The 55,752-nt window shown below is 74.2% G+C and carries 56 protein-coding genes (1 of these 56 only partly in view); 23 read left to right on the forward strand and 33 right to left on the reverse strand.

Annotated elements, in window-relative coordinates:
- Positions 1-127 precede the first annotated feature (127 nt).
- Positions 128-583: a peptide-methionine (R)-S-oxide reductase MsrB gene (gene msrB / locus ACLFMI_RS24765; RefSeq protein WP_410950359.1), complete on the forward strand. Its 456-nt coding sequence runs from the start codon at positions 128-130 to the stop codon at positions 581-583.
- A 72-nt stretch (positions 584-655) separates the two neighbouring features.
- On the opposite strand, the gene hemQ is transcribed toward msrB, so the two are convergent.
- The 3 genes from hemQ to hemE are packed head-to-tail and all read right to left on the reverse strand — an operon-like array spanning position 656 to position 3,977.
- Positions 656-1,351 (reverse strand): hydrogen peroxide-dependent heme synthase, encoded by a 696-nt coding sequence (gene hemQ, locus ACLFMI_RS24770; protein ID WP_410950360.1) that lies wholly within the window; start codon positions 1,349-1,351, stop codon positions 656-658.
- Between the two features lie 47 nt (positions 1,352-1,398).
- Complete coding sequence (locus ACLFMI_RS24775; RefSeq protein ID WP_410950361.1) at positions 1,399-2,901, reverse strand: FAD-dependent oxidoreductase; 1,503 nt, start codon at positions 2,899-2,901, stop codon at positions 1,399-1,401.
- Entirely contained in the window at positions 2,898-3,977 is a 1,080-nt protein-coding gene (gene hemE, locus ACLFMI_RS24780; RefSeq protein ID WP_410950362.1) for a uroporphyrinogen decarboxylase, read from the reverse strand. The genes ACLFMI_RS24775 and hemE overlap by 4 nt, the downstream gene beginning before the upstream one ends.
- A 95-nt stretch (positions 3,978-4,072) precedes the next feature.
- On the opposite strand from hemE, the gene ACLFMI_RS24785 reads away from it, so the two are divergent.
- The 3 genes from ACLFMI_RS24785 to ACLFMI_RS24795 all read left to right on the forward strand — a co-directional run bounded on the left by ACLFMI_RS24785 (position 4,073) and on the right by ACLFMI_RS24795 (position 6,940).
- Positions 4,073-4,681 carry a DUF3000 domain-containing protein gene (locus ACLFMI_RS24785; RefSeq protein WP_410950363.1) on the forward strand — a complete coding sequence of 203 codons (609 nt, stop codon included), beginning with the start codon at positions 4,073-4,075 and terminating at the stop codon, positions 4,679-4,681.
- 310 nt (positions 4,682-4,991) lie between these two features.
- On the forward strand, positions 4,992-5,660 hold the full coding sequence (locus ACLFMI_RS24790) for a LuxR C-terminal-related transcriptional regulator (protein WP_410950364.1): 669 nt from the start codon (positions 4,992-4,994) through the stop codon (positions 5,658-5,660).
- A 128-nt stretch (positions 5,661-5,788) separates the two neighbouring features.
- Complete coding sequence (locus ACLFMI_RS24795; protein ID WP_410950365.1) at positions 5,789-6,940, forward strand: HRDC domain-containing protein; 1,152 nt, start codon at positions 5,789-5,791, stop codon at positions 6,938-6,940.
- Positions 6,941-7,000: 60 nt separating this feature from the next.
- On the opposite strand, the gene ACLFMI_RS24800 is transcribed toward ACLFMI_RS24795, so the two are convergent.
- From ACLFMI_RS24800 to dxs, 3 genes are read right to left on the reverse strand one after another with little or no spacing between them, the layout of a single operon-like run.
- A complete protein-coding gene (locus ACLFMI_RS24800; protein WP_410950366.1) occupies positions 7,001-8,197 on the reverse strand; it encodes a sensor histidine kinase in 1,197 nt (398 codons plus the stop codon).
- Between the two features lie 4 nt (positions 8,198-8,201).
- On the reverse strand, positions 8,202-8,891 hold the full coding sequence (locus tag ACLFMI_RS24805) for a response regulator transcription factor (RefSeq protein ID WP_410950367.1): 690 nt from the start codon (positions 8,889-8,891) through the stop codon (positions 8,202-8,204).
- On the reverse strand, positions 8,891-10,846 hold the full coding sequence (gene dxs / locus ACLFMI_RS24810; RefSeq protein WP_410950368.1) for a 1-deoxy-D-xylulose-5-phosphate synthase: 1,956 nt from the start codon (positions 10,844-10,846) through the stop codon (positions 8,891-8,893). The genes ACLFMI_RS24805 and dxs overlap by 1 nt, the downstream gene beginning before the upstream one ends.
- Before the next feature lie 639 nt (positions 10,847-11,485).
- Between dxs and ACLFMI_RS24815 the strand changes: the two genes are divergently transcribed.
- Positions 11,486-12,841, forward strand: a complete 1,356-nt coding sequence (locus ACLFMI_RS24815; protein ID WP_410950369.1) for a GGDEF domain-containing protein — start codon at positions 11,486-11,488, stop codon at positions 12,839-12,841.
- Between the two features lie 21 nt (positions 12,842-12,862).
- Here the strand turns inward: ACLFMI_RS24815 and ACLFMI_RS24820 are convergent, their stop codons facing one another.
- From ACLFMI_RS24820 to ACLFMI_RS24835, 4 genes are all read right to left on the reverse strand, one after another.
- Positions 12,863-14,206 (reverse strand): GGDEF domain-containing protein, encoded by a 1,344-nt coding sequence (locus tag ACLFMI_RS24820; protein WP_410950370.1) that lies wholly within the window; start codon positions 14,204-14,206, stop codon positions 12,863-12,865.
- Between the two features lie 286 nt (positions 14,207-14,492).
- A complete protein-coding gene (locus tag ACLFMI_RS24825; protein ID WP_410950371.1) occupies positions 14,493-15,785 on the reverse strand; it encodes an MFS transporter in 1,293 nt (430 codons plus the stop codon).
- 168 nt (positions 15,786-15,953) lie between these two features.
- Positions 15,954-16,559, reverse strand: a complete 606-nt coding sequence (locus ACLFMI_RS24830) for a histidine phosphatase family protein (RefSeq protein WP_410950372.1) — start codon at positions 16,557-16,559, stop codon at positions 15,954-15,956.
- Between the two features lie 13 nt (positions 16,560-16,572).
- A complete protein-coding gene (locus ACLFMI_RS24835) occupies positions 16,573-16,998 on the reverse strand; it encodes an HIT family protein (protein ID WP_410950373.1) in 426 nt (141 codons plus the stop codon).
- A 57-nt stretch (positions 16,999-17,055) separates the two neighbouring features.
- On the opposite strand from ACLFMI_RS24835, the gene ACLFMI_RS24840 reads away from it, so the two are divergent.
- The 3 genes from ACLFMI_RS24840 to treY all read left to right on the forward strand — a co-directional run bounded on the left by ACLFMI_RS24840 (position 17,056) and on the right by treY (position 22,301).
- Positions 17,056-17,523, forward strand: a complete 468-nt coding sequence (locus ACLFMI_RS24840; protein WP_410950374.1) for a PPOX class F420-dependent oxidoreductase — start codon at positions 17,056-17,058, stop codon at positions 17,521-17,523.
- Between the two features lie 171 nt (positions 17,524-17,694).
- Positions 17,695-19,860 carry a glycogen debranching protein GlgX gene (gene glgX, locus ACLFMI_RS24845; protein WP_410950418.1) on the forward strand — a complete coding sequence of 722 codons (2,166 nt, stop codon included), beginning with the start codon at positions 17,695-17,697 and terminating at the stop codon, positions 19,858-19,860.
- Positions 19,861-19,871: 11 nt separating this feature from the next.
- Complete coding sequence (gene treY / locus ACLFMI_RS24850) at positions 19,872-22,301, forward strand: malto-oligosyltrehalose synthase (protein ID WP_410950375.1); 2,430 nt, start codon at positions 19,872-19,874, stop codon at positions 22,299-22,301.
- A 20-nt stretch (positions 22,302-22,321) separates the two neighbouring features.
- On the opposite strand, the gene ACLFMI_RS24855 is transcribed toward treY, so the two are convergent.
- Positions 22,322-22,732 carry a DUF5709 domain-containing protein gene (locus ACLFMI_RS24855; RefSeq protein ID WP_410950376.1) on the reverse strand — a complete coding sequence of 137 codons (411 nt, stop codon included), beginning with the start codon at positions 22,730-22,732 and terminating at the stop codon, positions 22,322-22,324.
- Positions 22,733-22,828: 96 nt separating this feature from the next.
- Between ACLFMI_RS24855 and treZ the strand changes: the two genes are divergently transcribed.
- Positions 22,829-24,586 carry a malto-oligosyltrehalose trehalohydrolase gene (gene treZ / locus ACLFMI_RS24860; RefSeq protein ID WP_410950377.1) on the forward strand — a complete coding sequence of 586 codons (1,758 nt, stop codon included), beginning with the start codon at positions 22,829-22,831 and terminating at the stop codon, positions 24,584-24,586.
- Between the two features lie 13 nt (positions 24,587-24,599).
- Here the strand turns inward: treZ and ACLFMI_RS24865 are convergent, their stop codons facing one another.
- A complete protein-coding gene (locus ACLFMI_RS24865) occupies positions 24,600-25,160 on the reverse strand; it encodes a Uma2 family endonuclease (protein WP_410950378.1) in 561 nt (186 codons plus the stop codon).
- 91 nt (positions 25,161-25,251) lie between these two features.
- The gene (locus ACLFMI_RS24870) at positions 25,252-26,238 is read right to left on the reverse strand and encodes a malate dehydrogenase (RefSeq protein WP_410950379.1); all 987 of its coding nucleotides are present in this window, start codon (positions 26,236-26,238) and stop codon (positions 25,252-25,254) included.
- Positions 26,239-26,359: 121 nt separating this feature from the next.
- On the opposite strand from ACLFMI_RS24870, the gene ACLFMI_RS24875 reads away from it, so the two are divergent.
- The 4 genes from ACLFMI_RS24875 (at position 26,360) to ACLFMI_RS24890 (ending at position 28,048) form a co-directional block, all read left to right on the forward strand.
- Positions 26,360-26,569: a type II toxin-antitoxin system VapB family antitoxin gene (locus ACLFMI_RS24875; protein ID WP_410950380.1), complete on the forward strand. Its 210-nt coding sequence runs from the start codon at positions 26,360-26,362 to the stop codon at positions 26,567-26,569.
- The gene (gene vapC / locus ACLFMI_RS24880) at positions 26,570-26,998 is read left to right on the forward strand and encodes a type II toxin-antitoxin system VapC family toxin (protein ID WP_410950381.1); all 429 of its coding nucleotides are present in this window, start codon (positions 26,570-26,572) and stop codon (positions 26,996-26,998) included.
- 60 nt (positions 26,999-27,058) lie between these two features.
- Positions 27,059-27,481: an MmcQ/YjbR family DNA-binding protein gene (locus ACLFMI_RS24885; RefSeq protein ID WP_410950382.1), complete on the forward strand. Its 423-nt coding sequence runs from the start codon at positions 27,059-27,061 to the stop codon at positions 27,479-27,481.
- Positions 27,482-27,583: 102 nt separating this feature from the next.
- On the forward strand, positions 27,584-28,048 hold the full coding sequence (locus ACLFMI_RS24890; protein ID WP_410950383.1) for a hypothetical protein: 465 nt from the start codon (positions 27,584-27,586) through the stop codon (positions 28,046-28,048).
- A gap of 125 nt (positions 28,049-28,173) precedes the next feature.
- Here ACLFMI_RS24890 and ACLFMI_RS24895 read toward each other — a convergent pair whose 3' ends face one another.
- From ACLFMI_RS24895 to ACLFMI_RS24910, 4 genes are all read right to left on the reverse strand, one after another.
- Positions 28,174-28,308, reverse strand: coding sequence for a BBE domain-containing protein (locus ACLFMI_RS24895; protein ID WP_410950419.1), 135 nt, complete (start codon positions 28,306-28,308; stop codon positions 28,174-28,176).
- Between the two features lie 5 nt (positions 28,309-28,313).
- A complete protein-coding gene (locus ACLFMI_RS24900; RefSeq protein WP_410950384.1) occupies positions 28,314-29,579 on the reverse strand; it encodes an FAD-binding oxidoreductase in 1,266 nt (421 codons plus the stop codon).
- A gap of 176 nt (positions 29,580-29,755) precedes the next feature.
- Entirely contained in the window at positions 29,756-30,253 is a 498-nt protein-coding gene (locus ACLFMI_RS24905) for a CoA-binding protein (RefSeq protein WP_410950385.1), read from the reverse strand.
- Entirely contained in the window at positions 30,253-31,569 is a 1,317-nt protein-coding gene (locus tag ACLFMI_RS24910) for an O-acetylhomoserine aminocarboxypropyltransferase/cysteine synthase family protein (RefSeq protein ID WP_410950386.1), read from the reverse strand. Before ACLFMI_RS24910 ends, ACLFMI_RS24905 begins: the two co-directional genes overlap by 1 nt.
- A 75-nt stretch (positions 31,570-31,644) precedes the next feature.
- On the opposite strand from ACLFMI_RS24910, the gene ACLFMI_RS24915 reads away from it, so the two are divergent.
- Together ACLFMI_RS24915 and ACLFMI_RS24920 are read left to right on the forward strand one after the other, a co-directional pair.
- Complete coding sequence (locus ACLFMI_RS24915) at positions 31,645-33,630, forward strand: oxidoreductase (protein ID WP_410950387.1); 1,986 nt, start codon at positions 31,645-31,647, stop codon at positions 33,628-33,630.
- A gap of 40 nt (positions 33,631-33,670) precedes the next feature.
- Positions 33,671-34,684, forward strand: coding sequence for a TIGR03617 family F420-dependent LLM class oxidoreductase (locus ACLFMI_RS24920; RefSeq protein WP_410950388.1), 1,014 nt, complete (start codon positions 33,671-33,673; stop codon positions 34,682-34,684).
- An 18-nt stretch (positions 34,685-34,702) separates the two neighbouring features.
- On the opposite strand, the gene ACLFMI_RS24925 is transcribed toward ACLFMI_RS24920, so the two are convergent.
- The 3 genes from ACLFMI_RS24925 to pyk are packed head-to-tail and all read right to left on the reverse strand — an operon-like array spanning position 34,703 to position 37,804.
- Complete coding sequence (locus ACLFMI_RS24925; RefSeq protein WP_410950389.1) at positions 34,703-35,413, reverse strand: dienelactone hydrolase family protein; 711 nt, start codon at positions 35,411-35,413, stop codon at positions 34,703-34,705.
- Entirely contained in the window at positions 35,410-36,324 is a 915-nt protein-coding gene (locus ACLFMI_RS24930) for an acyl-CoA thioesterase (RefSeq protein ID WP_410950390.1), read from the reverse strand. The genes ACLFMI_RS24925 and ACLFMI_RS24930 overlap by 4 nt, the downstream gene beginning before the upstream one ends.
- A gap of 55 nt (positions 36,325-36,379) precedes the next feature.
- Positions 36,380-37,804 carry a pyruvate kinase gene (gene pyk, locus ACLFMI_RS24935; protein ID WP_410950391.1) on the reverse strand — a complete coding sequence of 475 codons (1,425 nt, stop codon included), beginning with the start codon at positions 37,802-37,804 and terminating at the stop codon, positions 36,380-36,382.
- Between the two features lie 97 nt (positions 37,805-37,901).
- Here pyk and ACLFMI_RS24940 point away from each other — a divergent pair, with 97 nt between their 5' ends.
- Complete coding sequence (locus ACLFMI_RS24940; protein WP_410950392.1) at positions 37,902-38,258, forward strand: VanZ family protein; 357 nt, start codon at positions 37,902-37,904, stop codon at positions 38,256-38,258.
- Between the two features lie 46 nt (positions 38,259-38,304).
- On the opposite strand, the gene ACLFMI_RS24945 is transcribed toward ACLFMI_RS24940, so the two are convergent.
- The 6 genes from ACLFMI_RS24945 to ACLFMI_RS24970 form a co-directional block, all read right to left on the reverse strand.
- Positions 38,305-39,348: a M20/M25/M40 family metallo-hydrolase gene (locus ACLFMI_RS24945; RefSeq protein WP_410950393.1), complete on the reverse strand. Its 1,044-nt coding sequence runs from the start codon at positions 39,346-39,348 to the stop codon at positions 38,305-38,307.
- Between the two features lie 72 nt (positions 39,349-39,420).
- Positions 39,421-40,059, reverse strand: a complete 639-nt coding sequence (locus ACLFMI_RS24950) for a DUF2461 domain-containing protein (RefSeq protein ID WP_410950394.1) — start codon at positions 40,057-40,059, stop codon at positions 39,421-39,423.
- Complete coding sequence (gene lgt / locus ACLFMI_RS24955) at positions 40,056-40,988, reverse strand: prolipoprotein diacylglyceryl transferase (RefSeq protein ID WP_410950395.1); 933 nt, start codon at positions 40,986-40,988, stop codon at positions 40,056-40,058. The genes ACLFMI_RS24950 and lgt overlap by 4 nt, the downstream gene beginning before the upstream one ends.
- A 19-nt stretch (positions 40,989-41,007) precedes the next feature.
- On the reverse strand, positions 41,008-41,820 hold the full coding sequence (gene trpC / locus ACLFMI_RS24960) for an indole-3-glycerol phosphate synthase TrpC (protein WP_410950420.1): 813 nt from the start codon (positions 41,818-41,820) through the stop codon (positions 41,008-41,010).
- Positions 41,821-41,911: 91 nt separating this feature from the next.
- The gene (locus tag ACLFMI_RS24965; RefSeq protein ID WP_410950396.1) at positions 41,912-42,544 is read right to left on the reverse strand and encodes a Trp biosynthesis-associated membrane protein; all 633 of its coding nucleotides are present in this window, start codon (positions 42,542-42,544) and stop codon (positions 41,912-41,914) included.
- Positions 42,541-44,139, reverse strand: coding sequence for an anthranilate synthase component I (locus ACLFMI_RS24970; RefSeq protein ID WP_410950397.1), 1,599 nt, complete (start codon positions 44,137-44,139; stop codon positions 42,541-42,543). Before ACLFMI_RS24970 ends, ACLFMI_RS24965 begins: the two co-directional genes overlap by 4 nt.
- Positions 44,140-44,195: 56 nt before the next feature.
- Between ACLFMI_RS24970 and ACLFMI_RS24975 the strand changes: the two genes are divergently transcribed.
- Positions 44,196-44,834 carry a TetR/AcrR family transcriptional regulator gene (locus ACLFMI_RS24975; RefSeq protein ID WP_410950398.1) on the forward strand — a complete coding sequence of 213 codons (639 nt, stop codon included), beginning with the start codon at positions 44,196-44,198 and terminating at the stop codon, positions 44,832-44,834.
- Here ACLFMI_RS24975 and ACLFMI_RS24980 read toward each other — a convergent pair.
- Entirely contained in the window at positions 44,792-45,448 is a 657-nt protein-coding gene (locus tag ACLFMI_RS24980) for a response regulator (protein ID WP_410950399.1), read from the reverse strand. The two genes, ACLFMI_RS24975 and ACLFMI_RS24980, sit on opposite strands and share 43 nt — an antisense overlap.
- A 33-nt stretch (positions 45,449-45,481) precedes the next feature.
- Positions 45,482-46,786, reverse strand: coding sequence for a sensor histidine kinase (locus ACLFMI_RS24985; protein ID WP_410950400.1), 1,305 nt, complete (start codon positions 46,784-46,786; stop codon positions 45,482-45,484).
- Positions 46,787-46,957: 171 nt separating this feature from the next.
- On the opposite strand from ACLFMI_RS24985, the gene ACLFMI_RS24990 reads away from it, so the two are divergent.
- From ACLFMI_RS24990 to ctaD, 6 genes are all read left to right on the forward strand, one after another.
- Entirely contained in the window at positions 46,958-47,923 is a 966-nt protein-coding gene (locus ACLFMI_RS24990) for a hypothetical protein (RefSeq protein ID WP_410950401.1), read from the forward strand.
- A gap of 51 nt (positions 47,924-47,974) precedes the next feature.
- On the forward strand, positions 47,975-48,724 hold the full coding sequence (locus tag ACLFMI_RS24995) for a GntR family transcriptional regulator (RefSeq protein ID WP_410950402.1): 750 nt from the start codon (positions 47,975-47,977) through the stop codon (positions 48,722-48,724).
- A 23-nt stretch (positions 48,725-48,747) separates the two neighbouring features.
- A complete protein-coding gene (locus ACLFMI_RS25000) occupies positions 48,748-49,032 on the forward strand; it encodes a hypothetical protein (RefSeq protein ID WP_410950403.1) in 285 nt (94 codons plus the stop codon).
- Positions 49,029-50,510, forward strand: a complete 1,482-nt coding sequence (locus ACLFMI_RS25005; protein WP_410950404.1) for a sodium:solute symporter family protein — start codon at positions 49,029-49,031, stop codon at positions 50,508-50,510. The genes ACLFMI_RS25000 and ACLFMI_RS25005 overlap by 4 nt, the downstream gene beginning before the upstream one ends.
- A gap of 40 nt (positions 50,511-50,550) precedes the next feature.
- The gene (locus ACLFMI_RS25010) at positions 50,551-51,468 is read left to right on the forward strand and encodes an oxygenase MpaB family protein (protein WP_410950405.1); all 918 of its coding nucleotides are present in this window, start codon (positions 50,551-50,553) and stop codon (positions 51,466-51,468) included.
- Between the two features lie 117 nt (positions 51,469-51,585).
- Positions 51,586-53,328: an aa3-type cytochrome oxidase subunit I gene (gene ctaD, locus ACLFMI_RS25015; RefSeq protein WP_410950406.1), complete on the forward strand. Its 1,743-nt coding sequence runs from the start codon at positions 51,586-51,588 to the stop codon at positions 53,326-53,328.
- Positions 53,329-53,366: 38 nt separating this feature from the next.
- On the opposite strand, the gene ACLFMI_RS25020 is transcribed toward ctaD, so the two are convergent.
- The 5 genes from ACLFMI_RS25020 to ACLFMI_RS25040 form a co-directional block, all read right to left on the reverse strand.
- Positions 53,367-53,585 carry a hypothetical protein gene (locus ACLFMI_RS25020; protein WP_410950407.1) on the reverse strand — a complete coding sequence of 73 codons (219 nt, stop codon included), beginning with the start codon at positions 53,583-53,585 and terminating at the stop codon, positions 53,367-53,369.
- Between the two features lie 42 nt (positions 53,586-53,627).
- Entirely contained in the window at positions 53,628-54,011 is a 384-nt protein-coding gene (gene hisI / locus ACLFMI_RS25025) for a phosphoribosyl-AMP cyclohydrolase (RefSeq protein ID WP_410950421.1), read from the reverse strand.
- A 2-nt stretch (positions 54,012-54,013) separates the two neighbouring features.
- The gene (gene hisF / locus ACLFMI_RS25030; protein WP_410950408.1) at positions 54,014-54,787 is read right to left on the reverse strand and encodes an imidazole glycerol phosphate synthase subunit HisF; all 774 of its coding nucleotides are present in this window, start codon (positions 54,785-54,787) and stop codon (positions 54,014-54,016) included.
- A gap of 3 nt (positions 54,788-54,790) precedes the next feature.
- Positions 54,791-55,537, reverse strand: a complete 747-nt coding sequence (priA, locus tag ACLFMI_RS25035; protein ID WP_410950409.1) for a bifunctional 1-(5-phosphoribosyl)-5-((5-phosphoribosylamino)methylideneamino)imidazole-4-carboxamide isomerase/phosphoribosylanthranilate isomerase PriA — start codon at positions 55,535-55,537, stop codon at positions 54,791-54,793.
- 207 nt (positions 55,538-55,744) lie between these two features.
- A protein-coding gene (locus ACLFMI_RS25040; RefSeq protein WP_410950410.1) for a hypothetical protein crosses the window boundary here: on the reverse strand, positions 55,745-55,752 show its end. 337 nt of this gene lie beyond the right edge of the window; 8 of the gene's 345 nt are visible here — the last part of the coding sequence; the start codon falls outside the window, past its right edge — the gene reads right to left on this strand; it ends in the stop codon at positions 55,745-55,747.

Genomic DNA, 55,752 nt, shown 5'->3' on the forward strand with positions numbered 1-55,752 from the left:
ACGAAGATGGAAGCCCTCCGGGCCATGAAACGACGCCTGGCGCGCGTCGTGTTCAACCACCTGCACACCAACACGATCACCGCGTCCGGCGCTGCTTCGCCGGTCGCGGCTTGACATAGGAGCAACCATGGGTCTGTTCAACCACAACACCGGTGACGCCGGTTCCCGCACCGAGCCCGCACCGACGGTCGTCAGGACCGAGGACGAGTGGCGGGCCCAGCTGAGCCCGGCCGAGTACCAGGTGCTCCGCGAGGCGGGCACCGAGCGACCGTTCACCGGCGAGTACACCGACACGAAGACGACCGGCGTCTACCGCTGCCGGGCGTGCGGGGCGGAGCTGTTCCGCAGCGACTCGAAGTTCGAGTCGCACTGCGGGTGGCCGTCGTTCTTCACGCCGCTGGCGGGCGAGGCGGTGATCGAGCGCACCGACTCCAGCATGGGCATGACGCGCACCGAGGTGCTGTGCGCGTCATGCCACGGCCACCTCGGGCACGTGTTCGCCGGGGAGGGCTACGGCACCCCGACGGACCTGCGCTACTGCATCAACTCGGTCTCGCTCACCCTCGAGCCGGCTACCGAGTGAGGCTCGCCGAGCGAGAATCCGACACCGGGTGAGTGAGCGGCCGGGCCCGCGGGCCCGGCCGCTCACCGCTGCTCAGGGAAGCGAGGCGACCAGGTCGCCGACCTCGACCCGCGGGCCGGTGTAGAACGGGACCTCCACCCGCACGTGCCGGCGGGCCTCGGTGCCGCGCAGGTGCCGCATGAGATCGACGATCCGGTGCAGCTCGTCGGCCTCGAAGGCGAGGATCCACTCGTAGTCGCCCAGCGCGAAGGCGGGCACGGTGTTCGCCCGGACGTCCGGATAGTCCCGGGCCTCCTTGCCGTGGTCGGCCAGCATCGTGCGGCGCTCGGCGTCGGGCAGCAGGTACCACTCGTAGGACCGGACGAACGGGTACACGCACACGTAGCGCTTCGGCTCCTCACCGGCCATGAACGCCGGCACGTGGCTCTTGTTGAACTCGGCCGGCCGGTGCAGCGCGGTCTGGCTCCAGACCGGCACCGACGACCGCCCGAGCGCGGTGCTGCGGCGCAGGTCGGAGTACGCGGCCTGCAGCGACTCGATCTCCGAGGCGTGCCACCAGATCATGTAGTCGGCGTCGTGCCGGACGCCGGTGAGGTCGTAGACGCCGCGCACCACGACGTCCTTGTTCGCCAGCGAGTCCAGGTACTCGGTGGCCTCCCGCGCGGCCTCGGCGCGGTCCGTGCCGAGCCGCCCCGGCTCGACCCGGAACACCGACCACATGGTGTAACGGATGGTGTCGTTGATGGCGTGGACGTCGACGCGGGCCATGCCCCGGATCCTACGCCGCGGATGAGGTCACCCTCACCGAGCGGTGCTCACCCGCGGGCGGGCAGCGCCACGCCGGCCGCCAGCCGGTCCGCGGCCGCCCGCGCGGTGCCCACGCAGGCCGGCACCCCGACCCCGTGCAGCATCGCCCCGGCGATCGCCAGCCCCGGGACTCCGGCGACGGCGTCCTCCAGCGTGGCCACGGTCGCGTCGTGCCCGACGCCGTACTGCGGCAGCCCACCGCCCCAGCGCTGCACGACCGACGCCACCGGCTCGGCGGCGATCCCGTCCAGCTCGCGCAGGTCGGCGCGCACCCGGGCGACGAGCTCGGCGTCGTCGACCTGCAGGCTCGCCTCCTCGCCGAACCGGCCGACCGACGCGCGGATCCGCACCAGGCCGTCCGCGCCGAGGTGTGCCCACTTGGTCGACGCGTGCGTCACGCCTTTGGCCGAGAGCGGCTCGTCGGCGGCGATCAGGCATCCGCTGGTTCCCGGCATGTCCGCGACGTCGGCCGCCCGGTACGCCAGCCCGACGACCGCCGAGGACGCCAGGTCGATCCGGCCCGCGGCCGCCGACGCCGCCGGGACGACCGGCTCCAGCAACCGCCGGGCCGCCGGCGCGGGGACGGCGAGCACGACGGCGTCCACGTCGAGCGCCTCGGGCCGTGAGGCCGGTCCGAGCTCCAGGCGCCAGCCCCCGGTGTCCCGAGGGGCACCCTCGTCTCCGCGGGGGCCCCGAAGGTGCCCCTCGGAGCCGTTCCCGGCGGCGGGGCCGCGGGCGGCGGAGCGGCGGTGCAGGGACCGGACGGTGACGCCGGTGCGCACCGTCGCCCCGCCGGCGGCCGCCAGCGCCGCGATCAGCTCCCGGTACCCGCCGCGGACGGCGCCGAACACCGGCCCGGCCAGCGTTCCGGCCCGCTGCCCGCTCTCGGCCATCCCGGCGCCCGCGGCCTCGGTCAGCGACCCGGCGCCGGCATCCAGCGCGGCGGCCAGCGCGGGCGCTGTGGCGCGCAGCCCGAGCGCGTCGACCCGGCCGGCGTACACCCCACCGAGCAACGGGTCGGCGACCCGGTCGACGATCTCCGGTCCGAACCGCTCGCGCAGCAACGCGCCGAGCGCGACGTCGGAGCCCGGTTCCCAGGTCAGCGGCCGGGACGGCTCGGCGGCCACCCGGGCGAGGTCGCCCGGGGAGAGCACCCCGTCCAGCGCGGCGTCGGGACCGGGGACGCCCATGAGCGTCCCGCGGGGCAGCCCGACCGTGCGCCCACCGGCCCGGATCGTCGCGGTGGCCGCGGTGGGGTGGGTCAGGGCGTCCGACCGGCCGAGCTCGCTGAGCAGGTCGGTGAACTCGGGGCGGCGGACCAGGAACGCCTCGGCGCCGACGTCGAACGGCGTCCCGGCCAGGTCGACCGTGTGCAGCACGCCGCCGAGCCGGTCCCGCTGCTCGAGCACCACGATCTCCGCGGACGGGCCGAGCCGCGTCCGCAGCCGGTGCGTCGCGGCCAGCCCGGAGATCCCGCCGCCGACGACGGCGACCCTGGGCACCGGCGTCATCCGAGCGGCTGGCGGTGGACCGTCTCGACGGTCCGGGTGATCACATCCGGGTCGGTCTCCGGGAGCACGCCGTGCCCGAGGTTGAACACGTGCCCCGGGCAGCGGGTGCCCTCGGCGGCGATCCGGGTCACCTCGGCGTCGACCGCGTCCTGGCCGGCGAACAGCACGGCCGGATCCAGGTTGCCCTGCACCGGCACCGCGCCGCCGGACCGCCGCGCCGCGACGTCCAGCGGGGTCCGCCAGTCGACGCCGATCACGTCCGCGCCGGCCTCGGTCATCGCGCCGTACAGCTCGGCGGTGCCGACCCCGAAGTGGATCCGCGGGATCCCGGCGTCCGCCAGCGATCCCAGCACGGTGGCCGAGTGCGGCAGCACGAACTCGCGGTAGTCCCGCTCGGACAGCGCGCCCGCCCACGAGTCGAACAGCTGGACGGCGTCCGCCCCGGCCTCGACCTGGCGGCGCAGGAAGGTGCCGGTCAGCTCGGCCAGGTGGGCCATGAGCGTGTGCCAGACCGCCGGCTCGGAGCGCATCAGCGCCTTGGTCTTCTCGTGGTTGCGGCTCGGGCCGCCCTCGATCAGGTAGGACGCGAGCGTGAACGGCGCCCCGGCGAAACCGATCAGCGGGGTCTCCCCCAGCTCGGGCAGCAGCAGGCCGATCGCCTGCGCCACCCGGTCGGCCTGCTCGGGGGCCAGTTCGGGCAGCGCCTCGACATCGGCCGCGGTGCGGACCGGCTGGTCCAGCACCGGGCCGGTCCCCGGGACGATGTCGACCCCGACCCCGGCCAGGTACAGCGGCACCACGATGTCGGAGAACAGGATCGCCGCGTCCACCCCGTGCCTGCGCACCGGCTGCAGGGTGATCTCGCAGGTCAGGTCCGGGGTCAGGCAGGCCTCGAGCATCGCGTTGCCCTCCCGCAGCGCGCGGTACTCGGGCAGCGAGCGCCCGGCCTGGCGCATGAACCACACCGGCAGCCGGGACGGACGGCGGCCGTGCACGGCGTCCAGGAACGGGGAGCCGGTGAGGTCACGGCGCGCCGGCGGGGCGGCGGAACGACCGGAGAGGGTGCCTGCTGTCATGACCGCGCCATCCTCCCACGAGCGCCGGGCACCGCGCGCGGGCGCCCGGCGCGCCTGACCGGCCGGGCCCGGGCGGCCGCCTAGAGTTCCCCGCCGTGCCGGACCCGATCCCCCCACCACCGCTGTTCCGCCGGGCAGTGGACTCGCTCTCCGCCCCGGCGCCGCGACCGGAGCTCGTGGTGCGCCCGCTGGAGGCGCCGCCGCGGCTGGCCCCGTTCAGCTGGGCGACCAGCGTGGAGGCCGACATCGTGCACCGCGGCGACGGCACCGACGACCTGGACGAGCCGGACACCTCCGGTCGGCTGATCCTGCTGCACGACCCGGAGGGCCAGGACCGGTGGCAGGGCACCTTCCGGCTGGTGTGCTTCGTGCAGGCCCGCCTGGAGCCCGAGCAGCTCGGCGACGACATGCTCCCCCGGATCGGGTGGTCCTGGCTGACCGACGCGCTCGAGCAGGCCGGCGCCGGGTTCACCGCGCTGGGCGGCACCGTCACCCAGACGTCGTCGGTGCGGTTCGGCGGGCTGCAGGAGGGGGCCGGATCGGAGGACCCCCGGGAGGACGACGTCGAGCTGCGGGCCTCCTGGACGCCTACGGAGAGCGACGCCGACCTGTCCCGACACGCCGTGGCGTTCGGCTCCCTGGTCGCGACCGCAGCGGGACTGCCGCCCATCGGCGCAGTACCCTTGAGTCGGTCGCCGAGCTGATTACCGCAGGTCAGCAGCACGCACCTGAGAACGATCACCCATCTGAGTGGGACCGCACCCACACACGTGTAACTTCTGCGGTCAGAAGTTCGAATGCACACGCGACGTTAGGCCGCATGGAGGGATACCATCTCCCTCATGGCACCCACCCGGGCGGCCGAGCGCCACTCTCCGTCCCTCGGGTTCCGGTGTTGGTCGGGGGCTGACGACCGACTCCAGGAAGGTTGACGACGTGGCTGTACTTGGCCAGCAAGCGCCCGCGCAGGGCCCCGGCGGTAATGCCGCCGGTAGCGCTCCGATCGGCGGGGCGGTGCTCTCTCCGGGAGTCGTTCCGCACCCCCGGGAAGAGCTGTTCACGGTGCTCGTCGTGGACGACCACCCGCTGCTGCGTGAAGCGATCGCCGGACGGCTCCGTTCGATGGGCGCCGGCACCGTGCACGAGGCCGCCTCGGTCACCGAGGCCCGGGCGCGTGCGCACCAGGCCGGTCCCTGCGACCTGGCCATCCTCGATCTGACCCTGCCGGACGGCAGCGGCCTGGACCTGGTCAGCGAGCTCCGCTCGCTGGGCTGGAACCGGCTGGTGGTGCTGGCGTCCTCGGACGACCCGTATGCCGTCCGGTCCGCCTTCCAGGCGGGCGCGCAGGCGTACCTGCTGAAGTCCGCCTCGCCGTCGGTCGTGACCGACGGGGTCAAGCGGGTGCTGGACGGCGGCGTCTACGCCGACCCGACGGTCGCCCCGCTGCTGGCCACAGGTTCTCGCGTGCCCGGTACCGACAACACCCCGCGCGAGCTGTCGGCACGCGAGGTCGAGGTGCTGCAGCTGGTCGCCGACGGCCAGTCGAACAAGGAGATCGGTGAGGCGCTGAACCTCTCGGCGCTGACCGTGAAGAGCCACCTCTCCCGGATCGGGCGCAAGCTCGGGACGGGGGACCGCGCCCAGATGGTGGCGCTGGCGATGCGCGCGGGAGTCATTCGCTGAATCAGGGAGCGGGAGTGACCGGCGGTACGGAGACCCGGCCGTCCGGTTCCGCATCCCCGGACACGGGTTCGACGGGCGCAGTACCCGATCCGGTGGCGCTGCTCCGGCCGGCCGACGGTCTCCCCCCGGTGACCGCCTCCGCGGAGGCGCTCGCCGGGGTCGCCGCGGCGATGGCCGCGGGCACCGGCCCGGTCGCGGTGGACGCCGAGCGCGCCTCCGGGTTCCGCTACTCGCAGCGCGCCTACCTGGTGCAGCTGCGACGCGCGGGAGCGGGCTCCGCGCTCGTCGACCCGATCCCGCTGGCCGGTGCCCTGGAACCGCTGGCCACCGCGCTGGGCGAGCCGGAGTGGGTGCTGCACGCCGCCTCCCAGGATCTGCCCTGCCTGGACGAGCTGGGCCTGCGCCCGGCGTCGCTGTTCGACACCGAGCTCGCCGGCCGGCTGGCCGGGCTCCCCCGGGTGGGCCTGGGACCGATGGTGGAGAACCTGCTCGGGCTGTCCCTGGAGAAGGGGCACGGCGCGGCCGACTGGTCCCGCCGGCCGCTGCCCGAGGACTGGCTGGTCTACGCCGCACTGGACGTCGAGGTGCTGATCGAGCTGCGGGACGTGCTGTCCGGGATGCTCGACGAGCAGGGCAAGCTCGAGTGGGCCCGCCAGGAGTTCGAGGCCGTCCGCACCGCCGGGCCGCCCGCACAGCGGGCCGAGCCGTGGCGGCGTACCTCCGGCATCCACAAGGTGCGCAAGCCCCGCCCGCTGGCCGCGGTCCGCGAGCTGTGGCAGGCCCGCGACTCGCTCGCCGCGGAACGCGACGTCGCGCCCGGCCGGGTGCTGCCGGACGCCGCGATCGTGGACGCCGCGGTCCGCAACCCCGACTCCGCACAGGCGCTCGCCGGGCTAGCGGTGTTCCGCGGCCGCTCGCAACGACGGCTGGCCCGCTACTGGTTCGACGCCCTGCGCCGGGCCGCCGCGCTGGCCGACGACGAGCTGCCGCACAGCTCCGCCGCGACCGACGGGCCGCCGCCGGTGTCCCGCTGGGCCGACCGGCAGCCGGACGCCGCCGCCCGGCTCACCGCGGCCCGCGCGGCGCTGGCCGCGGTCTCCGAGTCGCACGACGTCCCGGTGGAGAACCTGCTGCAGCCCGACCTGCTGCGCCGGCTCTGCTGGACCCCGCCCGCCGACGGCGACACGGCCGGGGCGCTGGCCGCCGGCGGGGCCCGGCCGTGGCAGGTGGAGCTGCTGGGCCCGCTGCTGGACGAGGCGCTGCACCCGCGCGAGACCTGATCCCGGCCCCCGCACCCGCCCGGGACCGGCCGGCCGCGGCCCGCCCTGCCGAAGTGCAACTCAGCGCGGGTCGATCGTCGCCGAACGCTGCGCCGCGTCCCGTCGGGGATCCGGCTCGTCGGTCCGTGCGAGCGCCGGGAGCAGGACCCGCACCTCGAGCCCGCCGCCCGGGACCGCTGCCCCCTCGACCCGCCCGCCGTGCGCTGTGGCGACGGCGCGCACGATCGACAACCCCAGGCCCGACCCGCGAGTGTGCGCGGTCCGCGCCACCGGGCCCCGCCGGAACGGCTCGAACAGCTCGGCCACCTGCTCGTCCGCCAGCTCTGGTCCGGACGAGGCCACCCGCAGCGTCACCCCGCCGGCGTCCGGCCCGGACCCGCACGCGGCGCAGCCGGTCTCGATCCAGCCGCCGTCCCGGTTGTGGCGCACGGCGTTCTCCAGCAGGTTCGCCACCAGCCGGCGCAGCAGGACCTCGTCACCCCGGGTCGGGGCGGGCCGGGGGTCGGTCCGGACGGTGAGCAGTCGGGCGGTGGCGTCGCCTGCGACCTCCTCGAGCTCGGCTGCGAGCACCGCGGCGAGATCCACCGGTGCCCGGTCGGCCTCGGGCAGCGGGCCGGTGGCCTCGGTCCGGGCCAGCAGCAGCAGGCCGGTCACCAGCTCGTCGCAGCGGCGCCCGGCGTCCCGCACGACCTCGGCCATCCGGCGCAGCTCGTCGGCGTCGGCGTCCGGGTCCTGCAGGGTCACGTCGATCTCGGTCCGCAGTACCGCCAGCGGCGTCCGCAGCTCGTGCCCGGCGTTGGCGACGAACCGGCGCTGGGCGTCGAACGCGGCCTGCAGCCGGTCGAGCATCGCGTCGAACGCCGCGGCCAGCTCGGCCACCTCGCCGCGGGCCGCGGCCAGCTCGAGCCGGGAGTCCAGCGAGCGGGCGGACAGCCGGGACGCGGTGTCCACCACCCGGGACAGCGGCTCGAGCACCCGCCCGACCAGCACCCACGCGGTCACCGCCCCGGCCACGACGACCAGTGGGAACGCGATCAGCCCGGCGCGCAGCACGTCGTCGCGGGCGGAGGCCGCGATCGCGTCCCGGGCGGTCTCGGCCTGCACCGCGACCCCGTTCACCTCGACGGTGCCCGGCAGCGCCGGCGTCCCGGCGACGGCCGCACCGACCAGCACCCAGCCCAGCCACAGCAGCAGCGCCGAGACCACCGCCACCAGCGCGGTGGCCAGCAGCGTCAGGCGCGGCCGGAGGCCGGACACGGGCTCACCCCGCGACGGCGCCGGACGCCGCACCGGCCGCGGGCACCCGGTACCCGGCCCCGACCACGGTGTCGATCATCCCGGGCTCGCCGAGCTTCTTGCGCAGGGTCATCACGGTGACCCGGACGGTCGTGGTGAAGGGGTCGGCGTTCTCGTCCCACACCCGCTCCAGGAGCTCCTCGGACGACACCACGGCACCGCCCGCGGCGAGCAGCACCTCCAGTACCCCGAACTCCTTGCGGGTCAGCTCCACCGGGGCCCCGGAGCGGCGCACCGTGCGCCGGGCCGGGTCCAGCACGAGGTCCCCGGCGGCGAGCGTCGGCGGGACGGCGGGGGTGGCCCGGCGGCCCAGCGCGCGGACCCGGGCGACCAGCTCGGGGAAGTCGAACGGCTTGGCCAGGTAGTCGTCGGCGCCCCGGGACAGGCCCTCGACCTTGTCGGCGAGCGTGTCACTGGCGGTGAGCATCAGCACCCGGGTGGTGCCGCCCGCGGCGACCAGCTCGTCGCACAGCTCGTCACCGCTGCGGCCGGGCAGGTCCCGGTCCAGCACCGCCACGTCGTAGCGGGTCACCGAGAGCTTCTCCGAACCGTCGTCGCCGTCGTAGGCGATGTCGACGGCCATCCCGTCCCGGCGCAGCCCGCGCGCGACGGCGTCGGCCATCGCCGGCTCGTCCTCGACCACGATCACCCGCATCAGGACTCCCGGAGCGCCTCGCCGGCCCGGTCGAACGACGGGACGGTGCTGATCATCCGCCCGCCCTCACCCGCGGCCGCCCACTCGGTGACCCGCCGGGCCACGTCCTGCTCGGTGAGGCCGGTGGCGGCCAGCACGTCGTCCCGGCTGCCGTGCTCCAGGTACTCCTGCGGCAGCGCGAGGTCGCGCTGGCGGACGTCCAGGTCGGCGTCCCGCAGCGCGTCGGACAGCGCCGAGCCGAACCCGCCGTGGGTGCCGCAGTCGGACACGGTGACCACGAGCTGGTGGTCCGCGGCCAGGGTGAGCAGCTCGCGGGGCACCGGCAGCACCCAGCGCGGGTCCACCACCGTGACGTCGACGCCCTGGTCGGCGAGCCGCCGGGCGACCGCCACCCCGAGCTGCCCGAACACGCCCACGCAGACCAGCAGCACCTGGGCCCGGCCGTCGGCCGGCTCGTGCAGCACGTCCACCCCCGCCGGGCCGTCCAGCCGGCGGGCCGCGGGCACGGACCCGACCACGGCGCCCTTCGGGTAGCGCAGCGCCGTCGGACCGTCGGTGACCGCCACGGCCTCCCGGAACTCCTCGCGCAGGGTGCCCTCGTCCCGCGGGGCGGCGACCTGCATGCCGGGCACGATCCCGAGCAGCGACAGGTCCCACATGCCGTTGTGCGAGGGGCCGTCGCTGCCGGTGACACCGGACCGGTCGAGCATCAGGGTGACCCGCTCGCGGTGCAGCCCCACGTCCATCAACAGCTGGTCGAAGCCGCGGTTGAGGAACGTCGAGTACAGCGCCACGACCGGGTGCCGCCCGGCCCGGGACAGCCCGGCCGCGGTGGCCAGGGCGTGCTGCTCGGCGATCCCGACGTCGATGATCCGGTCCGGGTGCGCGGCGGCGAACGGGGCGAGCCCGGTCGGGCCGAGCATCGCCGCGGTGATCGCGACGACGTCGCCGCGCCGGGAGCCCAGCTCGACGATCTCGGACGAGAACACGTCGGTCCAGCCGGTCTTCGGCGTCCCGGTCGGCTCGCCGGTGTCCGGGTCGAACGGCCCCGGACCGTGCATCTGCTCGGCCTCGTCGTTCTCGGCCGGCGGGTAGCCGTGGCCCTTGTGCGTCACCGCGTGCACGATCACCGGCCCGCCGAACCGCTTCGCCCGCCGCAGCGCCGACTCGACCTGGGCGATGTCGTGCCCGTCCACCGGTCCGAAGTACTTCAGGCCCAGGTCGGAGAACAGCTCCTGCGGGCTGACCGCGTCCTTGACGCCCGCCTTGATCGCGTGCAGGCCCGCGTACAGCGCGGGCCCGACGACGGGCGTGCCGCGCACGGTCTTCTTGCCGGCCTCCAGCACCCGCTCGTAGCCGGGTTGCAGCCGCAGCGACGCCAGCCGGTCGGCCAGCCCACCGATCGTCGGCGAGTAGGACCGGCCGTTGTCGTTGACGACGATCACGACGTTGCGGTCGCACCCGGCGGCGATGTTGTTCAGCGCCTCCCAGGCCATCCCGCCGGTCAGCGCACCGTCACCGATCACGGCGACGACGTGCCGGTCCCGGCCGGTCAGCTCGTTCGCCCGGGCGATGCCGTCGGCCCAGGACAGCGACGACGACGCGTGGCTGGACTCCACGTGGTCGTGCTCGCTCTCGGTCCGGCTCGGGTAGCCGGACAGCCCGCTGGTCTTCTTCAGCCGGTCCCAGCCCTCCTGCCGACCGGTCAGCAGCTTGTGCACGTACGCCTGGTGCCCGGTGTCCCAGACCAGGGTGTCCTGCGGGGACTCGAACACCCGGTGCAGGGCGATCGTCAGCTCGACCACGCCCAGGTTCGGCCCCAGGTGACCACCGGTGCGGGACACCGCTTTGATCAGGAAACCGCGGATCTCGGCCGCCAGCGCCGTCAGCTCCTCGGTACCGAGCCGGCGGAGGTCGGCCGGCCGCCGGATCTCGGCCAGCCCCCGGGTCGTCATCACGTGCTGCCTCCTCGCCGCCGCCCCACGCCCGCACGGGGACCCGCGCGGGCGGACCGGCATCGACTCGTCGGCCCCACTCTACGGAGCACTGCGCGGGCGGACCCGGCGGCAAGCACCGGGCGCGGCGGACGGCACCCGTCACCCGGACGGGGCCGCCGCCGCGTTCCGCACGTGATCGATTCCACACGACCGTCGTCACCAACCCCAGTTACGCATTCCACTCCCCTTTCCGAGATCGCTCCGAACTCCTCACGGATGGCTTTCCGCGCCTCGCGGCGTTCATTCACCAGCCCCAGTTGCGCACGACGACCCCTCCTCTCGATCACCAGGTCGATCACCGTTACCCGACGGTACGGCGACCGGGCCGACGCAATTCGCCGACGGCTCCACTGCCTCTCCGGCCGACTTTCTCCGGCCAGCCGGGAAAGCATCACCCGACCGTCACCGGAGAACAATCGGGGATTCACCATTGCGGACGCAACCATCACTCGTTCCGCCGCGCACGACCACCCGGTGTGACCAGATCATGTCGCCGAGCAGGTCGGGATCCGGCTGCGACGGCGGATCGATCACCGTGCGCGACGACGGACGTTAGGATCGGCGCCGACGCGGCGGTCCCGACCGGAGGGAGGGGAGATGGCGGCAGCGCTCCCGGTCCCGTTCCACCGGGTCTCCCGCTGGCCGGTCTGGTCGATCCCGCCGCGGCTGCTGGGGGCCGTCCTGGCGGTGGAGCTGCTCGCGCTGTGCCTGATCGTCGCGGGCGCGCTGAACCCGCCCCCGCTCGACCACCGGACGCTGGTCCTGCTGATCACCCTGGTCGTGGCGGGGGTGGCGCACACCGAGATCGTCTCCGGGGTCGAGCGGGTGCGCCGCTACACCGCCGAGACCCACCACGTGAACCTGACCTCGGTCTGGACGTTCTCCTCGGCGCTGCTGCTCCCGCCGGTACTCGGCGCGCTGGTGGTGGTGATCGTCTACACCCACCTCTACGTCCGGGTGCTGCGGCCGGTCCCGCCGCCGGACCGCCGCCCGGTGTTCCGCGAGGTCTTCAACGCGGCCACGGTCGTCCTGGCCGTGCACGCCGCCGCCGGGATGCTCGCCGCGACCCGGCCCGGCGAGCTCTACGGCACGCTGCCCGGCACCGTCGCGCTGGCGCTGGCGCTGCTCACCTACACCGTGGTGAACACCTGCCTGGTGCTCGGCGTGGTCGCGATGGCCAGCCCGGACACCCGGATCCTGCGGGTCCTGTTCACCGGCGACGAGGTCGTCCTGGAGCTGGCCACACTCTGCCTGGGTGCGCTCACCGCCGGGGCGCTGGCCGCCACCGGCCCGCTCGTGGCGTCGCTGGCGGTGCCGCCGATCCTGGCCCTGCACCGCACGATCCTGGTCCGTCAGCTGCGCGAGCGGGCGGACACCGACGCCAAGACCGGCCTGCTCAACCACGCCGCCTGGCACCTGCGGGGATCGCACGCGCTGCAGGACGCCGAGCGCGAGCGGCGGCCGGCCGCGCTGCTGATCCTGGACCTGGACCACTTCAAGGAGATCAACGACACACACGGCCACCTCTACGGCGACCAGGTGCTGGCCGCGACCGCCCGGGTGTTGCGCGAGGAGCTGCGCGACCACGACCTGGTCGGCCGGTTCGGCGGTGAGGAGTTCGTGGTGCTGCTCCCCCGGCTGTCCGGGCACGACGGTCACGACGAGGTCCGGCAGATCGCCGAGCGGCTGCGCCGGCGGGTCTCCGGGTCCCCCTCCGCCGCACGGGGCGCGGTGGACGGGCCCCCGGACGGGCTGTACCGCGGCGGGCTGGGGATCACGGTCTCGATCGGCGGGGCGGTGTTCCCGGCCGACAGCACGGCGATGACCGGCCTGCTCGAGGTGGCCGACGCCGCCCTCTACGACGCGAAGCGGGCCGGCCGGGACACCGTCCGGGTCGGCCGACGGTTCCCGGTCCCCGAACAGGCCCCGGGGCAGGTCCCCGACCAGCACTGACGGCCCGGCGCGGGGGCCGGCTCAGTCCGCCTGGGACCGGTCGCCGTCCAGCGTCCCGGCGTCGCCGCCGAGCCGCACCCGGTTGCGCCCCGCCCGTTTCGCCTCGTAGAGGGCGTAGTCGGCGACCTGCATCAGGTCGTCGAGCGTCTCGCCGTCCAGCCCCTGCAGCGCGGCGCCGACCGAGATACTGAGGTCGCCGATCGTCGTCGACGGGCCGGCGCCGGCGGGGTCGGGATGCACCGCGAGCGCGCGCACCCGGCGCCGGATCCGCTCGGCCGCGGCGTGCGCCTGCGCACGGCCCTCGAGTCCGCGCGGCAGGCCTGCCAGCAGCACCACGAACTCCTCGCCGCCGAACCGGCCGACCGCGTCGCCGTCCCGGACCTCGGCGAGCAGGCTGCCCGAGACCGCGGCCAGCACCTCGTCGCCGGCCAGGTGGCCGTAGCCGTCGTTGACCGCCTTGAAGTGGTCCAGGTCCAGGATCAGCACCCCGACGGACCCGCGTTGCCGCCGCGCCCGGACCGTCGCCCGGTGCGCCCGGCCGCGCCAGGCGGCGGCGGTGAGCAGGCCGGTCTTGGCGTCGGTGTTCGCCCGCTCCTCCAGCTGACGGATGAGCACGGCCCGGTGCAACACCAGCAGTGGCGGCAGCACCAGCAGCACCAGCAGCGGCTCCCGGGTCGCGGCGAGCGCGGCCAGGACCGCCAGGCAGAGCGTCGCCCCCTCCAGCACGTGGTCGTCGAGGTCGCCGAGCACCTCCCGCAGCGCGAACCGGCGCCCCGCACCGAGTGCCAGCGCCAGCGCCACCAGCACCTGGTTGACCAGCACGTAGCCGGCCATCGCCGCGAGCAGGACGGCGATGCCGGCCAGGGTCCCGACCGCTCCGCCCCCCGGCACGGCCGCGATCCGCCCCGCGGGCAGCAGCGCTGCGGCGGCCGTGGCCGCCAGCACGACCGTCGCGGTGGTGTAGACGTGCCGGTAGAGCGCGGCCCCGGCCGGCCGCCAGACCCGCCACCAAAGGTGGACGTAGATCCCGGCCACCACCAGCCCGGCCAGCGGTCCCGGCAGCAGCAACGCCGCGGCGAAGGTCCAGACGCTGGACAGGTCGAAGTAGGAGCTGTGCGCCACCCGGCGCCGGACCCGCTCGATGCCGGTCGCCAGCTCGGTGTGCAGCACGCCCAGCGCGACCAGCCCGGCCGCGCCGAGTGCGGCCGTGCCGGTGGCACGGGTCGCGGGCAGCAGGACCAGCCCGACGGCCACCAGGGTCACCGCCGCGGTCTCCACGACCAGCAGCAGGACCAGCAGCGGGCCGGGCAGACCCCGGATCGGCCAGTCCCGGGCGCCCCCGGGGCTCCTCCGTGACGCCCTCACCACACCGGCCCCCCAGCAGCCGCGCACCACCCGGAGAGCCGGACGGATCGGACGAAACCCTGCAGAGATGTCACCCGAACGGGTACACTGAACCACGAAATGTCGCGGAGAGTGACGGTCGGGTACGGTCCGGCCACCCGTGCGCGACCACCGGCACGTCCCGGTCGACGAACCGGACGGCGCGGCCGCAGCGTCGCGCGGATCACGACAGGAGGTGACGACGTGCGCAACCGCGGCTGGTGACCCCCACCCATCCCGGCATCCTGCACGGTTCCCGCAGGCCCCGTCATCCGGCCGCCTCCGCCGCGGCGCCGGACCGGCCGAGCCGGGACACCCCGAAGGCGAGCACCACCCCGGCCGCCCCGGCGATCCCGAGCGCCGTGGCGGGCTCGGACCACTGCGCCAACAGCCCGCCGAGCAGCACCGCGACTCCCTGGGTGGCGACCAGCCCGGAGGCGGCCACCCCGGTCGCGCCGCCCCGCACGCCGGTCGGCGTCGCCAGGGCGAACCCGGACTGGGCCAGCACCAGGCAGGCCGTCGCGCAGGCCCCGGACACCGCCCAGAGCGCGGCCGCCGACCACAGCCCGGGCGCCAGCGGGGTCAGCGTGAGCGGCACCGCCGCACCGAGCGCCATCGGCAGGAGCCAGCGGTCACGGTCCCGGTACCGGGCAGGCACGGCGACGGCGCACACCGCCGCACCGACCACGCTGCCCGCCGGGTCGGCCGCCATCAGCAGGCCGGTCGCCGCCGGGCCGGCGTCGATCGTCACCGCGTAGGCGGCCGCGAGCGCCTCGGGCAGCACGAAGATGCCGGCCAGCCAGGCCGCCGCGGCGAGGTAGCGGCGGCGCGGGTGACGCAGCACGACGGCCAGCGCGGAGGGCACCGCGCCGGCGCGGGACCGCCACGACCGGCGGGCCGGGTTCCCGGACGTCCCGGAGGTACCGACCGCGCAGGCCGCCCGCAGCCCGGCCCGCACCACCAGCGCGGAGACCGCGAAGGTCGCCGCGTCGATCAGCAGCGCCCCGGTCGGCGTGACCGCGGCGACCAGCAGCCCCCCGCCACCGAACCCGGCCACCTGCGCGAGCTGGGTCGAGACCTGGCGCAGTGCGATGCCGCGGGCCAGCAGGTCCGCCGGCAACAGGTCCGGCAGCACCGCCGACCGGGCGGCCGCGTGCGGTCCGCCGAGCAGCACCGCCGGCACCAGCAGCGCGCAGATCAGCGACAGCCCCACGCCGGGCAGCGCCATCAGCGCGACCAGCCCGGCGCGGACCAGGTCGGTGGTCACCAGCACGGTGCGGCGCGGGAACCGGTCGGCCAGGTGCCCCAGCAGCAACCCGCCGAGCAGCGCAGGCAGGAACGTCAGCGCGTAGACCGCGGCCGAGCCGGCGACCGACCCGGTGCGGTCGAGCACCAGCACGGTGAGCGCGACCCGGGTGGCCTGGTCCCCCGCGACCGAGAGCACCTCGGCGCACCACACGGCGCGGAAGTCCCGGTGCCGGGCCAGCGCGCGCAGCCCGGCGCCGGGGCCACGACCGGCGTCCGCCGGACGTCCCCTGCCGCTGGTGGCCCTCGGGTACAACGGTTCCCTTCGACGTCACCGCCGGATCGGCCGTCACGACGGGCGGCACCGGAGCGCCGGCTCCGACCACCGGGGCCTCGTCGAGCCTATGTATACGTCGAGTCCTCCGTCAGGCCGGGCGTCGCAGCGCACCGGCGGACGGCACGCCGACGGCGACGAACGGCACGGTCAGGACCCCAGCAGGTCCGCGACGTGCCCGATCTCGTTCACGGTCCGCGGCTTGCGCATCCCGTCCCGCGCGCACACCACCCGGGTGAGGCCGACGTAGTCCAGCGGGAACGGCAGCGACCGGTCGATGCCGAGCACGGCCGCCAGGTAGGCGTTGAGCACCCCGGCGTGCGCGACCACCACGGCCGTCGACCGCCCGGGGTGCGCGGCGACGATCTCCTCCAGCGCGCTCCGCACCCGCCCGGTGAATGCCTCCGCATCGACATGCACCGGCAGGTGCCCGGCCCGCATCCGGGCGAAGGTCTCCGGATCGGCCTGCGCCATCTGCCCGATCGGGACGTACTCGGCCCGCTCGGCGTCGTACTCCCGCAGGTCGGCCCGGGTGGTCGCGGCCAACCCGCGGGCGGCGGCCAGCGGGGCCGCGGTCTGCACGGCCCGGCGCATGGTGCTGGTGTAGAGGGCGTCGACCGGTTCCCCGGCCAGCGCGTCGACCAGCCGGGTGGCCTGGGCGTGCCCGTCGGCGGTGAGGCCCGGGTCGGCGTGCGCGGTGGACCCGTTGCCGTCCACCCGCTCGGGCAACGCGTGCCGGACCAGGATCAGCAGCACCGGCTCGGCCCGCTCAGCCGGGGACGTGCTCGCCGTGACCGGCGCCGCGCAGGGCCGCCCGCAGCGCGTCGGCGTGCCCGTCCTGCTCCGCGGCGTCGACCTCGGTCGCGGCGTTGGCGAAGTCGAAGGCCCGCATGTCGTGCGCCGGGAACACGTGCACGTGCAGGTGCGGGACCTCGAACCCGGCGACCATCAGCCCGACCCGCGGTGGCGACCAGACCTCGCGCACGGCCAGGCCGACGGTCCGCGCGACCTGCATGAGGTGCGCGGTCAGCTCCGCGTCGGCGTCCACCCACTGGTCGATCTCGGCGCGCGGCACGACCAGCGTGTGTCCCGGCCCGAGCGGGTTGATCGAGAGGAACCCGACGCACTGCTCGTCGGACCACACGAACCGGCCCGGGATCTCGCCATCGATGATCTTCGTGAAGACGGTGCCCACGGCCGCGACCCTAGGGCATGGGGAGCGGCCGGGGTGGTTCGAACCTAGGCTGGACCCATGCCGCGCACGATCGCCACGAACACCTCCGTCGAGCGGGACGAGCTGCTGGAGTTCGTCCGCCCACGTCACAAGATGGTCCTGCTGACCACCCGTTCCGACGGCGGTGTGCAGGGCTCCCCGGTCACCGGCGGCGTCGACGACCGGGGCCGGATCATGATCTCGACCTACCCGGAGCGGGCCAAGTCCACGAACGTCGCGCGGGCCGGCCGGGCGTCGGTGGTCGTGCTGTCCGAGGAGTTCGACGGAGCCTGGGTCCAGGTCGACGGCGACGCCGAGCTGGTCACCCTGCCGGACGCGCTGGAGCCGCTGGTCGACTACTTCCGGGCGATCTCCGGCGAGCACCCGGACTGGGACGAGTACCGGCAGGCGATGAGCGACCAGGGCAAGGCGCTGATCCGGATCACCCCGACCCGCTGGAGCCCGATCGCGACCGGTGGCTTCCCCGCCCGGTTCGCCGACTCCTGAACCGGGCGGTCACCGGACCCTCGGTGAGGGCCGGCGCGGGCGGGCCGTGCCCGACTGGGAGGATCGACGGCTCCGCGGGCATCCCGCGGTACATGCGGCAACGGCGCCCGCCGGAGATAGGTTGAGCGCGCACGCGGCCGGTGGCCGGGTCGCGAGGAGAGGACAGTGAGCATGCAGCCCTGGCCCGGGCACGCGTACCCGCTGGGTGCCAGCTACGACGGCACCGGCACCAACTTCACGCTGTTCTCCGAGGTCGCCGAGCGGGTCGAGCTGTGCCTGTTCGATCCGGACCCGGACGCCCCGGACGGCCTGGCCGAGACCCGGGTGACGCTGAGCGAGGTCGACGGGTTCGTGCACCACGGCTACCTGCCGAACATCGAACCGGGCCAGCGCTACGGCTACCGGGTGCACGGGCCCTACGAGCCGGCCGAGGGCCTGCGGTGCAACCCGAACAAGCTGCTGACCGATCCCTACGCCAAGGCCCTGGACGGGCCGGTGGACTGGGACGAGGCCGTGTTCGGCTACCACTTCGGCGACGCCGACTCGCGCAACGACACCGACTCGGCGCCGTACGTGCCGAAGTCGGTGGTGGTGAACCCCTACTTCGACTGGGGCTCGGACCGCCCGCCGAAGATCCCGTACAACGAGACCGTCGTTTACGAGGCGCACGTGCGCGGGCTGACGGTCCGGCACCCGGACGTCGAGGAGGAGCTGCGCGGCACCTACTCCGGCGTCGCGCACCCGGCGATGATCGAGCACTACAAGCAGCTCGGCGTCACCGCGGTGGAGCTGATGCCGGTGCACGAGTTCGTGCAGGACCACCACCTGATCGACAAGGGCCTGTCGAACTACTGGGGCTACAACACGATCGGCTTCCTGGCCCCGTACCACGGCTACTCTTCCGGGGCGGTCCGCGCCGGGTCGCAGGTGCCGGAGTTCAAGGCGATGGTCCGCGAGCTGCACGCCGCGGGCATCGAGGTGATCCTCGACGTCGTCTACAACCACACCGCCGAGGGCTCGGACATGGGCCCGACGCTGTCCTTCCGCGGGATCGACAACCACGCCTACTACCGGCTGGTCGACGACGACCCCCGCTACTACATGGACTACACCGGCACCGGGAACTCGCTGAACGTCCGGAACCCGCACACCCTGCAGCTGATCATGGACTCGCTGCGGTACTGGGTGACCGAGATGCACGTCGACGGGTTCCGGTTCGACCTCGCCTCCACCCTGGCCCGCGAGTTCTACGACGTCGACCGGCTGTCCACGTTCTTCGACCTGGTCCAGCAGGATCCGGTGATCTCGCAGGTCAAGCTGATCGCCGAGCCGTGGGACGTCGGCCCGGGTGGCTACCAGGTCGGCAACTTCCCGCCGCTGTGGACCGAATGGAACGGCAAGTACCGGGACACCGTCCGGGACTTCTGGCGCGGCGAGGCCGGCACCCTGGGCGAGTTCGCGTCCCGGATCACCGGCAGCTCGGACCTCTACCAGGGCGACGGCCGGCGGCCGCTGGCCTCGATCAACTTCGTGACCGCGCACGACGGTTTCACCCTGGCCGACCTCGTCTCCTACAACGAGAAGCACAACGAGGCCAACGGCGAGGACGGCAACGACGGCGAGAGCCACAACCGGTCCTGGAACTGCGGCGTCGAGGGCACGACCGACGACGAGGCGGTGCTGGAGCTGCGGGCCCGCCAGCAGCGCAACTTCCTGGCCACCCTGCTGTTCTCGCAGGGCACCCCGATGCTCCTGCACGGCGACGAGATGGGTCGCACCCAGGGCGGCAACAACAACGTCTACTGCCAGGACAACGAGATCTCCTGGCTGGACTGGAAGCTCGCCGGCGAGCACGAGGACCTGACCGGCTTCACCGCGGGCGTCGCGGCGCTGCGGGCCGCCCACCCGGTGTTCCGGCGTCGCCGGTTCTTCGCCGGGCGTCCGATCGGGCGGCGCCGCAAGGACGCGCTCTCCGACATCGGCTGGTTCACCCCGGCCGGGCGCGAGATGACCGAGGAGGACTGGGACAACGACCTCGGCCGGGCCGTCGTGGTGTTCCTCAACGGCGAGGGCATCGCCGACGTCGACCAGCGCGGCCAGCGGATCACCGACGACTCGTTCCTGCTCTGTTTCAACTCCTACTGGGAGGACATCGACGCCACCCTGCCGCCGGAGGAGTTCGGGTCGGCGTGGGAGGTCGTCGTGGACACCCACTCGGGCCAGGTGCACCCGCCGAGTGCCGCCGGGCAGAACGGGGTCGAGCTCGATCCGGTGTCGGCCGGCTCGGTGCTCACCCTGCCCGCACGCTCCCTGCTCGTCCTGCGATCGAAGGGCTGACCCGCTCCCCGATGTCCACGCCGCCCGCACCGCGCACCCGTCTCCCCGGCTCCACCTACCGGCTGCAGCTCTCGGCCGACCGCACGTTCGCCGACGCGCAGGCGATCACCGGCTACCTGGACCGGCTCGGCATCGGCGCGCTGTACGCGTCGCCGCTGCTGGCGTCGGGCACCGGCTCGAACCACGGCTACGACGTCGTCGACCCGACCCGGATCTCGGCCGAGCGTGGCGGTGAGGACGGGCTGCGGGCCCTGCTCGGGACGTTGCGCGAGCACGGCCTGAACCTGCTGATCGACATCGTGCCGAACCACGTCGGCATCGCGCGGGCGGCGGAGAACCCGTGGTGGTGGGACGTCCTGACGCACGGCGAGGCGTCGGCGTACGCGCGGCACTTCGACATCGACTGGGGCGCCGGACGGCTGCTGCTGCCGGTGCTCGACGCCGACGAGGCGGGAGCGCTGGAGAAGCTCTCGGTCGTGGGTGACGAGCTCCACTACCACGAGCACCGTTTCCCGATGGCGCCCGGAACGGGCGAGGGCACCGCGCAGGAGGTGCACGACCGGCAGCACTACCGGCTGGTGTCGTGGCGGCGCGGCGCGGCCGAGCTGACCTACCGGCGGTTCTTCGACGTCTCCGACCTGGCCGCGGTGCGGGTCGAGGACCCGGAGGTCTTCGCCGACACGCACCGCACCGTGCTGGACCTGCTGCACGGCGACGACACGGTCGTCGGGCTGCGGGTGGACCATCCGGACGGCCTGGCCGACCCGGGCGGCTACCTGCGCCGGCTGCGCGCCGGGATCGGCGAGGACCGCTGGCTGCTGGTGGAGAAGATCCTCGGCAGTGTTGATGCTCGTTCCGCTGGCGCTCCTCTCGGCGGCGAGGACCTGCCCGCGTCCTGGCCGGTGGACGGCAGCACCGGCTACGACGCGCTGCGCGAGATCGGGGGCGTGTTCGTCGACCCGGACGGCGCCGGGCTGCTCACCCAGTTCGCCGCCGAGCACACCGGGCACAAGCCCTCCGCGCACGCCGTGGAGGACGACGGCCGGCACCTGGTGGCCCGGGAGGTCCTCCTCGCCGAGGTGCACCGGATCGCCGACGCCTTCCGGGCCGGTCCCGGCGCCGACGCCGTCGGGACCGGGGTCGAGCTGTCCGGCGTCACCGCCGAGGACCTGCACGACGCGGTCGCCGAGCTGCTCTGCGGGTTCCCGGTCTACCGCTCATACCTCACCCCGGACGCGCCGGAGGGCCGGGACTCGGCGGACACCGCGCTGTCGGTCGCCCGCACCCGCCGCCCGGACCTGGCCGCGGTGCTCACCGGGCTGCACGCCGCGCTGGTCAACGACCCGGCCTCGGAGTTCGCCACCCGGCTGCAGCAGACCTCCGGGATGGTGACGGCCAAGGGCGTCGAGGACACCGCCTTCTACCGGTACAACCGGTTCGTCGCGCTGAACGAGGTGGGCGGCGACCCGGCCCGGTTCGGTGTCTCCCCCGCCGCGTTCCATGCCGGGCTCGCGCACCGGGAGGCCGCCTGGCCCCGGACGATGACCACGCTGTCCACGCACGACACCAAGCGCTCGGAGGACGTGCGGGCCCGGCTCGCGGTGCTCGCCGAGCGCCCGGCCGACTGGACCGAGCGGGTACGCCGCTGGTCGGTGCGCCACCCGCTGCCGGACCGGTCGCTGGAGCTGCTGGCCTGGCAGACGCTGGTCGGTGCCTGGCCGATCTCCGCCGAGCGGCTGGCCGGCTACCTGGGCAAGGCCTCGAAGGAGGCCAAGCTGGTCACCAGCCACACCGCCGACCGCGCTGCCGTCGCCGAGATCGACGAGGCGGTCGCCGCCTGGCCGGCCGCGGTGCTCGCCGACCCCGAGCTGGTCGCCGAGATCGGGGCGTTCGTCGACGGGATCGCCGGCCCGGGCCGGTCGAACTCGCTGGGCCAGAAGCTGCTGCAGCTGGCCGGTCCGGGCGTGCCGGACATCTACCAGGGCACCGAGCTGTTCGAGTACTCGCTGGTCGACCCGGACAACCGGCGCCCGGTCGACATCGCCGAGCGGGACCGGCTGCTGGAGCGGATCGACGCCGGCCTGCAGCCCCCGGTGGACGCCGAGGGCGGCGCGAAGCTGCTGGTCACCGCCGCTGCGGCCCGGCTGCGCCGGTACCGCCCGGAGCTGTTCACCGGGTACCGGCCGCTGCCCGCCCAGGGCCCGGCCGCCGAGCACGCCGTGGCCTTCTCCCGGGGTGGTGGCGCGCTGGTCGCCGTGGCCACCCGGCTGCCGGAGGGCCTGGACCGGCGCGGCGGCTGGGCCGACACGGCGCTGCCGCTGCCCGACGGGGCCACCGACTGGCACGACATGATCGCGAACCGCCCGGTCGGCAGTGCTGCGCCGCGCCTGGCGGACCTCCTGGACCGCTGCCCCGTAGCCCTCCTGGTCCGCCCGACCTGACCCTCCCGCCCTTCCCTGCGTCAGGGCTCCACTGCGCGGGCGGGGATCACGTGGACGGCGGCCTCCTCGGCGGAGGCTCCGGCGCCGTCCACACCGGCGTCGCCCGCGGCCAGGGCCGCGGCGCCGCCGTCGACGGTGAGCCGGCCGGCTCTGGTGTCCCCCACCTCGTCGTCGCGCAGCTCGCCGTCGGTGCCGCGGGTGTCGCCGAGCCCGTCGTCGCCGTCGCCGTCGGGGTCGTCGTCGCCCCAGCTCTCCGGGAGCTCGTCGGCGAGGCGATCGGCGAGGGACTCGTGATCGCGGCAGTTCCACGGCCGCTCCGGCGGTGAGTAGCCCTCGTCGAGGACGTCGGTGACACCCCCGTACTCCAGGGTGTCCCCGGGCTGGAGCTGCGCGTATTGGTCGACGTCGTCGTCGGCATCCGAATCGCTCATCGGGGCAGGGTAGAACGGGTGGGCGCCCGAGCGTGAGAGTCGCCACCCCGGCCCGGGCGGGCGGACCCCCCGGACGGTGCGGAAGGATCGTCAGCCGTGACGGAGTTCGCCGTATGGGCCCCCGACCGGAACCGGGTCAGCGTCGTGATCGGCGACGACCGGGTGCCGCTGCAGCCGGCCCCGGGCGGCTGGTGGCGCGCCGAGCTGCCCGACCACGGGCACGGCACCGATTACGCCTTCCTGCTCGACGACGAGTCGGGCGGGTGGGAGGGGGCACTGCCCGACCCGCGGTCGCGCTGGCAGCCGCGCGGCGTGCACGGCCGTTCCCGGGTCTACGACCACGACGCGTTCTGGTGGACCGACGACGCCTGGACCGGCCGCACCCTGGCCGGCTCGGTGCTCTACGAGTGCCACATCGGGACGGTCACCGACGAGGGCACCTTCGACGCCGCCATCGGCCGGCTCGACCACCTGGTCTCGCTCGGGATCGACCTGATCGAGCTACTGCCGATCAACGCCGTCGACGGCCCGGTGAACTGGGGCTACGACGGCGTCGGCTGGTACGCGGTGACCGGGAACTACGGCGGCCCGGACGCGTTCAAGCGGTTCGTCGACGCCGCGCACGCTCGCGGCCTGGGCGTCGTCCTCGACGTCGTCTACAACCACCTGGGCCCGTCGGGGGCCTATCTGGACCGGTACGGCCCGTACTTCGCCGGCTCGAACATCTGGGGGCCGTCACTGAACCTGGACGGCCCCGGATCGGACGAGGTCCGCCGCTACGTGATCGACAACGCGCTGATGTGGCTGCGCGACTTCCACGTCGACGGGCTGCGGATCGACGCGGTGCACGCGCTGCGCGACACCCGCGCCCAGCACGTCCTCGAGCAGCTGGCCGTCGAGGTCGCCGCGCTGGAGTGCCACGTCGGGCGGCCGCTGTCGCTGATCGCCGAGTCCGACCTCAACGACCCGAAGCTGATCACCGCCCGGGAGGGCGGCGGGTACGGCCTGACCGCCCAGTGGTGCGACGACGTGCACCACGCACTGCACGCGGTGCTCACCGGCGAGGACCAGGGCTACTACGGCGACTTCGCCGAGGCCGGGCTGAACGGGCTGGCGCACGTGCTGACCCGCGGGTTCCTGCACGAGGGGACCTGGTCGTCGTTCCGCGGGCGCAGTCACGGGGCGCCGCTCGACACCGCGCGGATCCCGGGCAGCCGGCTGGTCACCTACCTGCAGAACCACGACCAGATCGGGAACCGGGCCACCGGCGACCGGCTCACCCAGACGCTCTCCCCCGGTCTGCTGGCCTGCGGCGCGGCGCTGCTGTTCACGTCGGGCTTCACCCCGATGCTGTTCATGGGCGACGAGTGGGGCGCGCGGACACCGTGGCAGTTCTTCTCCCGGTTCGACGACCCGGCGCTGCAGCAGGCGGTCCGCGACGGGCGGCGCAGCGAGTTCGCCGAGCACGGCTGGTCGGACGCCGACGAGGTTCCGGACCCGAATGCGGCGTCGACCTTCACCGACTCCACGCTGGACTGGTCCGAGCCGGAGCAGGAGCCGCACGCCACCCTGCTGCGGATGCACCAGGAGCTGATCGCGCTGCGCCGGGCCTGGCCGGAGCTGTCCGACCCGTGGCTGGACGCCGTCGGTGTCGACGTGCACGAGCAGGCCCGCACGCTGGTGATCGCCCGCGGCTCGATGCGGATCGTGGTCAACCTCGGCGCCGAGCCGGTGACGCTCTCGCTCGGCGCGACGATCACCCGGATCCTGCTGGCGTCCGAGCCGACCCGCAGCGACGACGACTCGTTCACCGTCCCCGCCGAGGCGTTCGCCATCTGCCGCATCGCGATCTGACCGGCCGCGAGGGTCAGGGCCGCTTGTGCGGCATGACCAGCTCGGCGGTGTCGACGTGCACCGGCCACGGTGCCGCGGCCTCACCGCTCTCGCGCGGGCCCAGGTCCGTGGCCGGGACGTACTCCCCGCTCGCCGGATCCAGGCGGAAGGCCTGCAGCCGCGGCCCGTCGTCGACCCGCCAGAAGAACGGGACCCCCTGCTCGGCGTAGACACCCGGCTTGGCGCGACGGTCGAGGGTCACCGACGACGGCGACACCACCTCGACCACCAGGAGCACACCGCCCGGGTCGTAGCCGAAGTCGTGGTACGGGGTGCCCTGGTACACGACGGTCAGGTCCGGCACGTAGAGGCGCCGCAGTCCGGTGTGCACCCCCACGTTCTGCAGGAGATAGACATCGTCGGGAGCGCTGGCTCGGAGCACGTCGCAGACGACGCCCGTCCGCCACGCGTGATCGTCGCTCGGTGGAGGGACCACGTGCACCACCCCGTCGTGCAGCTCACGACGCAGGCCGTCGTCCGGTTCGAACCGCAGGTCGGCGGCCGTACGCGGCTCGTACTGATGTGGTGCCGCCATCGCCGACCTCCCCGCGGGTTCGTCGGCCGGATACTACGCGGCCGCGACCACTCGCCAGGAGTGATCGCGGCCGGCAGGGTGCTGCGGAGGCTCAGATGAGGCCGAGCTTCTGCACCGCCTCGCGCTCCTCGACCAGCTCGGCGACGCTCGCGTCGATCTTGCCGCGGGAGAAGTCGTCGATCTCCAGGCCCTGGACGATCTTCCAGGAGCCGTTCTCCGAGGTGACCGGGAACGAGGAGATGATGCCTTCCGGCACGCCGTAGGAGCCGTCCGACGGGATCGCCGCCGAGGTCCAGTCGCCGGCCGGGGTGCCGTTGACCCAGTCGTGGACGTGGTCGATCGCGGCGTTCGCGGCCGACGCGGCCGAGGACGCGCCCCGGGCCTCGATGATCGCGGCGCCGCGCTTGGCGACGGTCGGGATGAAGTCGTTCTCCAGCCAGTCCCGCTCGACCTGCTCGGCGGCGGTCTTGCCGTTCACCTCGGCGTGGAACAGGTCCGGGTACTGGGTGGCGGAGTGGTTGCCCCAGATCGTGAGCTTCGTGATCTCGTCCAGCTCGACGTCCAGCTTCTTGGCCAGCTGGGCCAGCGCGCGGTTGTGGTCGAGCCGGGTCATCGCGGTGAACCGCTCGGCCGGCACGTCCGGCGCGGAGGCCTGGGCGATCAGGGAGTTGGTGTTGGCCGGGTTGCCCACGGCCAGCACGCGGATGTCGCTCGCGGCACCGGCGTTGATGGCCTTGCCCTGCGGGCCGAAGATGCCGCCGTTGGCCTCGAGCAGGTCGCCACGCTCCATGCCCTTGGTGCGGGGGCGGGCGCCGACCAGCAGCGCGACGTTCGCGCCGGAGAACGCGGCGGTGGCGTCGTCGTGGATGTCGATGCCGCGCAGCAGCGGGAACGCGCAGTCGTCGAGCTCCATCGCGGTGCCCTCGGCCGCCTTCACGGCCTGCGGGATCTCCAGCAGGTTCAGCTTGACCGGGGTGTCGGGCCCCAGCAGCTGCCCGGAGGCGATCCGGAAGAGCAGCGCGTAACCGATCTGGCCAGCGGCTCCGGTGACGGTGACGGAAACGGGGGTAGCAGACACGTCGCGGACCCTAGCCCGCTCGCCCGGAACGCGCCGCGACGGGGAGCACACGGATCGCTCCAGGTGGTGCGAAGCACAGCAGCAGGGCCCCCGGCACCGACCGCTGGTGTATCGTTGGTGTATGGCACGCACCAATATCGAGCTGGACGAGGAGCTCGTCGCCGAGGTGATGCACCGCTACGCCCTGCGTACCAAGCGGGAGGCCGTCGACCTGGCCTTACGTCGGCTGGTGGGGCCGCGCTTGTCGCCGGATTTCCTCGCCGGCCTGGAGGGCATCGGCTGGGACGGTGACCTCGACACGGCTCGCAGCTCCGACGTGGCCGAGATCTAGGTGCCCGACGCGTACGACGTGCCGTACCTGGTCGATTCCTCGGCCTGGATCGAGTACCTGCGCGCCACCGGCTCGCCGGCGAACGCGGAGGTGCGGCGGCTCCTGCGGACCGAACCGGAACGGGTCGCGACAACCGAACCCGTGATCATGGAGTTGCTTGCCGGCGCCTCCGACGCCGCCGTATTCGACAAGCTGGCGACGCTGACGTCGGGACTGCGCCAGCTGTCCCTCACACCGATGGTCGACTTCCACACGGCTGCGACGGCCTACCGCTCGGCACGGACCGGCGGTCGCACGGTTCGCAAGCTCCTCGACTGCGTGATCGCCGCGGTGGCGGTGCGGACCGGCGCCGTCCTGGTGCACCGGGACCGGGACTTCGATGAACTGGCCGAGGTCCTGCCCGACCTGTGTGTCGTGTCGTTGCGCTGACGCTCGCCGTACCGGACGTCGTCTGGCACATCGTCCGTCCCGAGCGCCTACCCTGCCGTCATGGCTGTGCAGCCGCGACCGGCCCGCGTCGAGGACGTGCACGCACTGGCCCTCGGCATGCCGCACGTGACCGTCGAGCGCGGGCCGAAGGGCAACGCGGTCTACCAGGTCGGGCGGAAGTCGTTCGTCTTCTTCCGCACCCCGCGGCCGGACGCCACCGACCCGGAGACCGGCGAGCGCCATCCGGACGTGATCGTGTTCTGGGTGGAGTCCGAGGCCGACAAGCTGGCGCTGGTCCAGGACCGGAGCACGCCGTTCTTCACGACCGCGCACTTCGACGGCCACCTCTCGGTGCTGGTGCGCGCGTCCCGGCTCGGTGAGCTGGGACGCGACGAGCTGGCGGAGATCGTGCAGGACGCCTGGCTCGCCCGGGCCTCGCCCCGCCGGCGGGATGCCTGGCTGGCCGAGCATCCGCCCGGGTAGCGGCCGCGCTGCTCCCGAGGTCCCGGGCTGCGGATCGCCGTGGACCCGAGCAGGGTCGGCGGAGGACCGCGCGTCCCGGCGGGGCCGGGAAGGGAGGACACCGTGAGCGAGCACGACGATCCCGGACCCCGGCCCGACCCGGGCGACGCACCCGGCGGTCGTCCGCCGTCCTGGCAGGGCGCGCCCGGCTACTCCGGGTTCGAGCCGGAGCGGTTCCCGCCGCACGCCCCGATGCCCGGCGCCCCGCCGTACCCGCCGGGCACCGAGCCGGAGCGCGCCGCGGTGTCCGACCGGCGTCCCGGACGGCCGGGCCTCGCCACGGTGCTGCCCCGTTGCGCGGCCGCGTCCGCGGGCTGGGTGGCGGTCGCGCTGCTGCTCGCGCTGGTCACCGGGGTGCCGTCCTGGCCGCTGCGGCTGCTCGCGCTGGCGCTGCCGTGGGTGCTGACGGTTGCCGCGCTCACCATCCCGGCACGGCGCGGCGCCCCCGGCCCCGGGCTGCTGGTCGCGCTGGCGTTCGCCCCGTTCTGGGTGCTGCACGCCATCGCCGTCGGCCTCCTCGGCTGGTGACGCTCCGGCTCCCCCGCGCCCCGGGACACCGCTGCCACGCCCGAGGGGCACCCTCGGGGCACCGGCAGAGACGAGGGTGCCCCTCGGGACACACCGGGATACGGGGTGCCCGAGCAACGGCCGGGTCAGCCGGCCGGGGCGATGTTGGCGTTGCGGTGCAGCACGTTGTCCGGGTCGTAGCACGCCTTGATCGCCGCGAGCCGCTCGTACTTCTCGTCGCCGTAGGTGGCGCGGATGCGGCCGGAGTCGTCGCCCATCATCGAGTTCACGTAGACGCCGGCCCGAACAAGTGCGGCGCCAGCGCGGCGTGTGTCCCCCGCACCCAGTCCCGCTCCGCCGGCAGGCCCGCGGCGTCCGGGGACAGCCCGACCAGGAACATCCCCAGCCGGGGGCTGCGGCCGCCGCCGAACGCGGTGGCGTCGTCGTCCACGGCCGAGTACGCACCGTCGAGGGTGTAGAGGTGCACCACCGTCATCGGCGAGACCTTGCGCGCCACCTGTGTGCTCAGCACCTCGATCGCCGCGTCGGTGAGCCCGGGCAGGTAGCCGCCCTTCTCGTAGCAGTGCACGCCCCAGTCGCTCGCCTCGTCGAACATCTGCTGCAGCGCGGTGAAGGGCATCGGCGTGCAGAACTCGAACAGCGGATCGAGGTCGGCGGCGCGGATCCGGTCCTGCACCGCCTCGGCGTCGTGGTCCGGCTGCGCACCGATGGTGCCGATCACCACGAGTGCCCAGCCGGGCCGGAACACCACGTCCTCGGGGACGAAGGGGGCGGGTGGGGCGTTCAGCGCGACGATCTGGAACCCGACCGTCGGAGGCAGGCCGGGGATCAGGTCCCGAGCCAGCCGCAGCACCGCGGGCCCGTCGTCGAGACCGAAGAAGAACATCCCGAACGAGATCATCGGGCCGACCGGGACCAGCGAGAAGTCGAACTCGGTGACGATCCCGAAGTTGCCCCCGCCACCGCGCAGCGCCCAGAACAGGTCGGGATGCTCGTCCGCCGACGCCCGCACGACCCGGCCGTCGGCCAGCACGACCTCCGCGGCGAGCAGGTGGTCGATCGTCAGCCCGCAGCGCCGGGTCAGCCACCCCATCCCACCCCCGAGGGTGATCCCGCCGATGCCGGTGTGCCCGATCTCGCCGACCGGTACGGCGAGCCCGTGCTCCTGGGTGGCGGCGTCCAGCTCCCGCAGCAACGCCCCGCCGCCGACCCGCACCCGCCGGGCCACCGGATCGACGACGACCGCGTTCAGCGCCCGGAGGTCGATCACCAGGGTGTCGTTCCCGGCCGAGAACCCGGCCGCGTTGTGTGCCCCGCCGCGCACCGAGACCTCCAGCCCGTGCTCGCGGGCGTACCCGAGGGCGACGACCACGTCCGGCACGTCGGCGCACTGCGCCACCAGCGCCGGGCGGTCGCCGATCGCGGCGTTCCAGACCCGGCGGGCCTCGTCGTAACCGGGCTCCCCCGGGACGACGACGGTGCCGTACAGCCGTGCGCGCAGGTCCCCGGTGTGGTCGACGGTGGCGGTCATGGTGGCCTCCCGGCCGGGGGCGGAGGTTCGTCCCCCGCCGCGGTCGGCCCACCGTGGCGCCGCGCGACGACCGTGTCACGGGGCAACCCCGGGATTTCGCCACGGTTGACGACGCGCCGCGAGCCACGGTGGGCCGGACGGCGCAGCCCCGTACCACCGGTGCGCGGGCTACCGGATCAGTCCCGGCGACGGGAGTCGATCACCCCGGTGTTGAACCCGGCCAGATGCAGCCCGCCTGCGAACCGCGCGTGCTCGACCTTGAGGCAGCGGTCCATCACGACCTCCATGCCGCCGGCCTCCGCGCGAGCGGCCAGATCGGCGTCGAACAGGCCGAACTGCAGCCAGAACGTCCGCGGACGGGGGTCCAGCGCGAGGACGTCGTCGAGGACGCTGCCGAGGTCCTCCGGCTTCCGGAACACGTCGACCAGGTCCGGCACCACCGGAAGCGCGTCCAGCGACGGGTAGACCGGCCGGCCGAGGATCTCGTCGGCGTTCGGGTTGACGAAGTACACCTCGAAACCGGTGGAGGCCAGCAGGTAGGTGGCGACGAAGTTGCTGGCCCGCGCCGGGTTCGCCGACGCACCGACCACCGCGACCGTCGTCGTGTCGCGGAGGATCTGCTGACGCTGCCAGGCGGGCGGGTTCTCCCAGGTGGTGGCTCCGGTGGCGGTCATCAGCCCTCCTTCGTCGCGGCCGCGAGGGCCTGGTCGAGATCCCAGATGATGTCGTCCGGATCCTCCAGGCCGACCGAGAGCCGGATCAGGTCCTCGGGCACCCCGGCCTGCTCGAGCTGGGCAGGGGTGAGCTGCTGGTGGGTCGTCGAGCCGGGGTGCAGCACCAGGGTCCGGGCGTCGCCGACATTGGCCAGGTGGCTGCACATCCGCACCGACTCGATGAACCGGGAGCCGGCCGTCCGGCTACCGGCTATGCCGAACGAGAACACTGCGCCCGGGCCCTGGGGCAGGTAGCGCCGCGCCCGCTCGTGGTGCGGGTGCGAGGCCAGCCCGGGGTAGCGCACGTAGGCCACCCGCTCGTCGGCCTCCAGCCACTCGGCGACCCGCTGCGCGTTCGCGACGTGCTGGTCCATCCGGCCCGGCAGCGTCTCCACGCCCTGCATCAGCAGGAACGCCGAGTGCGCCGACAGCGTGGCGCCGACGTCGCGCAGCTGCTCGGCGCGCAGCTTGGTGAGGAACCCCAGCTCCTGGAAGTTGCCCCACCAGCTCAGCCCGCCGTAGGACGGCACCGGCTCGGTCATGCCGGGGAAGTTGCCGTTGCCCCAGTCGAACGTGCCGGCCTCGATCACGACGCCGCCGAGGGTGGTCCCGTGCCCGCCGAGGAACTTCGTCACCGAGTGGATCACGATGTCGGCACCGTGCTCGAACGGCCGGCACAGGTACGGTGTAGCCAGCGTCGCGTCGATGATCAGCGGCAGCCCGCGGGCGTGCGCGACCTCGGCCAGCCCGGCGATGTCGGCGACCTCGCCGCCGGGGTTGGACACCACCTCGGCGAACACGAACTTCGTCTGCTCGGTGATCGCGGCGGCGTAGTCGGCGGGATCGGTCCCGGGCACGAACGTGGTGTCCACCCCGAACCGGCGCAACGTCACGTCGAGCTGGGTGATCGTGCCGCCGTAGAGCCCGGCCGCGGCGACCACGTGGTCCCCCGCCCCGGCCAGCGCGGCGAAGGTCAGGAACTCGGCGGCCTGGCCGCTGGCCGTGCAGACCGCGCCGATGCCGCCCTCCAGGCTGGCCAGGCGCTCCTCCAGCGAGGAGACCGTCGGGTTCGCGATCCGGGAGTAGATCAGCCCGTACTTCTGCAACGCGAACAGCGCCGCCGCGTCGTCGGTGTCCCGGAAGACGTAGCTGGTGGTCTGGTGGATCGGGACCGCCCGCGATCCGGTGGCCGCGTCCGGCACCGTGCCGGCGTGCACCGCCCGGGTACGGAAGCCCCAGGCCCGATCCTGCTGCTGGCTCTCGCTCACCTCACCCATCCTGCCCCCTTCGGTCCGGCCGCGACGCGCGGTACGGTTCCAGATCACTCCACCAAACGGTTGGGAGGTGTCCGGATGGCCTCGGTGCACGACCCGGTCCGGGTGGGCGGCCTGCTCCGCCCGCACCGCCTGTTCGTCCCGCCCCACGGCGGCGGGCGCGGTTCGCTGCTCGGCTCCCCCGAGCAGTTCGAGAAGCACTGTGCCTACTGGCTGGCCCGGGTCCGCGGCGGGATCGGCTGGGTCGGCGGCGGCCCCGGCTACGTCCGGCACCCGCTCGTCCCCGGGTTCGAGTCCGCCGGGGTCGGCGCGCACACCGCGGGCCTGTTCCGGCACTCCCGCTACGCCGAACGCCAGGGCGAGCTGTCCCGGCGGATCCACGCCGCAGGCGGGGTCGCGACCGTCCAGCTGGTGCTGCAGGGCGGCCTGCCGCTGGTGCCCTCGGCGACGCTGTCCGGGCACGTCGCGCACGCCGCCGGGCACGTGCTCAGCGGCGAGGAGATCGCCTGGCTGGTCGCCGAGTACGCCGAGTCGGCCGCGCTCGCGGTGGACGCCGGCGCGGACGTCGTCGAGCTGCACGCCGGGCACGACGACCTGCTGCAGTGGTTCCTGTCGCCGCGCACCAACCGGCGCACCGACGAGTGGGGCGGGTCGGCGGACCGCAGGCTGCGGCTGCTCCGCGAGGTGTGCGCGGCGATCCGGGCCCGGGTGCCCGGCCCGCTCGTGCTCGGCCTGCGACTCACCCTCGACGAGCGCATCGAGGGCGGCTACGGGGCCGCCGACTGCTGCGCGATGATCGAGTCGCTCACCGCCGACGGTGCCGCCGACTACTTCTCGGTCGACGTCGGCAGCAACTGGGGCGCGCCCAGCTACGTCCCCACCGCCGTGCACGACGACGCGGAGTGGGCCGCCGACGCGGCCGCGGCCACCGCCGCGACCCCGCTCCCGGTGGGCTACGTCGGCCGGGTGCCGGACGTCGCCACCGCCGACCGGATCGTCGCCGCCGGCCAGGCCGACCTGGTCGGCGTGGTCCGCGCGGCGATCGCCGACCCGGACCTGCTCGCCGACGCCCGGGCCGGGGCCCCGGAACGGACCCGCCCCTGCATCGTGCTCAACGACTGCATCGACCGGGTCACCGGTGCCGGGCTGCCGTTCGCCTGCGGGGTCAACCCGGACGCCGGCCACGAGCACCTCGCGCCGCCGGACCCGGCCACGAGACCGTCCTCGGTGCTGGTCGTCGGCGGCGGCCCGGCCGGGACCGAGTTCGCCGCGCAGGCCGCGCGGCGCGGGCACCGGGTGCGGCTGCTGGAGCGGGCGGACGAGCTGGGCGGCCGGCTCGCGCTCGCCGCCCGGGCCCGGGCGAACCGGCGTTACCGGCTGTGGCTCGACTGGCAGCGACGGCGGCTCGACGAGCTGGGGGTGCGGGTGCAGACCGGCACCGCGGCCGACGCGGGCACCGTGCTCGACGCCGGCGCCGACGTCGTCGCGCTGGCCACCGGGGCCGGGCCGCGGCTCCCGGATGGTGCGGCCGGCGCCGTACCGGAGGGCCCGCCGCTGGTCCGGGCCGAGGACGTGCTCGCCGGGTCGGCCGTCCCGGGCCGGCGGGTCGTGGTCGTCGCCGAGGACGACTCCGGGGTACCGCTGGTCCTCGCCGACCACCTCGCCGGCGCCGGGCACGAGGTGCGCCTGGTGCACGGCTCCCCCGCGCCGTCGCCGGACCTGGGCCGTTACTCGAACGGCTCGCTGCTGGCCCGCCTCGACGAGTGCGGCGCCCGGACGGAACCGATGACCCGGCTCACCGGGACCGTGCCCGGCGGGGTCCGGGTCGCGCACACCTACAGCGGCCGGGAGCGGGTGCTCGAGGGCGTCGACACGGTGGTGCTGGCCTGCGGGACGGTCGCCGACGACGCGCTGCACCGGGAACTGTCCGGCCGGGCCGGCGGGCTGCACCTGCTCGGCGACGCCTACGCGCCGCGCGGGATCGCCGCCGCCACCCGCCAGGCGTGGGCGCTGGCCCGCACGCTCGACGAGCGGAGCGAGGGGTGGCTACCGTCAGCGGCATGATCGACGAACGGCCGCGCGGGCCGCGCCCCGGGCCCACCGGATGAGGCTCGACGCCCGGCTGCGGGACTCCCTCGACGCCGCGGCCCGCGACATCCGGGTCTGCGAGGAGATCGGCTTCGACGGCGCCTGGAACGGCGAGAACCGGGCCGACGCGTTCCTGCCGCTCGCGCTGGCCGCCGAGCACTCGTCGCGGATCCGGATCGGCCCGTCGGTGGCGATCGCGTTCGCCCGCACCCCGATGACGGTCGCCTACCCGGCCTGGGACCTGCAACGCTTCTCCGGCGGACGGCTGGTGCTGGGCCTGGGCAGCCAGGTCCGCCCGCACGTGACCCGGCGGTTCTCGATGCCGTGGTCGCGCCCGGCAGCGCGGATGCGCGAGTTCGTGACGGCGCTGCGGGCGATCTGGCGGACCTGGGAGACCGGGGAGCCGCTGGCGCACCGCGGCGAGTTCTACGAGCACTCGCTGATGACGCCGGCGTTCACCCCGCCGTCGAACCCGCACGGCCCGCCGGCGGTGTTCCTCGCCGCGGTCGGCCCGCACATGCTGCGAGTGGCCGCCGAGGTCGCCGACGGCCTGTTCGTGCACCCGTTCTGCACCGCCCGCTACCTGCGCGAGGTGGTCCTGCCGCAGGTGCGCGCGCACCGCCCCGCAGGCGCGGCGCCGCTGGAGATCGCGCTCTCGCCGTTCGTCGCGTTCGACGACGCCGACCTGGCGCAGGTCCGCCGGCGGATCGCGTTCTACGGCTCCACCCCGGCCTACCGCCCGGTGCTGGAGCAGCACGACCGCGGCCCGCTGCAGGACGAGCTGAACCGGCTGTCCAAACAGGGCCGGTGGGATGACATGGCGGGCCTCGTCGACGACGAGCTGGTGGACGCGATGTGCGCCACTGGTGACCCGGCCGGCGTCGCCGCGGGCCTGCGCGAGCGCTGGGGCGGCTCGGCGGACCGGCTGCGGTTCACCCTGCCCGGCGAGCTCCCGCCGCCGGAGCGGTTCGCCGACCTGGTGACGGCGCTGCGCGGTGCCGAGGACCGCGCGGAGCACGGACCGGGCTGAGCGGAGCCCGGGCCGTGCTCACAGGTGCTCGCGCAGGAACGTCAGCACCCGCCGGGTGGCGTCGGTGGCGGACGGCTCGTGGTACTCGGCGTGCAGCGGTGACCGCTTCGCGAGCGCACCCTTCGTCCCCGGCGTGCGGGTCATGAACGAGTGCCCGGCGTCGGGGTAGGTCCGCACGTCGTGCGGGACGCCGCGCTCGGCGAGGTCGGCCTCCAGGCGTTCCGGGTAGCCGTCGCGGAACTCCAGGTCCCGGGCCCCGAAGCTGGCCACCACCGGGCAGACCGGCTGCACCGAGGCCGCGGCGCGACCGTAGAACGGCACGCTGACCCGGTAGAGCCCGGTCGCGCCGAGCAGCAGCGCGAACCCGCCGCCCATGCAGAACCCGATCGCACCGATCCGGTCGGCGTCCACCGTGGGCTGTCCGGCCAGCCAGCGCCGCGCCGACTCGCAGTCGCCCAGCGCCGCCCCCTTCCCGGTGAGCATCGTGCGCATGGTCGAGGCCACGCACAGCGGCGTCGCCCGGCCGCGGGCGAACAGGTCCGGGATCAGCACCGTGTAGCCCTCGCGAGCCAGCTCGCGGGCGATCCGGCGCATCTCCGCCGTCATCCCGAACGCCTCGTAGATCATCACCAGCGCGGGGTGCGGGCCGTCGCCCTCCGGGCGGGCGAGGAAGCCGGGTAGCGTGCCGCCGTTGACGCTGGGGATCGCGACGTCCGCCTCGATCGTCATCGGGTCTCCTTCCGGGAGGGGACCCGGACCAGGCCCTCCTGCATGGTCGTCGCGACGTGCTGGCCGTCGGCGGTGAAGAACTGTCCCCCGGCAAGGCCGCGCCCACCGGACGCCGCGGGCGACCGGCACGAGTACAGCAGCCACTCGTCGGCACGGAACGGCCCGTGGAACCACATGGCGTGGTCCAGGCTGGCCATCTGCAGCCTCCCGGACGGGGGGTCGTGCCGGGCCACCACGGAACCGAGCAGGGTGAGGTCGCTGGCGTAGGTGAGCAGGCAGACGTGCAGCAGCCGGTCCCCGGGCAGGGTGCCGTCGGCGCGCATCCAGAGCCGCATCGGCTCGTCGGAGGCCGTGGTGCGGTGCGGCGACCCGATCGGCTCGTCGATCAGCCGGATGTCCAGCGGGCGGGGCAGGTCGGCCATCCAGTCGCCGTCACCGCGCAGGGCGCGGGTGCCGAGGTCGTCGATCTCGTCCGGCGCGGGGACGCCCGGCGGCATCGGCTCGGAGTGCACCAGCCCCTCCTGCGGGAGCTGGAACGACGCGGACAGCGAGAAGATCGCCTCGCCGCGCTGGATGGCGAGCACTCGGCGGGTGGTGAAGGAGCGGCCGTCGCGGACCCGCTCGGTCTCGTAGACGATCGGGATCCGCGGGTCCCCGGGCCGGATGAAGTACGCGTGCAGCGAGTGCACGCCCCGGTCCTCCGGCACGGTCCGGCCGGCGGCGACCAGCGCCTGCCCGGCGACCTGGCCGCCGAACACCCGGGGCAGCGACTCCGGCGGGCTCACCCCGCGGAACAGGTTGTCCTCGAGCCGCTCCAGGTCCAGCAGGGCGACCAGGTCGTCGAGGACGGCCTGGCCGCGTGGCTTGCCGTCGGCGGCGCTCTCCGGGGCGGGGACGGGGTCGGCACTCACGGGCGGTGAGTCTGCCAGTCCCGGCCCTCGTCGCCGCCGTGCAGGCATGCCGGGATCAGGTGAGGTCGTCCTCACCGAGCCGGTGCACCCGGATCAGGTTGGTCGAGCCGACCGTGGAGGGCGGCGACCCGGCCACGATCACGACCAGGTCCCCCGGCTTGAACCGGCCGATCGACAGGATCGCGTGGTCGACCTGGCGGACCATCGCATCCGTCGTCTCCACCTGGTCGACCAGGAACGTCTCCACACCCCAGGTCATCGCCAGCTGGCTGCGCACCGCCGGCTCCGGGGTGAACGCCAGCAGCGGCAGCCGGGTGTGCAGCCGCGACAGCCGCCGCACCGTGTCCCCGGACTGGGAGAACGCCACCAGCGCCCGCGCCGAGAGCCGCTCCCCGATGTCACGGGCGGCATACGACAGCACACCCCGCTTGGTACGCGGCACGTGGTTCAGCGGCGGCACCGTCGCCGGGCCGGCCTCGACCGCCTCGACGATCTCGGCCATCGTCCGCACCGTCTTGATCGGGTACCGGCCGACGCTGGTCTCGCCGGAGAGCATCACGGCGTCGGTGCCGTCCAGCACCGCGTTCGCGACGTCCGAGGCCTCGGCCCGGGTCGGACGCGAGCTGGAGATCATCGAGTCCAGCATCTGGGTGGCCACGATGACCGGCTTGGCGTTCTCCCTGGCGATCTGGATGGCCCGCTTCTGCACCAGCGGCACGTTCTGCAGCGGCAGCTCGACACCCAGGTCACCGCGGGCGACCATGATCCCGTCGAAGGCCAGCACGACGGCCTCGAGGTTGTCGACGGCCTCGGGCTTCTCCAGCTTGGCGACCACCGGGACCCGGCCGTACCCGGAGCTGTCCATGATCTTGTGCACCAGGTCGACGTCGGCCGGGCTGCGCACGAACGACAGCGCGATCACGTCCACCCGCATCGCCATCGCGAACTCCAGGTCGGCGATGTCCTTGTCGGTCAGCGCCGGCACCGAGATGTTCATCCCCGGCAGGGACAGGCCCTTGTTGTCGCTGACCGGGCCGCCCTCGGTGACCCGGCAGACCACGTCGTCACCCTCGACGGCCACCACCCGCAGGCCGACCTTGCCGTCGTCGACCAGCAGCCGGTCGTCGACGCTCGCGTCCTCGGCGAGACCCTTGTAGGTCGTCGACACCCGGTCGTGGGTGCCGACCACGTCCTCGACGGTGATCCGCACCTCCTCGCCGGTGCGCCACTCGGTCGGGCCGTCCTTGAAACGCCCCAGCCGGATCTTCGGGCCCTGCAGGTCGCCGAGGATGCCCACCGCACGCCCGGTGGCGTCGGCCGCCTCGCGGACCATCGTGTAGACCCGCTCGTGGTCCTCGCGGTCGCCGTGACTGAAGTTGAGGCGGGCCACGTCCATACCCGCGTCGACGAGGTCCCGGATCCCGTCCGGCGTCGCGGTGGCCGGGCCGATGGTGCAAACGATCTTGGTACGACGCGTCACGCCGACCAGCCTAGCCCCGCTCTGGAACGATCAGGTTGTGGGCACGCGGCCGGTCGGTGGCCGGTCGGGGTGGAGCAGGCACCGGCAGACTGGACCGGTGCGCGCACTCCCCTTCGGCCTCGCGGTCCTGCTCAGCCTGGTGGTGCTGTTCCTGCCGGCCTCCGGTGTCCCGTCGTCCCCGCCGGGCACCGACAAGGTGGTGCACCTGCTGCTGTTCGCGGTGCTCGCGGTGACCGCCCGGACGGCCGGATGGCGGGCGGCGCCGGTGCTGGCCGGGCTCCTCGGCTACGCCGCGCTGTCCGAGGTGCTGCAGGCGCTGCTGCCGCTGGGGCGCAGCGGGGACGTCCTGGACGGGCTGGTCGACGTGGCCGGCGCGCTGCTCGGGGTGGGCGTGTCCGCGCTCGTGCTGCGGTACCGGGACCGTCGGGTCGCGGCCGGGCGGTCCGGCGGCTGAGGGACTCCGGCGGCTGGGGCCCCGGCCGGCCGGTCCGGCGGGCGGCTCACCCGGACGACGGTCGTTCGGCGGCACCGGTGGCGAACCGGCCGACGGTGCCGGCGATCGCGGTCGTGTAGCGCTCCAGCAGGGTCCGGTTCACGTTGCTCAGATCGTCGCAGGCGGAGTGGTAGCAGCGGTCGAAGACCTCACCGGCCTGCCCGCCCCAGGCCCGGGCCTGCTCCGGGGTCTTGCGGTCGGCGTCGCCGGTGAGCGCCCCGCCGGTCGGGATCCCGGCCTCGACGAACGGGGCGTCGTCGTCCCCGACGAACGGGATCGTCTCAGCCGTGACACCGGTCGCGGAGAGTTCCTCAGTCAGGGTGCGGGCGACCGTCGCGGACCCGGGCGGCCCGGTCTCCGACCTGCCGTCGCCGGCCCCGCCCTGCACGAAGTAGCCGCCGTTCGGCGAGCCGAGCATGTCCGCGTTGAGGTAGAGCAGGATCGCGTCCCGCTCGGCACCGGACAGCCCGTCGACGTAGCCGGTCGAGCCCTGCAGGTTGTCCTCCTCGGAGCCCCAGAAGGCGAACCGGACGGCGTTGTCGATCTCCGGCGAGCCGCCCAGCCGGGTGGCGGTCTCCAGCAGCGCGGCGACGCCGGTGCCGTCGTCGTTGATGCCCGGGCCGTCCTCGACCGAGTCGAGGTGCGCGCCCGTCACGACCACGGCGCCCGGGTCCCCGGTGCGGGTCTGGGCGACCACGTTGCGCAGGGTGGTGTCGTCGTCGACCTCGTAGGTCGGGGTGCTGACGTCGAACCCGGCGGCGCGCAGCTCGCCGGCCACGTGGTCGACGCTGCGCTCGTAGCCCGGGGTGCCGGAGGCCCGGGTGCCGCCGCTGTCGTCGGCGATCCGCTGCAGCGCCTCGAGCTGCGCGACCGCCCCGTCGAGGGTGACCGCGTCGGCGAGCTGCCGGGCCTGCGGGGTCGGCGGCGGCCCCGTGGGCGCGGCGGGCGCGGTGGCCGCGGTGCATCCGGTGAGGGCCAGTGCCGCCACGAGCCCGGTGACCAACCGCCAGCGGGCACCCGTGGCGGTGCGGCGTCGTCGTGTGCGCGTCATGCCGTGGGTTCGCCCGCGGGCCGGTCCCGGTTCACGGCGACAGGGTGCCACGAACCGCTCGTGGTCGGGCCGTCAGCGCCGCGGCGCGTCGGTGGGACCGACGTGGTCGGCCAGCCACTCGGTGACCGGTACGGCGGCGCGCCAGACGGTCCGGACCCGGTCGCGGGCACGCGGGCCGTGCAGCACGTCGTCCGGGGCCCAACGCCGCGACACGTACAAACCCTTGTGCCGCAGCAGCTCCAGCCGTGGGTGGTCCGGATCGGTGCCGCGCGGGCGGGTCTTGAGCTGCTCCCCGCCGACGGTCAGTCCGGCCGCCAGGGCGTCGGCGAGGCGGGCCCGCAGGTCCTCGCCGCGACGTTCGTCGTCGACGGCGGTCCGGTAGCGGGCGATCTGGTCGGGCGCCATCGCGTAGTAGCCGCCGGCGGCCAGCATCCCCTCGGACGAGACCTCGACGTAGAACGGCGCGGTGAAGCCGCCGCAGTGCGTCTTGTACGGCGTCTTGTCGGCGGAGAACCGCACGTCCCGGTACGGCCGGAACACCTTGCCCGGGCCGAACTCGGGTTCCAGGTCGGTGAGCAGGGCGAGCATCGGTGCCCGGACGTCGGCCTCGTAGGTCGCGCGGTGGTCGGTCCAGTACGCCTTGGAGTTGTCGGCGAGCAGGCCGTCGTAGAACTCGACGGCACCCTCGCCGAAGCCGGCGAAGGCGCTCATGCCTGGTCGCGGGCTGGTCCGTCGGCGGTGGCTCCGGGTTCGGGGTCGGGTGGCCGGATCCCCTCGCGGCCCCGCGGGGCCAGTGCGATGTAGGCGACCGCGCCGACGAAGACCACCGCGGACACCACCACGTTGATCCGCAGGTCGCCGAGCACCCGGGTCGCCTCGTCGGTGCGCATCATCTCGATGAAGAACCGGCCGAGCGTGTACCCCGCGACGTACACGGCGAACGCCCGCCCGTGGCCGAGCCGGAACCGCCGGTCGGCCCACACCACGAGCGCCGCGACGAGAAGGTTCCACAGCAGCTCGTAGAGGAACGTCGGGTGGACCAGCATGACCGGCGTCGGGTCCAGCGCGACACCGCCGATCTGGTCCTCGGCCCCGGTCGCCGGGTCCACCCGGCGGTAGATCTCCAGGGCCCAGGGCAGCGTCGTCGGGCCGCCGTAGAGCTCCTGGTTGAACCAGTTGCCCAGCCGGCCGACCGCCTGCGCGACGACGATGCCGGGGGCCACCGCGTCGGCGAACAGCGGCAGCGGGAGCCCGCGCCGCCGGCAGCCGATCCAGGCCCCGACCCCGCCGAGCGCGACCGCGCCCCAGATGCCGAGGCCGCCGTTCCAGATCTCCAGCGCGCCCAGCGGGTCACCACCGGGCCCGAAGTAGGTCCGCCAGTCGGTGGCGAGGTGGTAGAGCCGGCCGCCGACCAGCCCGAACGGCACCGCCCAGACGGCGATGTCGAGCACGGTCCCCGGCTCGCCGCCACGAGCGACCAGCCGGCGCTCGCCCCACCAGAGGGCGACGGCGATGCCGGCGATGATGCAGAGCGCGTAGGCCCGGATCGGGATCGGCCCGAGGTGCCAGACGCCGCGGTCCGGGCTCGGGAACGAGGCCGGAATCGTGACCGGGAGCGTGGCGGCGAGCTGGGTGATCATCTTCTCTGCGCGGTGCCGCTCAGCCGCCGGCCCGGCTGCAGGACGGGTGGAAGCCCGCCGCGACCAGCCCGCGGACGGCGGCGGCCGGGTCGCCGCTGGTCACCAGGCCCTCGCCGACGAGCACCGCGTCCGCGCCCCAGCCGGCGTAGGCGAGCAGGTCACCGGGACCGCGCACGCCGGACTCGGCAACCTTGAGCACCCCGGACGGCAGGCCGGGCGCGATCTCGCCGAACACCGACCGGTTCACCTCGAGGGTGTGCAGGTTGCGCGAGTTGACGCCGATGAGCTTCGCCCCGGCCTCCAGCGCGCGGTCGCACTCCTCCTCGGTGTGCACCTCGACCAGCGGGGTCATGCCCAGCGACTCGATCCGGTCCAGCAGCGACTCCAGCACCGGCTGCTCGAGCGCCGCGACGATCAGCAGGACGACGTCGGCGCCGTGCGCGCGGGCCTCGTGCACCTGGTACGGGGTGACGATGAAGTCCTTGCGCAGCAGCGGTGTGTCCACCCGGGCGCGGACGGCGTCGAGGTCGGCGAGCGAGCCGCCGAACCGGCGCTGCTCGGTGAGCACGCTGATCACCCGGGCACCGCCGTCGGCGTAGATCGAGGCCAGCTCGGCGGGTTCGGTGATCTCAGCGAGCGCGCCCTTCGACGGGCTGGACCGCTTCACCTCGGCGATCACGCCGACGCCCGGCTCGCGCAACGCGGCCATCGCGTCCCGGGGCGGCGGCGCCGCCCCGGCCAGCCGCTTGATCTCCGCCAGGTCGACGGCCCTCTCCCGCTCGGCCAGATCCTCGCGCACGCCGTCCACGATGGACTCCAGGACGCTCGGCACACCGCCGTTGCCGTTGCCGTTGTGCCCGCCCACGGTGCCCACTGCGTCGACTCCTCCTCCGCTCGCGCGTCGCCCGGTCGCCGACGCCATGCTAGTTCTCCCCCTCGCGCGGACCCACGGTCGGGTCACCGCCGGCGTCGAGGTGTTCCCACGCCGCCCGGTCCGGGTCCGACGACGGCGCGGCCTGCGCCCCCGGTGCCGCGTAGCGCGACCCCAGCTTCGGCAGCCGCGGCTCGCGGACCACCAGCAGCACCGCCGCGGCCAGCGCGACGACCGCGCCGGCGACGGCGAGCCACGGCGCGGCCGTGCCGGCGACCGCGCCGACCCCCTCCGGGGCGCTCGGGGTGTTCAGCCCGGCCCGGGCCGAGGCGAGCTCGGCCGGCGTCGGCGGGACGGCGACCAGGCGCAGGCTCAGCACGGCGGCGGCGATCCCGGCCAGGCCGACCAGCACCCCGAGCACCCGGCGGGCGATGCCGGACAGCGCGACCAGCGCCGCGACGGCGGCCGCCAGCAGGGCCGCGACCGCGGCCAGCGTGGGCTGCAGCTGCGTCCCAGTCGCCGCGGCCGACACGGTGCCCCGGGTCGCGGTCGGCACGTCGACGGTGAACCAGGTCAGCGAGCCTGCGCCCCACAGCGCCGCCGCGCCGGCCAGCAGGCCGAGCACGATCAGGCCCAGCGCGCGCCGGTCGTCGCGGGCCGGGGCCTCCGGTGCCGCCCCGGTCACGCGGACCCCGGTTCCTGCAGGGAGCCCGCCGCGGCGACGGCGGACAGCACGGCGCGGGCCTTGTTGAGGCACTCGGTGTCCTCGGCGGCCGGGTCCGAGTCGGCGACGATCCCGCCGCCTGCCTGCACGTAGGCCGTCCCGTTCCGGATCATCGCGGTCCGGATGGCGATCGCGGTGTCGGCGTTCCCGGCGAAGTCCAGGTAGCCGACGATGCCGCCGTAGAGCCCGCGCCGGGTCGGCTCCAGCCGGTCGATCACCTGCATCGCGCGCACCTTGGGCGCGCCGGACAGCGTCCCGGCCGGGAAGCAGGCGACCACCGCGTCGAACGCGGTGCGGTCCCCGCGCAGCAGCCCGGTGACGGTCGAGACCAGATGCATGACGTGGCTGTACCGCTCGACCGAGAAGAAGTTGTGCACCTTCACCGAGCCCGGCTCGCAGACCCGGCCGAGGTCGTTGCGGCCCAGGTCGACCAGCATCAGGTGCTCGGCACGCTCCTTCTCGTCGCCGCGCAGCTCCTTCTCCAGCAGCTGGTCCTCGGACTCGGTGGCCCCGCGCCACCGGGTGCCCGCGATCGGGTGCGTGGTCGCGCGCCCGTCCAGCACGCTGACCAGCGCCTCCGGGCTGGAACCGACGATCGAGAACGGCGGTCCGCCGGCCGCGTCCTCCAGCTGCAGCAGGTACATGTACGGGCTCGGGTTGGTGGTGCGCAGCACCCGGTAGACCTCGAGCGGGTCGGCGGCGCACGGCATCTCGAAGCGCTGCGAGAGCACGATCTGGAACGCCTCACCGGCCCGGATCTGCTCCTTGGCCTCCTCGATCACCGCGTGGTGCTCGGCCGGGGTGCGGCGCCGGGTGAACTCCGGTTCGCCCGGCCGGTACACCGCCACCGTGCTCGGCGACGGCGCCGCCAGCTCCCCGGTCATCCGCTCCAGCCGGGCGACGGCGTCGTCGTAGGCCGCATCGACGCGCTCGTCGGTGGCGTCCCAGTTGATCGCGTTCGCGATCAGCGTGACGGTGCCCTCGTGGTGGTCCAGCGCGGCCAGGTCGGTGGCCAGCAGCATGACCAGCTCGGGGAGCTGCAGGTCGTCGACGGCCGGGTCGTCCGGGTCGGCGATCCGCTCGACCCGGCGGACGGCGTCGTAGCCGAGGTAGCCGACCATCCCGCCGGTCAGCGGGGGCAGCCCGGGCAGCGGCTCGGAGTGCAGCTCGGTGACGACCGTGCGCAGCGCCTCCAGCGGGTCGCCGCTGGTCGGCAGCCCCTCCGGGACCTCGCCGGTCCAGCGCAGCTCGCCGTCGACGGCGGTCAGCGCGGCGGCGCTTCGGGCCCCCACGAACGACCAGCGCGACCAGGACCGGCCGTTCTCCGCCGACTCCAGCAGGAAGGTGCCGGGGCGGTATCGAGGCTCGCTCCCCCTCCGCTCCGCTCGGTCCCCGGCGAGCTTGCGGTACACCCCGACCGGCGTCTCGTCGTCGGCGAGCAGGCGGCGGGTCACCGGGATGACCCGGTGCGCGCCGGCGAGCTCGCGGAACTCCTCGCGGGTGGGGGTCACCGTTCCGAGAGCGGCGGACGCCGGTACGGACGTGGTGCTGGTCATGGCCGCCATTCTCCCCGACGGTGACGGGCGTCCTCGGGCGGGTGAAGATGGGCCGCATGAGCGCTTCGCCGAGCTCCGAGGACCCGCCGCGCCGCCGCCGGGGACGCCGCGCCGGGGGCGCCGACACCCGCGCCGGGCTGCTGGCCGCGGCCCGCGCGGAGTTCGCCGAGCGCGGCTTCGACGGGGCCACCGTCCGGCGGATCGCGGAGCGGGCCGGGGTGGACCCGGCGATGGTCAACCACTGGTTCGGCGGCAAGGAGGCGCTGTTCACCGCGACCCTGGACATCCCGCTGGACCCGGCGGTCATCCGGAACGAGGTGCTGCCGGGGGACCCGGACGAGATCGGCCGGCGGATCGTGCGCCGGTTCCTGCGAATCTGGGACACCGCGGGGAACGGCGGTGCGATGGCGGTCCTGCTGCGCAGCGTCACCACGCACGACGTCGCGGCCCGGATGCTGCGCGAGTTCGTCACCCGGGCGCTCCTGCGACCGGTGGTGGAGCGGGTGGCCCCGGACCGGCACTCCGAGCGGGGCGCGATGGTGGCCTCGCAGCTGATCGGGCTCGCCATGATCCGGTACGTGCTGCGGCTGGAGCCGCTGGCCTCGGCACCGGAGGACGAGGTGGTGGAGGCGATCGCGCCCACCGTGCAGCGTTACCTGACCGGGAACCTGGGGTCGACGAACCCGGACTCGTAGGCGGCGACGACCGCTTGCGTCCGGTCCCGGGAGCCGGTCTTCGCCAGCACCCCGGCGACGTGGGTCTTCACCGTCTGCACGCCCAGGTACAGCTCCGCGGCGATCTCGGCGTTGGACAGGCCCCGGGCCATCAGGCGCAGCACCTCGCCCTCGCGCGCGGTCAGCCCGGTGCCGGCCAGCCGGTCCCCGCCGCCCGGGGCGAACCCGGCCACCAGCTCGCGGACCGCGGCCGGGAACAGCAGCGACTCCCCCGCCGCGACGGTGTGCACGGCCCGCACGATCTCCCGGGGCGGGGTCCGCTTGAGCACGAACCCGGACGCCCCGGCGCGCAGCGCGTCGTAGACGTAGCGGTCGTGCCCGAAGGTGGTCAGGACCAGCACCCGCGCCGGGTCCGGCCGCCGCACCAGGTCCCGGGTGGCGGTGATGCCGTCCACGCCGGGCATCCGGACGTCCATCAGCACCACGTCCGGACGGTGCCGGGCGACCAGCCCGGGCACCTCGGCGCCGTCGGTGCCCTCGCCGAGCACGGTGATGCCGGGATCGGCGTCGAGCACGGCGCGGAGGCCGGTGCGGACCAGCTCCTCGTCATCGACCAGCAGCACCCCGGTGCTCATGTCCCCTCCCTCGCCACCCCGTCGTCGCCCGTCCTACCCCGACTCCCCGCGGGCGTCCTCCCGCCGCGCCGGAGCGGCGGGGCCGGTGGTCCGGTCGGCCCAGCCGGATCGGGCACCGGGTGGGTCGGCCGGGTCGATCGGTGTCGCGGGCTCGGCCGGGAAGCCGGCGTGCAGGACCCAGCGATCGCCGTCCGGGCCGGCACCGAGGGTGCCGCCGAGCAGCGCGGCCCGCTCCCGCGCACCGGCCAGGCCGCGCCCGCCGCGGGCACCCCGTGCAGCCCGCCCGCACGCGTTGGCGATCCACAGGTCCAGGCCGGCCCCGGTGCGGCGCAGGCGCAGCTCGACCGGTCCCGGCCCGGCGTGGCGCAGTGCGTTGGTCAGCCCCTCCTGCACGAGCCGGTAGACCTCCCGGGACACCGCCGCCGGGACGCCCGCCGCGGAGTCCACCTCGGACCGCAGGTCGAGCCCGGCCGTGCGCGCCGAGTCGAGCAGGGACTCCAGCGACCCGAGGTCGCGTACCGGCTCCGGGGCGTCGTCGTCCTCGCGGAGCAGGCCGAGCACGTGGTCGAGGTCGTCGAGCGCCCCGCGGCCGGTCTCCGCGATCGCCTCGAGCGCGCGGCGGACGAACGCCGGGTCGGTGGCGAGCACCTCGGCGGCCGCCCCCGCCTGCATGGTGCTGACCGTGAGCGCGTGCCCGACCGAGTCGTGCAGCTCGCGGGCCAGCCGGGTGCGCTCGGCCTGCCGGTCGGCGCGGCGCCGCGCGGCCACCAGCTCCTCGGCGAGCTCGGCGGCGCGACGTCGGCCGGGGTCCGGCCCGAGGAACCACGGGACCAGCCGCGCCTGCAGCGCCCCGGCGGCGACCAGCAGCGCGAGCGTCACCGGGACCAGCAGCAGGGCCAGCGGCGGCGCCCACCAGGCCGCGGTACCGGTCGGCAGTGGTGGGTAGCGTTCGAAGGGGGTGGCGATCAGCGCGACCGTCATCGGCACCGCGAGCAGCACGGCCGTCGCGGCCACCGCGCCGAACGCGGCGCACACCACGAGCCATCCCGCCGCACGGACCCGCGTCCCGAACGGGACCGTAGCCGCGGGGGGCTCGTCCGGAAGGTCGGCGTCGAGCAGCGCGCGGGCCGCCGCGACCAGCAGCTCCCGCACGCCGGGCAGGACCGTCACCCCGGCGGCGATCAGCACCACCGGGACCGTCAGACCGATCATCGCTCCGGTGCCCGTGCCGCCGGCGGCCGTGAGCACCAGCACCCATCCGGCACCCAGGTAGGGCAGCAGCGCCACCGCACCCAGCAGCACGTGCAGCACGCGGCGGTAGGTCCGGGCCGACAGCACCGACCGGGCCGACCCTGCCCACCGGGCCGACCCTGCCCACCGCGCCCGCCGCGATCCCCCCCACGCGACGATCGTCGCAGAAGCGGCCGCCCGGACGTCCCCTCTCGAGAGGGAGGCCGTCCACCCGCCGGCGGGAGGTCCCGGCACGCACGGGCCGCCAGCCTCGCTGTCATGACCACAGACGCCATGACCACAGACAGCAGGACCCCGGACACCAGGGCCGGCACGCTCACCACCCGACGGGTGCTCGGCGGTGTCGCCGCCCTCGCGACCCTCCCCTACGTCTCGATGAAGATCGCCTGGCTGGCCGGGAACCCGGTCGGCGTCCTCGACCCGCAGATCCTCGAGGGCGCGGGGGTGCCGGTGATGAACGCGATCACCGTGCTGCTCGACCTGTGTGTCGTCGCGCTCGCGGTGGCGCTGGGCAGCCGAGCGGCCCGGCGGCTGCCCGCGCCGGCGGTCCTGCTGCCCGCCTGGGTGGCGACCGGGCTGCTCGTCCCGATCGCGCTCGTGTCGCTGCCGATGACGCTCGCACTCCCCACCCCGGACGAGCCCGGGATGGCCGCCTGGGTACACCCGATGGTCTACACCGGGTTCACCGTGCAGGGAGCCTGCCTGCTGGCGGCGTTCGCGCTGTACGCCCGCGACCGCTGGGGAGCCCGGCTCGCGGACGCGTCCCCGGCGTCGGACGCGGTGCGGCCGCTGCTGCGTGCGGTCGTCGGTGGCGGCGCCGTGACCGCGGTACTCGCCGCCGGCCTGCGGGTCCTCGGCGGTGCGCTCACCGGTGAGCCGATCGCGCTGGTCCCGGCCACGGTGACCGCGGCGCTGACCCTGGCCGGGGCCGCCGGGGTGCTGGCGCTGGCCGCGGGCCGCTCGGGCACGGCCCTGGTGACGACGGCCTGGATCGGGAGCGCGGTGGCGTTCGCCGACGGGCTCTACGCCACCGCGATCACGATGGGGGCGACCGAGCTGTCGGTGGGCGCCGGATCGCCCGCCGCCGGGATCGCGCACGTCGCGGGGCTGCTGGCCGGGTTCGCGCTGGCCGTCGCCGGGCTGCTGGCGGTGTCGGGGTCCGCGCGGCCCTCTCGTACACAATCCAGCTGGCCGGCGCGCCACAACGCACACATCGACTGTTGAGTCGCGGCGGCACTCGCTCTATCTTGTACACAATCACGAGGAGGTGTGCGGGTGGTGGAGAGGACCCTTCCCGCCCGGCCGGGCCCGGCCGGCGGTGCGCAGGCCGTGGACCGGGTGCACGCCGTGCTCCGGGCCGAGATCCTCGACGGCGCCCGCCCGGCCGGCTCCCGGCTGCGCGAGGAGGAGATCGCCGAGGCGCAGGGCACCAGCCGGACCCCCGTCCGCGAGGCGATCCGCCGTCTCGCCGGCGACGGCCTGGCCGTCCTCGCGCCCCGCCGCGGCGCCGAGGTCGTCGCCTGGGACGAGGAGGACCTCGACGAGCTCTTCGACCTGCGGGTCCTGCTCGAGGGGCACGCCGCCGCCCGCGCCGCGACCTCGGGCCGGGCCGACACCGCCCGGCTGTACGAGCTCTGCGACCGGATGGAGGCGCTGCACCGCCCGGCCGGTGACCAGGACTACGCGGAGATCACCCGGTTGAACCTGGCGCTGCACCGCGAGGTGCACCGCGCGGGCGGACGGCGGGTGCTGCCCGACCTCGTCGCCCGGGTCGTCGAGGGCCCGCTGGTGCAGAGCACGCTGCGCCGCTACTCCCCCGACCGCCTCGACCGCAGCTTCGCCCAGCACCGCGACCTCGTCGCCGCGATCGAGGCGGGGGACGCCGAGTGGGCCCGCGCCGTGATGACCGCCCACCTGCGTGCCGCCCGGGAAGTCGTCCGGGCCGCCGTGTCCGTACCGGCGGGGCACGTACCGGCGGGGCACGTACAGACGGGGCCCGGGTCGACCGGGCCCGGACCGACCTGACCGACCCTCGACGAGGAGGACCCGTGGAACAGCGCCACTCCCCGGACGGCCCGCCCCCCGACGAACGCGAACCGATCCGCTCGCCCTGGCTGTTCGCCGTCCTGCTCGTGATCGTGCTCGCCGGGACGCCGGTCTGGTACCCGACCGGTCTGATCGAGCCGCTGGTGTTCGGGGTGCCGCTCTGGTTCGCGATCGCGGTGCTCAGCACCCTGGCGTTCGCCGGGTTCACGTCGTGGATCTGCCTGCGCCGCTGGAACCTCGCCGAGCCTGCCGAGGAGACCGCCGTCGGGAACGGGAACGTCCGATGAACGGCCTGATCTTCGCCGGGCCCAGCGGAGTGGCGATCCTCTGCGCCTTCGCCGTGATCATGCTGGGGATCGGCTGGTACGCCGGTCGCGGCAATGCGGGCGACAGCTCGGCTCGCAACTACTTCACCGCCGGCGGCGGCCTCGGCATGGTGACGCTGTTCTTCACGCTCTACGCCACCCAGTACAGCGGCAACTCCGTCGTCGGCTACCCGCCGCAGGCCTACCGCTCGGGCTTCCTGTGGTGGCAGTCGGTGCCGTTCATGATCGCCGTGATCGCGGTGTACCTGCTGTTCGCACCGCGGCTCTACGTCCTGGCCAAGCGCAAGAGCTTCGTCACCCCGACCGACTTCGTCCGGGACCGGTTCGGCAGCACCAAGCTCTCCGTGCTCAGCATCGCCCTGATGCTGTGGGGGCTGGGCAACTACGTCCTCGAGCAGCTCGTCGCGATGGGGCACGGGATCGCCGGGCTCACCGGGGAGACGATCCCCTACGAGGTCGGCGTCATCGGCTTCATCGTGGTGATGCTGATCTACTCGTGGACCGGCGGCATGCGGGCGGTGGCGATGACCGACGTCCTGCAGGGCGTCGCGATGCTGGTCGGGATCGGCGCGCTGCTGGTCGGCGTGATCTTCCTGAACGGCGGCCTCGGCTCCCTGACGACGTACCTGACCCAGACCTCGCCCGAGCTGGTCGGCGTCCCGGAGACCAGCGACGCGATCAACTGGCTCGCGATGATCGTCATGATCGGGTTCGGCGCCGCCGTGTACCCGCACGCGATCCAGCGCGTCTACTCGGCGCGCAGCGAGCGCACCCTCAAGCGTTCGCTGGCCGTCATGGCCTGGATGCCGCTGGTCACCACGGGCGTGGTGTTCGTGGTCGGCATCGCCGGGCTGCAGCTGTTCCCCGGCCTGGGCACCGAGGAGTCCGAGCAGCTCGTCGGGATGATCGCGAACGAGGTCGCGGCCCAGAACATCGTGTTCTACCTGCTGATGATCCTGCTCTTCGGCGGGATCGTCTGCGCGATCACCTCCACAGCGGACTCTGCGGTGCTCGCGTTCTCCTCGATCGTCGCGGGTGACCTGTACGGCCGCTACGTCGCCCCGGACGCCCCGGACCGGCGCAAGGTGCTGGTCGGCAAGGTGGTCGGCATCGTGATGGTCTTCGGCCTGCTGCTGATCGCCTGGAACCCGCCGGGCACGCTGTTCAGCATCTTCGTGCTGAAGTTCGAGCTGATCGTGCAGCTGGCCCCGGTGTTCATCCTCGGGCTGTACTGGAAGCGGATGGCGGCCGGACCGACGTTCTGGGGGATGCTCATCGGTGCCGTCGTCGCGGGTGGCGCCACCCTGCTCGACGCGGGCCCGTTCTACGGCGTCCCGGCCGGTCTCGTCGGGCTGGCGGCGAACCTCGCGATCTGCGTGATCGGATCGCTCGCGGTGAGCCGCCGGGACGCCGCCGCCGTGCCGGCCGCCCGGGCCTGATCCGGTGGCCGGGCGGGCCGGACGCCCGCACACTGGACGCGTGCTCGACCTCTCCTCCCGGCTCCCGGACGCCGTCACCGACCGGCTCGCGACCCTGCGGTCGCGGGTCGGTTCGGCGGTGTTCTCCCGCGTCGCGGGCGAGGAGGGGTCCGGGCGCCGGACCCGGATCCTGGGCGCGGAGGGACCGCGCTGGTTCGCCGAGGACGCCCCGATCCGCCGGGTGCACGGGGACGCGTCGATGTTCGTCGGCGGGCTGCGCGCATTGCTGCTGCAGTCGCTGCACCCGCTGGCCATGGCCGGCGTCGCCGGGCACTCGGGGTTTCGCGGCGACCCGTGGGGACGGCTGCAACGCACGTCGTACTTCCTGGCCGCGACGACGTTCGGCCCGGCCGAGGAGGCCGAGCGGGTGATCCGGCGGATCCGGCACGCGCACTCCTTCGTGCACGGCACCGCGCCGGACGGGCGCGCGTACTCGGCGTCCGACCCGCACCTGCTGCGCTGGGTGCACATCGCCGAGATCGACAGCTTCCTCGCCGCACACGACCGCTACGGGCACGCACCGCTGGACGATGCCGGGCGGGACGGCTATGTCGCCGACACCGCCCGGGTCGCCCGCGCGCTCGGCGTGCCGGACCCGCCGGAGACCGCCGCCGGGCTCGCCGCGCAGATCGCGGAGTACCGCCCGGAGCTGCGCGGCACCCCGGAGGCCCGCGACGCCGCCCGGTTCCTGCTGCTGGAACCGCCGCTGCCGCTGGCCGCGCGGTTGCCCTACGGCATGCTGGCCGCGGCCTCGGTCGGGCTGCTGCCGCACTGGGCGCGGGTGCCGCTGCGGTTGCCGTGGCTCCCGGTCACCGAGGCCACCGCCGTCCGCGCGGGCGGGACCCTGATCACCGCCGGGATCCGCTGGGTGACCAGCGCACCGGCGGAACCGCCGCCGATGCCTCCGGCGCACCCGTAGCCCGCCCCCGCGGCGGCGGTCACCGGATGCGGGCGTCCGCGGACGGGTTCATCCTGGAACCCTAGGGCCGGTTCCTCCGGGGACCGGTGACGCCGACCGGTGACCGGTGATCGCACAATGGCTGTTGCGCCCGCCCCGACCGTGATCCCCACGCGTGCCCGCCCGGGCAGGGGGTCGCGGTTCACGCACATGCTGCGCACCACCGATCCCAAGGACATCGCGATCCTCTACCTGACCACGGCGTTCGGGTTCTTCCTCGCCGGCGGTGCGATGGCCCTTCTGATGCGGGCCGAGCTCGCCCGCCCGGAGCTGCAGTTCCTCTCGACCGAGCAGTTCAACCAGCTGTTCACCATGCACGGCACGATCATGCTGCTGCTGTACGCGACGCCGATCCTGTTCGGGTTCGCGAACTACATCCTGCCGCTGCAGATCGGCGCCCCGGACGTGGCGTTCCCGCGGCTCAACGCGTTCTCGTACTGGTTGTTCCTGTTCGGCGGGCTGATCGTGCTGGGCGGGTTCCTGACCCCCGGCGGCGCCGCGGACTTCGGCTGGTTCGCCTACACCCCGCTGTCGACGACCCACTCGCCCGGTCCCGGCGGCGACCTGTGGGCGGTCGGGCTGATCGTGTCCGGGCTGGGCACGATCCTGGGCGCGGTCAACATGCTCACCACGATCATCTGCCTGCGCGCCCCCGGCATGACGATGTTCCGGATGCCGATCTTCACCTGGAACATCCTCTTCACCTCGATCCTGATCCTGATCGCGTTCCCGATCCTGACCGCGGCACTGATGGGACTGCTGGCCGACCGCCATCTCGGGGCGCACGTCTACGACCCGCAGAACGGCGGCGTCGTGCTCTGGCAGCACCTGTTCTGGTTCTTCGGGCATCCCGAGGTCTACATCGTCGCGCTGCCGTTCTGGGGCATCGTCACCGAGATCTTCCCGGTGTTCAGCCGCAAGCCGCTGTTCGGCTACAAGGGCCTGATCATCGCCAGCCTCGGGGTCACCGTGCTCTCGGCGGTGGTGTGGGCGCACCACATGTACGCCACCGGTGCGGTGCTGATGGCGTTCTTCTCGCTGACCACGTTCCTGATCGCGGTCCCGACCGGGATCAAGTTCGTGAACTGGATCGGCACCCTGTGGCGGGGCAAGCTGACGTTCGAGACCCCGATGCTGTTCGCGCTGGGGTTCCTGGTGACGTTCCTGTTCGGCGGGCTGACCGGCGTCCTGCTCGCGATGCCGCCGGTGGACTTCCACGTGAGCGACACCTACTTCGTCGTCGCGCACTTCCACTACGTGCTCTTCGGCACGATCGTGTTCTCGGTGTTCGCCGGGGTCTACTTCTGGTTCCCGAAGATGACCGGCCGGATGATGGACGAGCGGCTGGGAAAGATTCACTTCTGGACCACGTTCGTCGGGTTCCACCTGACGTTCCTGGTCCAGCACTGGCTCGGCGACGAGGGGATGCCGCGCCGCTACGCCGACTACCAGGTGAGCGACGGCTTCACCGTGCTGAACACGATCTCCTCGGTCGGCGCGTTCCTGCTCGGGGCCTCCATGCTGCCGTTCCTCTACAACGTGTTCCGCAGCTACCGGTTCGGGCCCCGGGTGACCGTCGACGACCCGTGGGGGTTCGGGAACTCGCTGGAGTGGGCCACCTCGTGCCCGCCCCCGCGGCACAACTTCACCGAGCTGCCCCGGATCCGCTCCGAACGCCCGGCCTTCGAGTTGCACTACCCGCACCTGGTCGAGCGGGCGCGGGCCGAGAGCCACGTCGGGCTGATGTCCCGGCAGAGTCATGCCGCCGCGCAGGACAGCGGCACGCCGCACCGCTCGGACGGCGGCGCCGGGCCGGGCTGATCCGGCGTCGGCTCCCGGCCGGACAGCCCGCCTGACCGTCAGGCCCCGCCGCCCCCGGCACGCTCGATCACCCAGCGCGCCTCGCGGTTCGCGCGGTCGCCCTCGGCGTCGGCCAGCGACTCCGGGATCGGGTCGGTGTCGTGCCCGGCCTCCCACTGCTCCGGGGTGACCGGGGCGGGCATCGTCCGCCAGCGGGCGCGCGGGTCGTCGCCGTCAGCGGGGTCGTCCGTGGCCCGGTCCTGCTCCGTATCGTCCATCTGACGACGGTGCCCGCCCGAGCGGTGGGTTGCAACCCGCAATCACCTGTCCGGGGACAGGTCCCTGACCAGCAAGACGTCGGTGTCGAAGCAGGTCCGGGTGCCGGTGTGGCAGGCCGGGCCCTCCTGGTCGACCGTCACCAGCACGGCGTCGCCGTCGCAGTCCAGCCGTACCTCGTGCACCTGCTGCACGTGCCCGGAGGTGCCACCCTTGACCCAGTACTCCTGCCGGGAACGCGACCAGTAGGTCCCGCGCCCGGTGGTCAGCGTGCGGTGCAACGCCTCGTCGTCCATCCAGCCGACCATCAGCACCTCGCCGGCGCGGGACTGGACGACCGCACAGACCAGCCCGTCGGCGTCCCGCTTCAGCCGGGCCGCGACCGCCGGGTCCAGCGCCGACTCACCGGCCGGGATCCTCGCGTCCACCGTCACCGGACCTCCACCCCGCCGTCCCGCATCGCGTCCTTGACCTCGCCGATCCGCAGCGTCCCGAAGTGGAAGACGCTCGCGGCCAGCACCGCGTCCGCCCCGGCCCGCACGGCCGGGGTGAAGTCATCGACCGTCCCGGCGCCGCCGGAGGCGATCACCGGGACGTCCACGACCTTCCGGACGGCCTCGAGCATCTCCAGGTCGAACCCGGCGCGGGTGCCGTCGGCGTCCATCGAGTTCAGCAGGATCTCGCCGACGCCGAGCTCCTCGCCGCGCCGCGCCCACTCGACGGCGTCCACCCCGGCCGAACGGCGCCCGCCGTGCGTGGTCACCTCGAAACCCGACGGCTGCGGGTGCTCCCCCTCGGGCACCCGGCGGGCATCGACCGACAGCACGATGCACTGCGAGCCGAACCGCCGGGACATCTCGTGCAGCAGCTCCGGCCGGGCGATCGCCGCGGTGTTCACGCTGACCTTGTCGGCCCCCGCGCGCAGCATCAGGTCGACGTCGTCCGCGGTGCGGATGCCACCGCCGACGGTCAGCGGGATGAAGACCTGCTCCGCGGTCCGCCGCACCACGTCGATCATCGTGCCGCGCTCGCTCGACGACGCCGTGACGTCGAGGAAGGTCAGCTCGTCGGCGCCCTCGGCGTCGTAGACCCGGGCCATCTCGACCGGGTCGCCGGCGTCGCGCAGCTCGCGGAAGTTGACGCCCTTCACCACCCGCCCGGCGTCGACGTCCAGGCAGGGGATGACGCGGACCGCGACCCCCACGCCTCAGCCGACCTTCCGGACGGCCTCGAGCGCCTCGGGCAGCGTGAACCTCTGCGCGTAGAGCGCCTTGCCGACGATCGACCCCTCGATGTTGACGCCGGTCGCGGCGACCTCGGCCAACCGGACCAGGTCGGTGACCTCGGAGATCCCGCCGGAGGCGATCACCGGTGCGGTGGTGGCGTTCGCGACGCCGGTCAGCAGGTCCACGTTCGGGCCCTGCAGGGTACCGTCCTTGGAGACGTCGGTGACGACGTAGCGGGCGACGCCGTCGCGGTCCATCCGCTCCAGGGTCTCCCAGAGATCGCCGCCGTCGGTGGTCCAGCCGCGCGCGGCCAGCCGGTGCTCGCCGTCGATGATCTTGACGTCCAGGCCGACCGCGATCCGGTCCCCGTGCTGCGCGACGACCTTCGCGCACCACTGCGGGTTCTCCAGCGCCGCGGTGCCCAGGTTGACCCGGCGGCAGCCGGTGGCCAGCGCCCGCTCCAGCGATGCGTCGTCCCGGATGCCGCCGGACAGCTCGACGGCCACGTCCAGCTTGCCGACGACCTCGGCCAGCAGCTCGGCGTTCGAGCCGCGGCCGAACGCGGCGTCCAGGTCGACCAGGTGGATCCACTCCGCCCCGTCGCGCTGCCAGGTCAGGGCGGCCTCCAGGGGCTCGCCGTAGCCGGTCTCGGTGCCGGCCTCGCCCTGCACCAGCCGGACGGCCTGGCCGTCGGCGACGTCCACCGCGGGAAGCAACGTGAAACTCACCGGTCCAGCCTAGCCAGCGCGGTTCCGCGGCACCGTGGGTGGCTGCGCGGACCCGCTGCGGCCCACGCCGACCGGTTGCCACCCGCTCCCCCGTTGATGATCATCGCCGCGCTTCGTGAGGAAGGGGTATACCCGCGGGCCTGCCCTCCGGCTCGGCGCGCGTGCGCACGCAGGGTGTACGGGTGCTCGACGTACGCCCGTCGCGCGTCAGGTAC

Origin of the sequence: Pseudonocardia nantongensis, assembly GCF_046546495.1 — a bacterium.
In the GTDB taxonomy this organism is placed as follows: domain Bacteria; phylum Actinomycetota; class Actinomycetes; order Mycobacteriales; family Pseudonocardiaceae; genus Pseudonocardia; species Pseudonocardia nantongensis.

Bases quoted from the DNA above. Each gene is read 5' to 3' on its own strand.
- ACLFMI_RS24805 (WP_410950367.1), bottom strand. From the start codon at position 8,891: ATGCGGGTGATCGTGGTCGAGGACGAGCCGGCGATGGCCGACGCCGTC.
- ACLFMI_RS24895 (WP_410950419.1), bottom strand. From the start codon at position 28,308: ATGATGGGCGACGACTCCGGCCGCATCCGCGCCACCTACGGCGACGAG.
- ACLFMI_RS24980 (WP_410950399.1), bottom strand. From the start codon at position 45,448: ATGAGCACCGGGGTGCTGCTGGTCGATGACGAGGAGCTGGTCCGCACC.
- dxs (WP_410950368.1), bottom strand. From the start codon at position 10,846: ATGACGACCCGGGGGCTGGCCGAGATCCGGCGGCCGGCCGACCTCCGC.
- hemE (WP_410950362.1), bottom strand. From the start codon at position 3,977: ATGACAGCAGGCACCCTCTCCGGTCGTTCCGCCGCCCCGCCGGCGCGC.
- ACLFMI_RS24875 (WP_410950380.1), top strand. From the start codon at position 26,360: ATGGCACGCACCAATATCGAGCTGGACGAGGAGCTCGTCGCCGAGGTG.
- hemQ (WP_410950360.1), bottom strand. From the start codon at position 1,351: ATGGCCCGCGTCGACGTCCACGCCATCAACGACACCATCCGTTACACC.
- treY (WP_410950375.1), top strand. From the start codon at position 19,872: ATGTCCACGCCGCCCGCACCGCGCACCCGTCTCCCCGGCTCCACCTAC.
- ACLFMI_RS24815 (WP_410950369.1), top strand. From the start codon at position 11,486: ATGGCGGCAGCGCTCCCGGTCCCGTTCCACCGGGTCTCCCGCTGGCCG.
- ACLFMI_RS24915 (WP_410950387.1), top strand. From the start codon at position 31,645: ATGGCCTCGGTGCACGACCCGGTCCGGGTGGGCGGCCTGCTCCGCCCG.
- msrB (WP_410950359.1), top strand. From the start codon at position 128: ATGGGTCTGTTCAACCACAACACCGGTGACGCCGGTTCCCGCACCGAG.
- ACLFMI_RS24855 (WP_410950376.1), bottom strand. From the start codon at position 22,732: ATGAGCGATTCGGATGCCGACGACGACGTCGACCAATACGCGCAGCTC.
- ACLFMI_RS25020 (WP_410950407.1), bottom strand. From the start codon at position 53,585: ATGGACGATACGGAGCAGGACCGGGCCACGGACGACCCCGCTGACGGC.
- ACLFMI_RS24920 (WP_410950388.1), top strand. From the start codon at position 33,671: ATGAGGCTCGACGCCCGGCTGCGGGACTCCCTCGACGCCGCGGCCCGC.
- ctaD (WP_410950406.1), top strand. From the start codon at position 51,586: ATGGCTGTTGCGCCCGCCCCGACCGTGATCCCCACGCGTGCCCGCCCG.
- ACLFMI_RS24945 (WP_410950393.1), bottom strand. From the start codon at position 39,348: ATGACGCGCACACGACGACGCCGCACCGCCACGGGTGCCCGCTGGCGG.
- ACLFMI_RS24950 (WP_410950394.1), bottom strand. From the start codon at position 40,059: ATGAGCGCCTTCGCCGGCTTCGGCGAGGGTGCCGTCGAGTTCTACGAC.
- glgX (WP_410950418.1), top strand. From the start codon at position 17,695: ATGCAGCCCTGGCCCGGGCACGCGTACCCGCTGGGTGCCAGCTACGAC.
- ACLFMI_RS25005 (WP_410950404.1), top strand. From the start codon at position 49,029: ATGAACGGCCTGATCTTCGCCGGGCCCAGCGGAGTGGCGATCCTCTGC.
- ACLFMI_RS24900 (WP_410950384.1), bottom strand. From the start codon at position 29,579: ATGACCGCCACCGTCGACCACACCGGGGACCTGCGCGCACGGCTGTAC.
- ACLFMI_RS24885 (WP_410950382.1), top strand. From the start codon at position 27,059: ATGGCTGTGCAGCCGCGACCGGCCCGCGTCGAGGACGTGCACGCACTG.
- ACLFMI_RS24910 (WP_410950386.1), bottom strand. From the start codon at position 31,569: ATGGGTGAGGTGAGCGAGAGCCAGCAGCAGGATCGGGCCTGGGGCTTC.
- ACLFMI_RS24840 (WP_410950374.1), top strand. From the start codon at position 17,056: ATGCCGCGCACGATCGCCACGAACACCTCCGTCGAGCGGGACGAGCTG.
- ACLFMI_RS24775 (WP_410950361.1), bottom strand. From the start codon at position 2,901: ATGACGCCGGTGCCCAGGGTCGCCGTCGTCGGCGGCGGGATCTCCGGG.
- lgt (WP_410950395.1), bottom strand. From the start codon at position 40,988: ATGATCACCCAGCTCGCCGCCACGCTCCCGGTCACGATTCCGGCCTCG.
- ACLFMI_RS24975 (WP_410950398.1), top strand. From the start codon at position 44,196: ATGAGCGCTTCGCCGAGCTCCGAGGACCCGCCGCGCCGCCGCCGGGGA.
- ACLFMI_RS24905 (WP_410950385.1), bottom strand. From the start codon at position 30,253: ATGACCGCCACCGGAGCCACCACCTGGGAGAACCCGCCCGCCTGGCAG.
- ACLFMI_RS24970 (WP_410950397.1), bottom strand. From the start codon at position 44,139: ATGACCAGCACCACGTCCGTACCGGCGTCCGCCGCTCTCGGAACGGTG.
- ACLFMI_RS24865 (WP_410950378.1), bottom strand. From the start codon at position 25,160: ATGGCGGCACCACATCAGTACGAGCCGCGTACGGCCGCCGACCTGCGG.
- ACLFMI_RS24925 (WP_410950389.1), bottom strand. From the start codon at position 35,413: ATGACGATCGAGGCGGACGTCGCGATCCCCAGCGTCAACGGCGGCACG.
- ACLFMI_RS24990 (WP_410950401.1), top strand. From the start codon at position 46,958: ATGACCACAGACGCCATGACCACAGACAGCAGGACCCCGGACACCAGG.